The organism is Parafrankia sp. BMG5.11 (assembly GCF_004337455.1).
On the sequence record NZ_SJXI01000012.1, the window covers coordinates 1 to 53,227 of the forward strand.

Consider the following 53,227-nt stretch of genomic DNA (forward strand, 5'->3'; position numbering starts at 1 on the left):
GACTTAAGCTTCACGGCATTGCATCCGGTCTGGGCGTACAGGACACCCGGGTCGGTGCTGAGCGCCGCCTTGGCCTCGGCACTGTCCCGGTCGGCGAGGATCTCGAACCGCCCGGCCTCCAGGCCGTCCAACGCCGCACGTACGACATCGGCCGGATCGTTCTTCGGGATGTCCCAGCCGGCCATCATGTCGGTGTCGGTGCTGCTCAGGACCAGACCCGTGACGAGGGTGCCCTGCTCACGCAGCTCCAGGCGGATTCCGTTGGTCAGGCTCCACTCGGCGGCCTTGGCCGCGCTGTAGGCGTTGGCCCCGAGATAGGACAGCCAGGACAGCCTGGAAAGGACGTTGAGGACCGCGCCGCCGCCGTTGCCGGCGAGCACCGGGGCGAACGCGCGCACCATCGCGAGGGTTCCGTAGAAGTGGGTGTCCATCTCAAGACGGATCTTCGTCAGATCGCCGGTGACGAGATTCTGCGCGGTGGACACGCCGGCGTTGTTGACCAGCAGCGTGACGTCGGATGCCGCGACGGCGGCCGCGGCGACCGAGTCCGGGTCGGTGATGTCGAGCGGCAGCGTCTCGACACCGGGGAGGTCGGCCGACCGGGGGCTGCGCGCCGTGGCGTAGATCTTCGACGCCCCCCGGTCGTGGAGCTGTTCGACGAAGTGGCGGCCGATGCCGCGGTTCGCGCCGGTGACGAGGGCGATGCTTCCGGAGAGGTCCATGGATGAACCGTAGGGCGCGACCATGAGCGTGTGGATGCCTGAGGTTCTCATTCTGATATCCGTCTGCCTCACCACACGCGGCTTCCCGGTACGCTGCGTCCGTGGATGTCCTCGCCGACGTGCTGGCGGTCTCGGGGGTTCGCGGCGCCCTCGGGGCGAGGATCGAGGCCGGGGAGAACTGGGGCTGGTGGGCGGCGGCCTCGCGCGGCGCCGCCTTCCACGCGGTCACCGCGGGAACAGCCTGGCTGGCGGGCCCGGGCCAGTCCGCCCGCCAGCTCATGCCCGGTGACGTCGTTCTCCTGCCGAGCGGCACCGAACACGTCCTGGCGAGCGACACCGACACCCTGGCTCGAACCGGTGCGCACGCCTTCGACAGCTGGGAGTGGGCCGACTCCGGCGCGGTGAGGATCGGCTCCGGCCCGGTCCGCACCCACATCCTGTGCGCGCACTACTCGCATGACCCCGCCGTCACGACCCAGGTCCTCACCCTGCTTCCCGACCTGGTCCACATCCGTGCGGACAACGCCGGGGGGTGCCTCGAGGACACCGTTCGGCTGCTCGGGCGTGAACTCGCCCATCCGCGGCTCGGGACAGCCGTCGTCCTGGACAGGCTCGTCGACATCCTCCTCATCCAGCTGCTGCGGGTGTGGCTTGCGACCGGCCAGGCCCGGCCCGCGGCCTCCTGGCTGGGTGTCCTCGACGATCCGGTTGTCGGCGCCGCGGTCGCGAAGCTCCATGAGGATCCCGCGCGCGCCTGGACCACCGAGGCCCTGGCCGGTGAGATCTCCGTGTCCCGTGCCACGCTGTCGCGGCGGTTCCCCGCGGTAGTCGGCGAGACGCCCGGGGCCTACCTCACCCGCTGGCGGATGGACCTCGCGGCCCGCCGGCTGCGGGACACCGACGACACGCTGGAAAGCATCGCCAGGTCGGTCGGGTACACCTCGGTCTACGCCTTCAACCGCGCCTTCACCCGCGCCCGCTCGCAGCCACCGGGCCGGTATCGCGTCAGCGCACGGGACTCCGCCCGCGGCTCCTGACCCGCCGGCCCATGAGCCACCCAAGAGTGCTCCACAAGCCCGATGTGATGCTCCCATCCGGAAGCCATCCGGTCATGATTAGCCGATTTCGGCGGATGCGACAGGCCCATCCGTGCGATTACGCGATACGGTATGCAATACATCGCGGATACACGGTCCGCACGTATGAACGAGGAATACTCATGGCGCAGAAGACCATCGTTTCGCTGATCGACGACCTCAGCGGAGAGACGGCCGAGGAGACCGTCCGGTTCGGGCTGGACGGCGCACACTACGAGATCGACCTGTCAGAGACGAACGCCACAAAACTGCGGGAGTCACTGGCCTCGTTCGTGACGGCGGCACGCCGGTCCGGTGGCCGCGCCGGCAGCGGACGGCGCGGCCCGCGCGCCGCCTCGCCGCGTTCCGCGGGAACCGACCGCACCGCCGACATCCGCGAGTGGGCGCGCAGCAACGGCTACACGGTGAGCGACCGGGGTCGTATCGCGTCGAACATCGTCGAGGCTTTCGACAAGGCTCACTGAGCACCAGTCCGGGGTGACCGTCGTGCCGTGCTACCTCCGATCGCGCGGTGAGGGCATCACCGAGGTGGTCCCGGGCGGGCCTGGCACGCGGTCCGCTCGGTCCGGGCCCGGCCGAGCCCGTCGTTCCCGAGCGTCCAGATGCCACCTGGAACCGGTCATGCGGCGCGGAACAGTACCGGGGCAGGTTCGACGCACGATCGGCGGGCGGACGCACTCTAGTGGATCTTCATCTGAACGGTAAGGTCGCGCTCGTCACCGGAGGCTCGCGCGGCATCGGGCACGCGATCGCCGCCCGCCTGTCGACCGAAGGCTGCCGGGTAGGGATCTGCGGACGCGATCCCGACACGCTCACGGAAGCGACAGCGGGCCTTGGACGCGCCGAGTCCGACGTCGTCGGCGTCATCGCCGACGTGACCAGACCGGGCGAGGTCGAACGCTTCGTCGATGCCGCCGCCGAGGCCCTCGGCGGCGTCGACCTGCTGGTCGCGAACGTCGGCGGCACCGTCGGAGGCGGCCTGCTCGACTCCACCCCCGAGGACTGGGCGCAGACGTTCGAGCTCAACACCGGACACGCCGTCCGGGCGATCCGCACCGCCGTGCCGCACATGCAGATGAACGGCGGCGGGGCAGTCGTCATCGTCTCGTCGATCTCCGCGTCGAAGCCGTCGCCACGGGCGCAGTACGGGGCGGCCAAAGCCGCGGAGAACTACCTGGCGTCGGCCTTCGCCCGAGAACTGGGCCCGCTCGACATCCGCGTCAACGCCGTGAGCCCGGGGTCCGTCCTCTTCCCCGGCGGCGGGTGGGAGAGGTACTCCCGGCGCCACCCGAACGAGTTCGACGAGTTCGTCCAGCGGGACTTCCCCGCCCGGCGACTGGGCACCGTCGACGAGGTCGCGGACGTGGTGACCTTCCTGCTCTCAGAGCGGGCCAGCTGGGTGAACGGAGCCACCATCGCCGTGGACGGCGCTCAGGGTCGACCGAGCGCCAGCGGGTACTGAGCCAGCCCTACGTCTCGAAACACAGAACACCCGGCGAGCGGAACGCCCCGATCTCGATCATCACGTCTCCAGTCCCGATCACCACGTCTCCAGTCCGACGAGTCCCGCGAGCCGGACACGGTGGGCGCCCGGCGCGCCGAACGCGATCTGGTCGGCCTTGGCCCGCTTGAGGTACAGGTGCGCCGGGTACTCCCAGGTCATCCCAATGCCGCCGTGCAGTTGCACCGCCTCCTCGGCGGCGGTGACCGCGAGGTCGCCGCAGTAGACCTGCGCCACCGCGGTCGCCACGGGAACGTCCGGATCGCCGGCCGCGAGCGCTGCGGCGGCATGGCGGGCAGCGGCGTTCATGGACTCGACGCCGGTGTAGAGGTCCGCGAGACGATGCTTGAGGGCCTGGAAGCCACCAAGCGCACGGCCGAACTGCCGGCGTTCCTTGAGGAAGGCCACCGTCGTGTCGAGGCACCAACAGGCCACGCCCAGCTGTTCGGAGGCGAGCAGGGCGGCCCCGGCCTCCAAAGCACGACGGATCGCGGGCTCGGCGTCCCGGACCACGAGCTCGCCGGCCACGCCGGCGAGGGTGACGTCCGCGAGCTGGCGTGTCATATCCAGCGAGACCACCGGCGTCACGCCAGCCGCGGTGGTGTCGACGGCGAATACGGCCAGGCCGTCGGTCGTCCGGGCCGGCACCAGCAGTACGTCGGCCTCCAGGGCCCCCGCCACGCTGGTGATGGTGCCGGTGAGCCGACCCCCGGCCTCGGCCCGGACCGACGGCAGTTCTCCGTCGGCGGGGCCGATCGAGAGTGGCACGACGAGGCAGGCGGTCCGCTTCCCCTCGGCCAGCAGGGGCAGGAGGTCCGTCTCCGCCTCCAGCAGGACGGCGGTCGCGACGACGGCGCTGGTGAGGAACGGCACCGGTGCCGCCGCGCGGCCGAGCTCCTCCAGCACTACGGCGGCCTCACGGGCCGACGCACCCGCACCGCCGCGGTGTTCGGGCACCAGCAGGCCGGCGAGGCCGAGGTCGACGGCCAGGGCCTTCCACAGCCCGCCCACGAGGGACCGGTCGCCGTCGTAGACCGCGATCACCGCGGCCGGGTCGCAGTGGTCGGCAAGCAGATCACGCACGGAGGAGCGCAGGTCGTCCTCGACGTCGGTGTAGAGCAGATCGAGCTCGCTCACCGGGGCAGCTCCTTCCAGGGGATGTCCTTGTCGACGCGCGGCTCGGCGGGCAGGCCGAGGATCCGTTCGGCGATGATGTTGCGCAGGATCTCCGAGGTGCCGCCCTCGATGGAGTTGCCCTTGGCGCGTAGGTAGCGGTAGCCGGCGTCGTGGCCGGTCATGTCGACCTTGTCAGGCCGGACCATGGTCCAGTCGGAGTAGCGCAGGCCGTCCTCACCGAGCAGCTCCAGTTCCAGCCCACTGAGCTGTTGGGTGAGCCGAGCGAAGGTGAGCTTCATCGCCGCGCCCTCCGGGCCGGGTTGACCGAGTGCGAGCTTCTGCCGCAGCCGCTGGCCGGTGAGCCGGGCGACCTCGGCCTCGACCCACAGCCCGAGCAGCCGGTGATGAAACCCGGGAGTACGGCGCTCCGGGTGGGCTCGCCAGGTGTCGGCCACCACCCCGATCATGCCGCCCTCGCGAGGTGCGGCTCTGCCGCCGATCGCCACCCGCTCGTTGTTCAACGTGGCGTTGGCGACCTTCCAGCCCTCCCCCTCGGCACCGAGCCGCTGGCTGTCGGGAATCGACACGTCGGTGAGGAAGACCTCGTTGAACTCCGCTTCGCCGGTGATCTGGCGCAGCGGCCGGACGTCGACGCCGGGGTCGGTCATGTCGCACAGGAAGTAGGTCAGCCCACCGTGCTTCGGCACGTCGGGGTTCGTGCGGGCGAGCAGGATCGCGAACCGGGCCTGGTGGGCGCCCGAGGTCCACACCTTCTGCCCGTTGACCAGCCAGGTGTCGCCGTCACGAACCGCGCGGGTGGCGACACCGGCAAGGTCGGAGCCGGCGCCGGGCTCGCTGAAAAGCTGGCACCAGATCTCCTCACCGGTCCACAGCGGCCGCAGGAAACGCCGCTTCTGCTCGTCGGTCCCGAACCTGAGGATCGTCGGCGCGGCCATGCCCAGGCCGATGCCATTGGCCTGCCGGTTGTTGTCAGGCGCCCCGGCTTCGTCGAGGAGACGGTCCACCTCGGCCTGCAGTGCCTGCGGCAGACCCAGCCCGCCCAGGCCCTCGGGGAAGGACACCCAGGCCAGCCCGGCGTCGAACCGCGCCCGGAGCCAGGTCACGCGCTCCGTGGTCGCCGTGTCGTGCTCGGCGAGGAACTGTTCCACGCGCTGGTGGAGTTCCTCGGGAAGATCACGGTTCATCGGGCCTCCGTACGGTGCCGGGCGGCCCGGGAGGGCCGGATCTGGCTGATCGTCATGGCGACTTCCTCGCCTCGGCCTGGCGTCGGATCTCGGTGCGCGCCAAGGCGTTCCTGTGCACCTCGTCGGGGCCGTCGGCGAACCGCAGGGTGCGGATCTGGGCCTGGCAACGTGCCAGCGGCAGATCCTGGCTGAGGCCGGCGGCACCGTGCACCTGGATGGCCTTGTCGAGGATCCACTCGACGGCGGCGGGGATGGCGATCTTGATCGCCTGGATCTCGGTGTGGGCACCCTTGTTACCGACGGTGTCCATCAGCCAGGCGGTCTTGAGTACCAGCAGCCGCAGCTGTTCGACCCGGACCCGGGACTCGGCGATCCACTCCCGGACCACTCCCTGCTCGGCTAGCGGCTTGCCGAACGCGACCCGGTCACCGGCCCGCTCGCACATGAGCTCGATGGCCCGCTCGGCCATGCCGATGGAGCGCATGCAGTGATGGATCCGGCCGGGGCCGAGCCGGGCCTGCGCGATCGCGAAGCCCTGGCCTTCCTCGCCGATCAGGTTGCTCACCGGAACCCGGACGTCGGCGAACACGATCTCCGCGTGGCCGCCGTGCTCGTGGTCGTCGTACCCGAACACCTCCATGCCGCGCCTGATCTCGACCCCGGGGGCGTCACGCGGGACGAGGATCATCGACTGCTGGCGGTGCCGGTCCGCGGCGGGGTCGGTCTTGCCCATCACGATGAGGATCCGGGCGTTGGGGTTCATCGCGCCGGTGATCCACCACTTGCGGCCGTTGATGACGTACTCGTCGCCGTCCCGCACGATCGAGGTGGTGATGTTGGTGGCGTCGGAGGATGCCACGTCGGGCTCGGTCATCGCGAACGACGAGCGGATCTCGCCCTCGAGGAGTGGCTCCAGCCACTCCTTCTTCTGCTCGGCGGTGCCGAAGATCGAGAGCACCTCCATGTTCCCGGTGTCGGGGGCTGCGCAGTTCAGGGCGGCTGGTGCGAGGTGCGGGATGCGGCCGGTGATCTCGGCGAGCGGGGCGTACTGCAGATTGGTGAGCCCGCCGCCGTGTTCGCCCGGGAGGAAGAGGTTCCACAGGCCGCGCCTGCGCGCGCAGCCCGGCGAATGCGGGCGCGGAGTCCCAGGCCCACTTGTTCCGCAGTTGGCCGAGCTGTTCATGGAATACCGGCTCGGCCGGGTTCACCTGGGTGTCCATGAAGTCGAGGAGGCTGTCACGCAGCTCCTCGGTCTTCGCGTCGAGGGCGAAGTCCATCAGGTGCGCTCCCTGAGTACGGTCAGGCCGGCGTCAAGCAGGGGATGGATGGCCTCGCCGATGTGCTCGAAACCCGGGCCGACGGTCTGACCGTGGAGGCCGCGGTAGTGGATGCCCTCAAGGATCGCGGCCAGCTTGAAGGACGCGAGCCCGAGGTAGAACCCGAAGCGGGACAGGTCACGGGCGCTGTGGGCGGTGTACCGGGTGAGGATCTCGGCCTCGTTGAGAAAACCGGGGGCTGAGGAGGCGTCGACGAAGGTGCCACCGAGCATCGTGCCCAACCGCTGGTACAACACGAGCAACGCCAGGTCGGTCAGCGTGTCTCCCAGCGTGGCCATCTCCCAGTCGATGACCGCGACCAGCCGGTCGGACTCGTCGATGAGGACGTTGTCAAGCCGATAGTCACCGTGCACGATGCCCGGCGCCGAGTCCGAGGGAACATCAGCCGCGAGGCGGGCGTGCAGCTCGTCGGCGGCGGGCAGGTCGCGGCTGCGCGACGCGTCGAGCTGTTTCTTCCACCGGCCCACCTGGCGGGCCAGGAACCCCTCGGTGCGGCCGAAGTCGGCCAGCCCGACCGCCGCCGGGTCGACCTCGTGCAGCGCGGCAAGGGTGTCCACGAGGCTGCCCGAGATCAGCCGGGTGCGTTCCGGGCCGAGCGCTTCCAGTTCGGCGGCGTGGCGGTACGGTGTGCCCGCCACCCGCTCCATGACGTAGAACGGCGCACCCAGTACCGACTCGTCCCGGCACAGCGCGTATGTCCTCGGAACCGGCACCCCGGTGTCCTGCAGCGCCGACATCAGCCGGAACTCCCGCGCCATGTCGTGCGCGGTCGCGAGCACGTGCCCAAGCGGCGGGCGGCGGACGATCCAGGTGTTCTTCCCGTCGGTCACCTCGTAGGTGAGGTTGGATTTGCCGCCGGCGATCAGGCGCGCGGACAGGTTCCCCTCCGTTCCGGGCACCGAGGTGGTGAACCAGGCGGTGAGCCGGGGCAGGTCGAGGCCGGGCAGGCTCTGCGGCATCGTCAAACGGCCCTTCGGCTCTCCAGGCGTTGCTGAAGCCTGTTCATCCCGGTCAGCCACCGGTCCGGGTCCGCGGCCCGGGCGGCGTAGTAGTCGCCCACGCCCGGATGCGGCAGCACCAGGAACCGGCCGTCCCGCAGGCCCTGCCACACCGCCTCGGCCACGTCCTCCGTGGCGAGCACGGTGTCCAGGCTGAGGAGATCCTGGAGCTCGCCGGCCTCGTCGAACATCCGGGTCTTCACCCCCTGGGGGCAGACCACCTGGACGATCACGCCCCTGTGCCGGTAGGTCGCTGACAGCCACTCGGCGAAGGCCACCGCGGCGTGCTTGCTGACCGAGTACGTCGGACTGCCGAGCATGGTGAGCAGTCCGGCCGCGGACGCGGTGACCACGAACCTGCCCGCCCCGCGCTCCACCCAGCCTGGCAGCAGCAGGCGCGCGGCGCGCACATGCGCGAGCACGTTGACCTCGAGGCTGGCCGTCCAGTCCGCCTCGGTGGCGGCCAGGCCCTTGCCCCGGTCGATGCCGGCGTTGGCGAACCAGATGTCGATCTCGCCGAGATGTCCGCGGGCGGAGTCGACGAGCGTCGCGAGCCCGTCCTCGGTGGCGGCGTCCCCTGGGAGGGCGTGTCCGCCAATCTCAGCGGCTACCCGCTCGGCTGCCTCTGCGTCGAGGTCGTTGACCACGACACGCGCGCCCTCGGCGGCCAGCCGGGTGGCGATCGCCCGGCCGATGCCGTGCCCGGCGCCGGTGACAACCATGCCCTGGTCGCTCGCGGCCATGTCAGAAGCCACTGGTGAGGGCGACGCCGCCGTCCACGACGAGCAGCTGACCGGTCATCCACGCGGCGTCGTCGGAGAGCAGGAACGCGACCACGCCGCCGACGTCCGCGGGCGTCCCGAGTCGTTTCAGCGGGTATGCGGCGGCGACCTCCTCCTCGCGGCCCGCGTAAAGCGCGGTGGCGAACGCCGTCTTCACCACCGCGGGGGCGACGGCGTTGACCCGGATGTCCGGGCCGAGCTCGACGGCGAGCTGCCGGGTGATGTGGGTGAGCATCGCCTTGCTGGCGCCGTAGAAGCCGATCCCGGGCGCGGGCCTGAGGCCGGCGACCGAGGAGACGTTGACGACCGCGCCACCGTGTTCCTTCATCCAGGCCTGGTGCACCTGCCGCACCCAGGACAGCGCGGCGATGCAGTTGACCTCGACGATCTTCCGCGCGGCGGCCGGCTCCAGCTCGGTCATCGGGCCGAAGGTGGGATTGATGCCGGTGTTGTTGACCAGCAGGTCGGCGCTTCCGAAGGTGTCGATCGCCCTCTTGACCACCTCGGCCTGATGGTCGAGGTCGTCGGCGTGGCCGGCCACGCCGAGCGCGTGCTCACGTCCACCGAGGTGGGCGACGGCCTCGTCGAGCGCCTCCCGCCTGCGGGCGGTGACGACGACCTTCGCGCCGTCGGCGACCAGCCGCTCGGCGATGGCCAGGCCGATCCCCCGGCTGGCTCCGGTGACAATCGCGGTCTGCCCTGAGAACCTCGTGGTCATCACTTGGCCCTTCCGTTCAGCTCAGCCGCTCGATGACCATCGCCATGCCCTGGCCGCCGCCGACGCACACGGTCTCCAGCCCGAACTGCTTGTCGTGGTACCGCAGAGAGTTGATCAGCGTGCTGGTGATCCGGGCCCCGGTCATGCCGAACGGGTGGCCGACCGCGATCGCGCCGCCGTTCACGTTCAGCCTGTCCTCGTCGATGCCGAGCTCACGGGCCGACGCGATCACCTGGGCGGCGAAGGCCTCGTTGATCTCGACCAGGTCGATGTCGTCGATGGTGAGACCGGCCCGGGCCAGCGCCTGCCTCGAGGCCTCGACCGGGCCGAGCCCCATGATCTCCGGCGAGAGACCGGTGACGCCGGTGGAGACGATCCGGGCCAGCGGCGTGACGCCCAGCGACCTCGCCTTCGCGTCAGACATGATCACCACCGCGGCGGCACCGTCGTTGAGCGGGCAGCAGTTGCCGACCGTGACCGTGCCGTCGGGGCGGAACACCGGTTTCAGCGCCGCGACCGCCTCCAGCGTGACGCCGGCCCGCGGCCCGTCGTCCCCGGTGACCCGGGTGCCGTCGGGAAGGGTCACCGGGGTGATGTCACGGGCCCAGAAGCCGTCCGCGATCGCCTTCTCCGCGAGGTTCTGGCTGCGCACGCCGAACGCGTCCTGATCCGCCCGGGTGACCCCTTTGAGCTGGGCGACGTTCTCAGCGGTCTGTCCCATCGCGATGTAGAGGTCAGGCAGCCGGCCCTCGCCGCGGGGGTCGGCCCAGGTCTGGCCACCGGCGGCGAACCTCTCGGTACGGGCCTGCGCTTCGGCGAACACCGGGTTCCGGGTGTCGGGCAGGTTGTCGGCGTTGCCCTTGAAGTACCGGCTCACGGTCTCGACCCCGGCGGAGAGGAACACCTCGCCCTCCCTCGCCCTGATCGCGTGCATCGCCATCCGGGTGCTCTGCAGGCTCGAGGAGCAGTAGCGGTTCACGGTGGTGCCGGGCACGTGGTCCAGACCGGCCATCACGGCGACGGCACGGCCCAGGTTGTTGCCCGACTCCCCCGCCGGCTGACCGCAGCCGAGCACCAGGTCGTCGATCTCGGCCGAGTCGAGCTCGGGCACCTTGGCCAGCGCCGCCCGCACCATCTGGACGGTGAGGTCGTCCGGACGCATGTCCTTCAGGGAGCCCTTCACCGCACGGCCGATCGGCGAGCGGGCGGTGGCGACGATCACGACTTCCGGCATCGAGATTCCTTCCCTGCGAACCAGGCGTTGTTCAAATCCGCCTGATCCACTCCGCCGCGGAACCTCCACGGGGTTGTCACCACCCGAGGTACATACCGTCTGGTCGGTATTGAGGATGCCGGGAGCGACCAGGCCTGTCAACGGTTACATCGCCGATGACGTGGAGCCTGGTCGGCCGTGGCCGACGCGAGGCCGGCGCGCGTGGTTAGCGCGTGGTTAGCGTGAGGTCAGTGCGAGGTCAGGCTGGCCAGCAGGAGGTCGGCGAATGACCGGCCGATCTCGCGCTCGGAGAGCCGGCCGTGGGGCTTCCACCACATCGGCAGGTGGTGCACGGAGCCGAAAAAGTAGTCGACGATCAGGTCCGCGTCCAGGTCGTCACGGAAGACGCCGGAGGCCTGCCCCTCTTCGATCATGGCACGGAAGGTCTGGTGGTAACGCCGGCGTTCGCGGCGCACCGCCTTCTGCTTCTCCTCGCTCAGCTGGTGCAGCGAACGGAAGAAGATCGTAGTGCTTTCGAGGTTCTCGATCGTCGTGACCACCACGTCGGCGGCCGCCGCGTGAAGACGTTCCTCGACCAGCCCCTCGTGGGCGGCGGCCTTCTCGAGCCGGTCTGTCTGCATGCGCAGTACCCGCCCGTAGATCTCGTAGAGCAGGTCGTCCTTGGAGCCGAAGTAGTGATACATCGCGCCCTTGGTCACTCCGGCCGCCGCCACCACGTCCTGGACCGAGGTCCCTTCGAAGCCCTTTTCGGCGAACAGCTTGAGCGCAACGCCGAGCAGCCGCTCGGGCACCGTCCGCCCGTCGACCGTGGACGGCGGGCGCCCCACGCGGCGCGCGGACTGGTCTGCCATCCGACCACTCCTCCTGGAGGCGACACGGTCAGAATATGCGGACCCGACGGTGAACCGGATGACGGAAGCCGGGCCGGTGTCGCGCGCGGACGGCCGATTCAGCCGGCCCGTGGCGGGAGCGTCTGGACAATCTCGCCTGTCGTCAGGTCGCGTACCGTCACGAACCCTTCGATGTCGCCGGTGGCCAGACGTCGGCCGTCCGCCGACAGGGCCATGGACGCGATCCCGCCCGGGTCGTCGACGCCACGGTCGGAGCCGGCTGCCAGGTACTCCCCGGTCGGGCTGTACGCCACGGCGGTCGCGTAGGTCGGGTTGTTGCGCACGACCCCCGTAGGCACCGGCCGGTCTCGACGTTCCAGATCCGTACCTTCCCGTCATGGCTGGTGCTTGCCACCCTGCGGCCGTCGGGATGGTACGCGACGTGTGTCACCTTACGGTGGTGCTCGTCCGGGGTGTGGGCTTCGGTCCGCGACCCCCTCTCGACATCCCAGATCCGGACTTTGTGGTCGTCGCCACCGGTGACGAGGTGCCGGCCGTCCGGACTGAACGCGAGGGATTCGGCGCGACCGTCGTGAGCGCTCAGCCGATGACGGACCCGCCCCTCCACGGTATTTCCACATTGCTGGACACAAATCCGGTTAATACGACGGCGGTCACCTGGTGGTGGGCTCGAGTTCGCCCGAGGTCCGGATGTCCTCGGAGGTCTCCTCAGAGATCCGGGTGTCCTCCGAGATGCGGGAAGTCCGGGCGGCCCGGGAGGCCGAGAGGCCGTGGTTCGCGAGGAGGGCGGCGACACCGGCCGCGGCGAGCGTTACCGCACTGCGGTCTCCACCTGGTTACGTCCACTGTGTTTCGCCCGGTACAACGCGGTGTCCGCGGCCTTGACAAAGGCGACCATGCCGTCGCCTGTTGCCGCGTCGGAGGCCGCGGCGGCGGGGACTGTCGCGGTGACGCCGATGCTGACGGTGATGATGCGCTCGGCCGTCAGCGGGTGCGGTTCGGCCAGGTCCTCGACGGCACGGCACAGATGCCGGGCGACCTGGGCACCGGTGGCCAGGTCGGTGTCGGGCATCACGACGGTGAACTCCTCTCCCCCGTAGCGGGCGGCGAGCAGGGTGTCGCCGATGTTCCCGGCGAGGCATGCGGCGACCCGCTGCAGACACCGGTCACCGGCGGCGTGCCCGAAGTGGTCGTTGTAGAGCTTGAAGTGGTCGATGTCGACCATGGCGAGCGCAATCGGCCCGGCGTGCTGCCGGGCCCGTTCCCACTCGACGGCCAGTACCTCCTCAAGACGCCGCCGGTTGGCCAGCCCGGTGAGCGGGTCGGTGATCGAAAGCTGTTCGAGCTGGTGGTTCGCCGCGGCAAGCTGCCTGTTCGTGGCGGCCAGCTGCCTGGTTCGCTCGGCGACCTTGCGTTCCAGCGACGCGTAGATCAGGGCGTTGTCGAGCGAGACCGCGAGCTGCCCCGTAATGATCATCATGCCTTCGAGGCGTTCGGTGGAGAACGCGCCGCGGATCATCCGGTTCTCCAGCAGGAGCATCGCCCGCAGGCTGCCCCGGGTCATGACGGGGACGGCGAGCAGCGAGCAGCGGTTGAGTCCGGCGAAGTAGGGGTCGCGGTGAAAGCGGTCGTCCCGGGTGGCGTTGGCGACGACGACGGGTTCGTGGGTGCGGGTGGCGTAGCGGATGACCGAGACCGGCAGCAGGCGCCGCCGGCCGGCTTCCTGGAGCGAGACGGTGCCGCCGGCTCCGGTGAGTACCAGCCATCGGTCCTGCTCCTTTTCTCGCAGCAGGAGGTGGACGCTGGTGGCGCCGGTCATCTCGGAGAGTATTCCCACCACTTTCGCCTGCAGGCCGTCCACGCTGGTCTCGGAGCTGAGCGCCTGGGATGCGGCGACCACGGCGAGCAGGTCGACAGTGCCGGTCGCCACGGTCGAGCGACGCCCGGACTGCTCCGCCTGCGGGAGGACGATCGGCCCCGCGGGCGCGGCCATGGCGGCGGTCCGCAGCGCCGGGTAGGCCCAGTCGAGTTGGCTGACCTTCGCCGTCGCGCCCCATTCCAGGTACTGGCCCCGGGCGGCCCGCAGGAACGCGAGGCCGGCCGCCTCCATGCTGTGTGACAGGTAGAAGCGTGCGGCGCGTTCCAGAGTGAACGCCCGGTGCCATGGGCGCATCCGGGCTGACGCCTCGCGCAGCGCCACGTCGAACGTGTACGCCGCCTCGTGGAAGTCCCCGACGGCCCACGCCCGTTCCGCCTCCACCAGGCGCAGCAGATGCAGGAAGTTGCTCGGTGCGTCTGCCGCGCGCGCGGCCAGCCACTCGATCAGTTCGTCGAGCTCGTCCAGCACGGCGTCGCGCTGATCCGCTCCCGCGGCCCGCGCCCGTGCCGCCAGCGTCATCGCGAGCAGCACCCGCGCCACCGCCATGGGATAGTTAGTCCCGATCGCGGCCCCGCAGGGCATCACGGCCGCGGCATGCCGCGCCGCATCGACCGGTTGGTCGAGAACCGCCGCGGCGAGAGCCCGGGCCACATGCTGGTTGGCGAGGGAGAACGGGTCGGCCGCCAGCAGGCTCAGCTCGGCCGCGTCGCCACCGGCCAGCTCGACGGGTTCCCGTAGCGCCCGCACCATCCAGAGGTAGGACCGGAAGGTTGCTTCGGCGTGCCCGTTTCCGGTGCGCAGGGCGAAGGCGAGTGCCTCCTCGACCGCCGTGGCGAAGACGTCGAGCGACGGAGCGCAGTCCAACAGGTCGCACACCAGTGCGTAGTGGGTCCAGCACGCGTTCTGCAGGTCGCCGCCCAGCAGAAGGCCCTCCAGCGCACGACGGCCGTCGGGGAGGTTGTCCTCCAGAGGCTCGAACCAGTGGCCACAGGTGATCACGTAGATGAAGAGTGCCTGCCACACGTCAGGCTCATAGCTGCGAGCCCGCGCAACCGCGAGGATCCGTCGCAGGACGCGTGCCCCGGTGTGGTAGTCACCCCTGCGCACAATGGTCACGATCGGGATGTGGCTGGCCGGGCCCACCAGGGCACGATCCGGGCCGTAGCGTTCCCACATCTGCAGAGTCCTGATGGCCAGCCAGGCCATCACCGTGTGGTCGTAGAAGAACGCCGCGACCATGACCCGGTTGACGAGCCTGATGGTGCTGAGGCGGGACTGGTCGGTGATCTCCGGCTTGCGCAGATCATCCGACTCGCCGGTGGTGTCGATCCACCGACGAAGTTCGTCGAGTCCGCGGTCGATCTCCTCGTCGAGCGCGTTCTCCTCCGGAACCGACATGCCGAGACGCCGCAGCTGGCCGAGGCCGAGCCGCATCGCCTCGCCGGCGCGGCCCCGGTTGGTGAGACTGATGACCTGAACCATCGTGGCGGACGTGAGCTGGGTCGGCCGGGTGCACAACCGGTCGATGGTCCGGTAGGTGTCGTCCGCGTCGTCCAGCTGGCCGAGGCAGTACAGAGCGGCATGCCGGTCGGTGTGGACGGCGATCAACATGTCGGTGTCGGTCGGGTCGACAAGCCTGACCGCTGCGCTCAGCAACCTCTCCACCAGCGGATAGTTACTCAGTACTCTCGCTTCTTCGGTGGCGCGACGAAAGAGCGCGACCACGCTGCGCCGTTCGCCGGTGCTGCGCACCATGTCCACGACGTGCAGGTACTGCTCGGCAGCCACGGCGAAGAACTCCGGCCGGTCGGCCAGCCGCCGCGCCAGCCGCAGCCGGCGTGCGCGCTGCTCCCCCGCCGGGCTGCCATCCAACACGGTCTCGCGCGTCCGGTCGTGGTTGAACCGGACACCGGGTCGCCCGTCGCACTGCAGCACCAGCAGGCCGTCGCTGAAGGCGGGCGTGAGCCGCCGCTCGACCTCGCTCGGCGGCAGGCCTGTCGCGGCCGCGAGAAGATCAAGATCTACCTGGCCCGCCAGGCTCGCCATCACCGCCAGCAGCTCGGCGCTCTCGGACGGCAGCGCGGACATCCGGGCGGCCAGGAGCGCGGTCACCTCCACCCGGTCGAGCCGGCGGCGCAGCACCTTCCCGTCCCATCGCCAGCCTCCCGCGCCCGGTGTCAGGACGCCCTCGCGCCGCAGCGAGTTGAGCAGCTCCACGACGTCGTACGGATTGCCGCCGGTGGAGGGCGTGATCGCCCGCGCCAGCCGGGCGGCGGGCTCCGGAGCCAGATGAAGCATGTCGGCGACCATGGCCGCCTGTCCCACGGGCGACAGGCTGCCCAGGCGCAGCTGGTGCGGGCCGTCCGTCTGGTCGGACCAGCGGGCCAGCATCGGGGCCAGCGGATGCGCGGCGTCGACGTCACCCTCGCGGTAGGCGGCGACCAGCAACAGCCCGGCGATCTGCTCCTCGCCGGTGAAGACCAGATCGACGAAGCCCAGGGGAGTACGCCCGGCCCACTGCAGATCGTCGACGAAGAACACCACCGGCCGCGCCGGGGAGACCACCGCGCGCAGCACCTCGACCGGTGTGCGCGACAGCCGCGCCTGGGCGGTCATCGGATCGCCCGGCTCCGGCGGAACCTTCAGCAGCGCCGCCAGCTCCGGCACGGTGGCCGTCACCAGGCCGGCGTTGGGACCCAGGCCCTGCAGCATCCGCTCCCGCACCTCGGCCAGGTAGTCCTCGGGCTCGGCCAGCAACAGCCGGCCCAACGCCCGCAGCCCCTGTCGGACTCCGTCATACTCCTGGTCGCGGCGGTACTGGTCGAACTTGCCCGCCACGAACCAGCCGTCGACGCCAGCCGCGATCGGCCGCAGCGCGTTGACCAGGGATGTCTTGCCCACACCCGGCGCGCCCGCGACGAGGACCCCGCGGGATTTCCCGGTGACGGCCTCGGCGAACGCCGCGTCAAGCTGGTCGATGTCCCGGTCCCGCCCGCACAGCCGGGAGGGCGCCAGTGGCTGTGTCGGGAGATCGTGCTCGCCGGTGCGCACCGCCACCACGCCGCGGCGCACCAGCGCGAGGTCATGCGCCAGCCCCTCGGCGGTCTGGTAGCGATCATCAGGCTCCTTCTCCAGCAGATGCATGATGATCTCGGACAGTGCGGGGGGCACGGACGGCTCGACCGCCCCTGGCGGGTCCGGAACCCGAGCTAGATGATCATGAATGATCCTGATCGGGTCCTCCGTGCCGAACGGCGGCGCGCCGGTGGCCAGCTCGTACAGGCTGGCTCCCAGCGCGTACAGGTCGGCCCGCTGGTCGACCGGACGACCGGTCCGTCCGGTCTGCTCCGGTGCCAGGTACGGCACGGTCCCGACCGCGGCCCCGTGATGGGCGAACTCCGGCTGGACCACCGAGAAGGTCGTGGCGAGCGCGAAGTCGATCAGGTACGGCGCCCCGCTGTCCTCGCTCACCACGATGTTCGCCGGGCAGAGGTCCCGGTGCACCACCCCCCGGTGGTGCATCCCCGCGACCGCGTGCGCCAGCGACACGGCAAGATCGATCAGCTCGACCGGCTCCAGCGGGGTCTCCCGCCGGGACAGCGCCGTGCCGCCGACATCGGCCAGCAGGATCGATCCCGCGCACTGCGCCGCCCCGGCGGCCAGGTGCACGACGCCCTCGACTCCCGCCAGCCGTTCGAGGATTTCGACCTCATGGCGCACCCGGCGCTGCGCGTCCGGGCCCAGCGGCTCCTTCCGGATCACACAACCGCTCGGCAGCACCAGCCGGCTGATCCGGGTCTGATCCGTCGCGTGCAGCACCACTTGTGACGCCGCTGTCATCGGAGGATCCCGGCCTGGGGTCATCTGTCTGGCCACCATGCCCGCACCCCCGTGCCACGCCACAAACAGTTCACTTCCCTAGCCTGCCCGCAATCATGGGCGAAGCAACGAGCCGCTGGCCCACGGCCCGCGCCGGTACCGCCGCCGCCGCCGAGGGCCGACCCGCTGGTAGATGTCCGCGACGCGAGCACAGCGATCACGACGGCGAGCGCCACGTCAGATCGTGGCCGGGCAGGTCGCGTCAGCCGGGCAGGAGCAGCGCCGCGAGGGTGTGCTCGACCCAGTGGGCGAAGGCACGGTCGTCGAGGCGGCGTTCCTCCAGCAGGAGCCAGGTGGTGTACCAGTTGAGAGTCGACCAGACGTCGCGGGTGGCGGTGTCGACGGTCAGCCCGGGCCGCAGCGGCCCCCGGGCCGCCACCGCGGCGACGAACGTCCGCATGTCGGCGCAGCGCCGTTCCTCCTGCTCCCGCCAACGCTTCCCGAGAGCCTCGTCGACCACGCTGGCCTGCATGAACGCCCGGCTGATCGCCGCCACACGGCGGGCTGGGCCGATGCTCATCAGTCCGAACAGGCGTAGTTGTTCACGCTGGTCGGGCGCGTCCAGCGCCGCCCGGAAGCCGGTCTGCTCGGCGAGGGGAAGGTCCGCGCGGTCGGCGTCTCCTTCCCCGGTCACCGCGCGTTCCAACGCCAGCTCCAGCAGGTGTGCCTTGCCCGCCAGTGCGTAGACCGACTCGACCGCGACGCCGGCCTCAGCCGCGATGGCGCGCATCGTGGTCCCGGCGTAGCCGTGCTCACCGAAGACCACGACCGCGGCGTCCAGGATCGCCGCGCGGGTGGCCTGGGCCTGGGCGGCCCGCAGCGGCGAGTGGTAGGCGCGGGTCGCCTTGCCGACCAATTTAACTCCAGCCCTACTGGGTCCAATACTGTCACGCTGCATCGATCATAGGGAAGGGAGCACCCCCGATGGCCAGCGCCACCGCCTACCTGCTGATTCACGAGGGCATCCACGCGGAGACGCGCCGCCTGGCCGACTTCGCCGCGCAGCTGGCCGCCGGCCGCCGCTACGCCGGACCGGCCCAGCTCACCGCGCTGCGGACGCACCTCGACGAGGTCGTCAACGTGATCCATCACCACCATGTCGGCGAGGACACGCACCTGTGGCCGCTGCTGCGACGGTTCGCCGACCCCTTCGACCGCGTGGACGGGCTCGACGTCCTGGACGGGCTCGCCGGTGACCACGATGTACTGGACCCGCTGATGGAACGGGTCCGCACGGCACTCGCCCGGCTGGCAGCGACCGCCACCACCGGCGCGTCGGACGACACCTCCGACCGGGCCGCAGCCGGGGGCCCGACCGAGGGCTCGGCCGGTGCCGCCGCCGAGTTCGCCGCGGCCGCGACTGCGCTGTTCACCCTGATGGACGAGCACCTTGCCGTCGAGGAGTCCATCGTCGTGCCGATCCTGCGCGAGCGGGTACCGGACGACGAACTGGCCGCCATGGAGAAGCGGATGCAGCGCGGGAGCAGGATCCGGCTCGGCTTCGCACTGCCGTGGCTCGACGCGGCCGACCCGACCCGGATGGCCGAGACCGCCGCCCAGCTCGGGCCGGTGTTCCCGGTGCTGCTCACCCTCACCCGCCGTGGCTACCAGCGCCGCGTCCGCGCCGCCTACGGCGTCACCGCCGCGAGCCCAGGACCGGTCACCCTGCGAGGACAGGCCGAGATCGTCATCGAGGCCACCCCGGAGCAGGTGTACGAGGCGATCGCGGACGTCATCCGGATGGCGCGCCACAGCCCGGAGTGCTACCGCTGCGCGTGGCTCGACGGCGCGGCCGCGCCGCTGCCGGGCGCCCGCTTCCGCGGCTGGAACCGTTTCCGGGGCGCCCGCTGGAGCCGGGAGTGCGAGATCGTCACCGCCGAGCCGGGCGTGGCCTTCGCCTACCGCACCGTGCGTACCGGTACCAGGCCGGACAGCACGCTGTGGCGCTTCGAGCTGACCCCGACCGCTGCCGGCACCCGGCTCCGCCAGACGTTCGAGCTCTCCGGCGCGGCGCCCGTCATGGTGTTCGAGCGGCTGAGCGGCCGCACCACCAGCACTCCGAAGGCGATGGCGCGCACGCTCGCCCGGCTGCGGGACGACCTCCGCACCAGGTCGGACCGTGTGGGCGGGCCCGACATTACCGCCGGATCGGACACCGCCCGCGGATCCGAGACCCGCAGCCGCCTCGGCGAGGATCTGGTCAGCGCGCGAAGCAGCCGGTGAAGCAGCGCGGCATCGGGCACGCGACCGCCGCCCACCTGTCGACCGAAGGCTGCCGAGTGGGGATCTGCGGACGCGATCCCGACACGCTCGCGGAGGTGACCTTCAGCACCCGCAGCCTCACCGGCGGATGCTCGACGAGGGGCGGGAGATCCGGGTGTCCCGGCTCCGAGGCGGCCACCACGCCCCCGCGTGGGGCTCGGGCGCTACCCACGCTATCATTAACGCTAACTTAGCTTAACAATTTTACTACATCACCATCTGCAGGGAGAGCGGTACTCTACGAATCTGACGCCAATCAGAGCACCAGCTACTCTATTCACACCTAGCTGACGATTTGGAGCGTGCGTGAGCGGCTTGAGAAGCTCGACTGCGCAGGTCGGCATGATCGTGCGCGCCCCGAAGACCGCTGAGATCATCGCAACTCACCTGCGAGGTCAGGTGGTGCGGGGCGAGTTGCGGACCGGGCAGACCCTGCCACCCGAGACCCAGCTGATGGAGCAGTTCGGTGTGTCGCGGCCAACCTTGCGCGAGGCGTTCCGCATCCTCGAGGCCGAGTCGCTCATCAGTGTCCGCCGGGGCAGCCGCGGCGGGGCGCAGGTGACCACGCCGGACCTCTCGGTCGCCGCCCGAGCCGTCGGGCTGCAGCTGCAGATCCAGGGGACGACGATCGACGACGTCTACCAGGCCCGGATGGTCTCCGAGCCGGCCTGTGCGCGGCTGCTCGCGCAGCGGCGCGAGGACCAGGACATCGCCGATCTGACCGAGGTGGTCGAGGCGCTGAAGGCCGAGGTCGCCAAGCACGGGACGTTCGTGCCGGACCCCGACGTCTGGTCGTCTCTGACCTACCGCTTCCACGAACTGATCCTGCAGCGCTCGGGCAACAGAACCCTGGCGGTCCAGGGCGCGGTCCTGCAGGACATCGTGGCGACGCACATCCGCACGCGGGTCCAGCGCTACGACGAGAACGACACGCCGGAGCGCTTCCAGCGGGTGATCCGCTCGTACGAGAGGTTCATCAGCCTGATCCGGAACCGGAACGCCGACATGGCGGAGCGGCACTGGCGCTCGCACATGGAGGCCGCGGCCCAGTACCTGCTCAAGGACGACCTCAGGAACAAGTCCGTCGTCGAACTGTTCTCCTGACCCGGCCGGCGCGCCGGCCGCCGGACCCGTTTCGGACGGACGTTCAGGCGGGTTTCGCCGGCGGCCGGCGGACGGGATGGTTCAGCGAGGGGCCATCCGGATGGCCCCGTCCAGCCGGACGGTCTCGCCGTTCACATACGGGTTCTCGAGCAGGCTGATCGCCATGTGGGCGTAGTCCTCGGGTGAGCCGAGCCGACTGGGATGGGGCACGGTGCGCTCGAGCGCCTCGCGGATGTCCGGGCGCAGCCGGGCCAGCATCGGGGTGTCGAAGACGCCGGGCGCGATCGTGTTGACGCGGATCTGCCGGCTGGCCAGGTCGCGCGCGGCCACGAGCGTGATCCCGTGCACACCCGCCTTCGACGCGGTGTAGGACGTCTGCCCGATCTGGCCGTCGAACGCGGCGACCGAGGCCGTCAGCACGACGGCGCCACGCTCGCCGTCGACGAGCTCGCCCGCGGCGATCCGCGCGGCCGCCAGGCGCAGCACGTTGTAGGTGCCGATCAGGTTCACCCGCACGACCTCGGCGAAGGTGTCCAGGGCACCCGGCCGGTCGTCCCGGTCGAGGATGCGGACACGGTCTCCGCCGCGGCCGGCGCAGTGCACGACAGCGCGCAGCGTGCCGTGCACCTGCTGGGCCATGTCCAGGGCGTGGTTCACCGAGGCCTCGTCGGCGACGTCGGTCTCGATGTACACGGCCCGGTCACCGAGCGCGGCGAGGACATCCTCTCCCGGCGGGTTGAGATCGGCGATCGCGACCTCCGCTCCCGCGGCGGCCAGGCGTCGCGCGGTCGCGAGGCCCAGGCCGGACGAGCCGCCGGTGACGAATGCCGGGACGGACTTCAGGTTCATGACGCTCCTCGGGGCGACGGGCGGGAGAAACCGTCGATGCCGCGGCCGGGTCTGGCCCGGCGTCAGGCATCGATCAGCTCGATGACGGTCGCGTTGGCCATGCCACCGGCCTCGCACATGGTCTGCAGGCCGTAGCGGATGCCGTGGTCGCGCATGTGATGGATCATCCGGGTCATCAGGATCGCGCCCGAGGCACCGAGCGGGTGGCCGACCGCGATCGCGCCGCCGAGCGGGTTCAGCCGGGCGTGGTCGGCGCCCGTCTCGATCTCCCAGGCGAGCGGGACGCTCGCGAACGCCTCGTTCACCTCGTACACGCCGATGTCGGCGATCGTGAGCCCCGCCCGCTTCAGGACCTTCTCCGTCGCGGGGATCGGAGCGGTCAACATGATCACCGGATCGTCACCGGCGACCGTACCGGCGTGGAAGCGCGCGAGCGGTCGCAGGCCCAGCTCGGCCGCCCGTTCGCTGGTCGTGATCAGTAGTGCCGCGCTGCCGTCGGAGATCTGGGAACTGTTGCCCGCGTGGATCACCCCGTCCTCGCGGAACGCGGGCTTCAGCGCACCGAGCTTCTCGAGCGTCGTCTCCCGCCGCACCCCCTCGTCGGCGGTGAGGACGCCGTCCGGTCCCTCGACAGGGACGAGCTGCGCGTCGAACGCGCCCGAGTCGGCGGCCGCCATCGCGCGGTGGTGCGACTCCAGGGCGAACTCGTCGAGCCGGGTCCGGGACAGGCCCCACCGGTGCGCGATCTCCTCGGCGCCGAGACCCTGGCTGAAGCTGTCCCGCTGGTAGCGCGCGCGCACCCGGGGGCCGAACGGCTCGCCGACGGCCCGGGCCGAGCCCAGCGGCACCCGGCTCATCGACTCGACGCCGCCGGCGACGACGAGGTCGTACTGGCCCGCCATCACCCCGGCCGCGGCGAAGTGGAGCGCCTGCTGACTCGAGCCGCAGGCCCGGTCCAGCGTCACGCCGGGAATGCCTTCCGGCCAGCCGGCGGCCAGCACGGCCAGGCGGGCGACGTTCGTCGACTGATCACCGATCTGGGTGACGCACCCGAAGATGACGTCGTCGACGAGCTCGGGTGCGACCTGTGCGCGCTCGGTGAGCGTCCGGAGCACGTCCGAGGCCAGATCGACCGGGTGAACGCCTCGCAGCGTGCCGTTGCGCCGACCGATCGGCGTCCGTACCGCTTCGACGATGACGGCGTCCCGCACGGCAACCCCCTTCATCGAGTTCACTACCTTGAACATAATTCTGCTGAGAGAACAAGCTAGGAGGCGACTCTCCGCCTGTCAACGTGGCCGCACTCGAGGCCCGCACCGCCACCACAAGATCGCAGAGGGCGGCCGAGCGACGGCGGACGCTCGCCGGCAACCGACCTATCAGTTATCTTATTGCACCTATAGTGCACGGTGAACGGATTGGACCGCCTCGGTCATGGCGCGGTACCGCCCGCTCGCCACGGAATCGACCATCCGGAAAGGCCCGCATGAGCACGCATGACTCGGCGTCGTCCGTCGGAGACAGCGCCCGCAGCCTGATCGCCCGGCGGATCTTCGGCGTGCTGGCGCTCGACCCCGCCGCGACCGCGCTGACCTTCGGTGACCGCACCTTTCCCTGGTCCTACTACGCCGACGCCATCACCGATCTGGACGCGCTGCTGGCCGAGTACCCGCGGGCCCGGCAGATCGGGATCGTGCTGCGCAACCGTCCCGGCCAGCTGTGCTCCGTGATCGCCACCATCGCCACCGGCCGGACGGTCGTGACGTTGAGCCCGCATCTCGGGGACACCGGCCTGGCCGAGGACATCGTCGATCTGGCACCCGACGTGGTGGTCGCCGACAAGGAGGACTGGACCCGCGCCGCGATGGTCGAGGCCACGGCGGCTGTCGGCGCGATCGCGCTGTGCACCGGCCCCGGCCGGGCGTTCGTCCGGCACCCGATGCCGGCCCCGTCGTCCCCCGCGTACAAGCCCGCCGCCGACGTCGCCGTCCTCATGATGACCAGCGGCACCACCGGCCGGCCCAAGCGCGTCGAGCTCACCTACCAGCGGATGGCCGCGGCGTTCCGCGCCGCGGGAACCCCCGTCGACGAGGGCCGGGAGCTTCGCCTGCACCGGCGGACCGCCATCCTCTGGGCTTCGCTCGCCCACATCAGCGGCCTCTACTTCGCGATCGCCCACGCGATGGAGGGCAGGAGCATCGCCCTGCTCGAGAAGTTCGAGGTCCAGGCCTGGGCCGAGCTCGTCCGCCGCCACCGGCCGGGCTATGTCCGCCTCGCCCCGACCGCGATGCGCATGGTGCTCAACGCCGACCTGCCTCGGGACGTCTTCGAGAACGTCTTCGCCGTCGGTTCGGGGACCGCGCCCCTGCCCGCCGAACTCGCCGACGCCTTCGAAGACCGCTACGGGGTCCCGGTCCTCGGCACCTACGGCGCCACCGAGTTCGCCGGCGCGATCGCCGGCTGGACCATCGACGACAAGCGGGAATGGGGCACTCGCAAGCGAGGCAGCGTCGGGCGCGCGTACGACGGCATCGACCTGCGGGTGGTGGATCGCGACAGCGCGACGGTTCTCGCGCCGGGCGCGGTCGGGCTGCTCGAGGCACGCGGGGGACAGCTGTCCGACGACGGTGGTGCCTGGATCCGCACCACCGACCTGGCCTCGATCGACGACGACGGCTTCCTGTTCATCCACGGCCGGGCCGACGACGCGATCAGCCGCGGCGGCTTCAAGATCCCACCGAGCGTGATCGAGGAGGCCCTGGCCCAGCATCCGGCGGTCGACGAGGCCTCGGCAGTGGGGATCGCCGACCCGCGGCTGGGCGAGGTCCCGGTGGTCGCGGTCACGCTGAGCGCGCCCGCGACGGAGGCGGAGCTGATGGAGTTCCTCTCGGCCCGGTTGACGCGCTACCAGCGGCCGGTCGACCTCGCGATCGTCGACGCGCTGCCGCGTACCCCGTCGCTGAAGGTGAGCCGCGCCCTCGTCCGGGAACAGATCTTCGCCCGCCGGCCCACCGCGACCTGACACACGCGCCGGGGACACCACGGCGGCCGCGACGACGCCGCGCACCTCGACGGGCTCGACGGGCGCGGGAGCTCGAGGACTCGACCGACGCGACGGGAGAAGAGGAGAACGGGTATGACCACACAGCAGACCTCGACCTACGGCGTCCTCACCGACGAGGCGTTCGAACGGGCGCGGCGACGGACCGGGGTTCCGCAGCGCCTGCGCCCGCCGCACATCACCGAGGTGCACGTCGACGCCACCCGCCATTTCGCCTACGGCTACGGCGACGACAACCCGCTCTACTGCGAGCGCGACTACGGCCGCACCACCCGCTGGGGCGGGCTGATCGCTCCCCCGAACTTCCTCTACTGCATGGGCGAGAACGCCGCACCGGACCCGACGCCGGAGCAGAAGCAGCTACTGAAGGGCGACCCCTTCGCCGGCCTGGGCTCGTACCAGGCGGCCATGGAGTTCGAGTACTACCGGCCGCTGCGGGCCGGCGACCGGTGCCGGATGATCCGGGCGCAGGTCGGCGTCCAGGACAAGCGGAGCAGCTTCGGGGGCCGGTCGGCGCACGTGACCAACGACTTCCTGTTCGCCAACGGCGCGGGTGAGATCGTGGCCGTCCAGCGGGGCACCTGGATCAACGCCGAACGCCACACCAGCCGGCAGCGGTCGTCGGCCAAGCCGCCGGTCGACTTCTCGCCCTACTCCGACTCCCAGCTCGCCGAGATCGACGCGGCCTACGACCGCGAGACCCGTCGCGGCGCCGTGACCCGCTATTTCGAGGACGTCGAGATCGGCGAGGAGATCCAGCCGCGGGTCAAGGGCCCGCTCGTCGTCACCGACATCGTCGTCTGGCACGTCGGCTGGGGCATGCAGCTCACCCCGCCCGGCGCGTACGGGATCTCACGCAGGATCCGCAGGAAGGCGCCGGGGCTGTACCCGCCGAACTCCCGCAACATCCCCGACACCGTGCAGCGCCTGCACTGGGAGCCCGAGCGCGCCGCCGAGCTCGGGCTGCCGATGAGCTACGACTACGGCGCCATGCGGGAGACCTGGCTGACCCACGCGCTGACCGACTGGATGGGCGACGACGGCTGGCTGTTCCGGCTGCGCTGCGAGCACCGCCGGTTCAACTACGTCGGCGACACCACCTGGGTGCGTGGGCGGGTCGTCGACAAGGTGCAGGTGGACGGCCGCAACGAGGTGCACCTCGAGCTGAGCTGCCAGAACCAGCGCGGTGAGACGACGACCCCCGGGACGGCCGTCGTGCTGCTGCCGACCCGCGAGGCCCCGGTCACGCTCCCCGCACCTCCGGCCGACACGCTCGACGAACTCCTCAAGGTCGAGATCGCCCGGCTCGCGTGAGCGACCGGATCCCTCCCGTGGGTTTCCTCCGCCAGAGTTCCTTGCCAACCACCGCAAATAATTAGATTATTGGTCTATATCATGCGGATCGCCGCCGGCCGTCACGGTCCGCGGGTCCAGCGACGAGGAGGGCGACTGCCCAGTGGACTTCGAACTCACCGAGGAGCAGGCGATGCTCCGCGAGGTGTCTCGAACGATGCTGTCCACCCACTGCCCTCCCGCCCGCGTGCGCTCGCTCGTCGGCTCCGGCGGCGACATCGACGACAAACTGTGGCAGCACGGCGTGGAACTCGGGTGGACCGGCCTCGCGGCGCCCGAGCAGCTGGGCGGCTCCGCCCAGGGGCTGGTCGAGCTGAGCCTGGTCGCCGAGGAGATCGGCCGCGTGGTCGCCCCCGGCCCGGTCGTCGAGACCGCGCTGGTGGCGCTCGCCGCGGCCCGGTCCGGACACCCCGAGCTCGGCCCGGTGGCGGCCGCGCTGGCCGACGGCCAGGCGCGGGCCAGCCTCGCCCACCACGGCACGGTGCGCGCGGCACGCGACGGCGACGCGCTGGTTCTCGACGGCCATGTGACGGCGGTCCAGGCCGCCGCGGCCGTCGACTGGCTGCTCGTGACCGCCTCGACGGACGACGGTCCCGCCGCCGTCCTGGTGCCGACGCCGCCCGGCGGCACCCGCCGCCGCCGCACGCTCGACGAGACGCGCGGCTGGTACGACGTGGCTCTCACCGGCATCCGGGTACCCGCGACCCACGTCGCCGCGAGCGGGCCCGCGCAGGTGCGGTGGCTGGTGGCCGCGGCAGGCGTCCTCACCGCCGCGGACGCCCTCGGCGCCGGGGAACGGCTGCTCGAGATGACCGTCGAGCACGTTCTGGTGCGCGAGCAGTTCGGCCGGCCACTCGGCAGCTTCCAGTCGGTCAAGCACAAGGTCACGGACATGCTCACGCTCGTCAAGGGCGCCCGCGCCGCGACCTACTACGCCGCGATGACGCTGGACGCCGGGGCCGACGACGGTGATCTGGCAGCGAGCGCGGCCAAGGCGTTCACCGCCGAGGGGATGAGCGCACTCGCCGGCGAGGCGCTCCAGGCGCACGGCGGCATCGGCTTCACCTGGGAGCACGACCTGCACCTGTACCTGCGCCGGGTGAAGGTCGACGAGGTGTTGTTCGGCGCACCCGCCGAGCACTACGAACGGGTGGTCGCGCTGCTGGCGCAGGCCCGCGGCGTCGAGGTCGGATCCGCCCACGACCGGCGGCCGGGCGACGACCGGGCCCACCTCGACACCTGAATCCGAATTCCAGGGCCTCTACATTCCGGGGCCTCGATATCGACGGCCTCGACGGCCTCGACCGACCGCGGAGCGACGCATGTGGGATTTCTCGACCGAGCCTGAGTTCCAGGAGAAGCTGGACTGGATGGCACGATTCGTCCGCGAGGAGTGCGAACCCCTCGACCTGCTCTTCCCGCACGGGGGCGATCCGTACGACGTCCACAACAAGGCGTCGCGAGCCATCCTGAAGCCGCTGCAGGCGCAGGTCCGCGAGCAGGGGCTGTGGGCCTGTCACCTGGGACCGGAGCTGGGCGGCCACGGCTTCGGCCAGATGAAGCTCGCGCTGATGAACGAGATCCTCGGCCGCTCCTACTGGGCGCCCACCGTCTTCGGCACGGCGGCTCCCGACACCGGCAACGCCGAGATCCTCGCGATGTTCGGCACCCCGGAGCAGAAGCAGCGCTACCTGCAGCCGCTGCTCGACGGCGAGATCGTCTCGTGCTTCTCGATGACCGAGCCGCAGGGCGGCGCCGACCCGAAGGAGTTCGCCTGCACGGCGATCCGGGACGGCGACGAATGGGTCATCGAGGGCGAGAAGTGGTTCTCCTCGAACGCCCGCTACGCGGCCTTCCTGATCGTCATGGCGGTCACCGACCTCGACGCCGCCCCGCACCGGCGGATGTCCATGCTCGTGGTGCCCGCCGAGACGCCCGGCATCGAGATCCTGCGCAACGTCGGCACCATCAACGAGCGGGACGACTTCGACGAGGGCATCCACGGCTACATCCGCTACAACCGGGTGCGGGTCCCGCTGGACGCCATGCTCGGCGCGCCGGGCGAAGGCTTCAAGGTCGCCCAGGCCCGGCTCGGCGGCGGCCGCGTCCACCACGCCATGCGGGTCGTGGGCAAGTGCCAGCGGGCTTTCGACATGCTGTGTGAGCGGGCGCTGTCGCGTCACACGCAGGGCAAGGTCCTCGCCGAGCACCAGTTCGTGCAGGGCTTCGTCGCCGACTCGGCGATCCAGCTCCAGCAGTTCCGGCTGCTCGTCCTGCAGACGGCGTGGATCATCGACACCCAGCCGCACGGGGCGGCCCGCACCCACATCGCGATGTGCAAGGTCGCCCTGGCGCAGGTGCAGCACGACATCATCCAGCGGGCACTGCACCTGCACGGCTCGCTGGGCACCACCCACGAGACCCCGCTCGGTGCCTGGTGGGCCGGCGTGCCGCAGCTCGCCCTCGCAGACGGGCCCACCGAGGTGCACAAGGCCACCGTCGCCAAGCAGGTCCTGAAGGGCTACCGGCCGGCGCCCGGCCTCTTCCCCACCGAGCACCTTCCGACCCGGCGCGCCGCCGCCCGCGAGCGGTACGCGGACGTCCTGCAGGAATTCGGGCTGTGACCAGCGCCGACGGCCAACCTGCCGGACTGTTCGACCTCACCGGCAAGATCGTCCTGGTCACCGGCGGCAGCCGGGGCCTCGGCCGGGAGATGGTGCTGGCCTTCGCCCGCGCCGGCGCCGACGTGGTGATCGCCAGCCGCAAGCTCGACAGCTGCGAGCAGCTGGCGGCGCAGGTCGAGGCGCTCGGCCGGAAAGCCCTGCCGGTCGCGGCCCATGTCGGGCGCTGGGACGAGTGCGATCACCTCGTCGACCGGGCCTACAGCCATTTCGGCCGGGTCGACGTCCTCGTCAACAACGCCGGCATGTCGCCGCTGGCGCCGTCCTCGGCGCTGACCTCCGAGGACCTCTTCGACAAGGTGATCGGGGTCAACTTCAAGGGCCCGTTCCGGCTGAGCTCGCTGATCGGGCAGCGGATGCACGACGGCGACGGCGGCTCCATCATCAACATCTCGTCCAGCGGCGCGCTGTTCCCGTCCCCCCGGTTCGGGCCGTACGCCGGCGCGAAGGCGGCGCTCAACGCGCTGACCACCGTGCTCGCCCTGGAGTTCGCGCCCAACGTCCGGGTGAACACCATCTCCGCGGGGCCGTTCCTCACCGACATCTCCAAGCGCTGGCCCGACGAGAGCAAGCGGACGTGGAAGAACGCGGCCGGCCGCGCCGGGAATCCGGAGGAGATCGCCACCACCGCGCTCTACCTGGCCTCCCCGGCCTCGAGCTACACCACCGGATCACTCATCCGGGTCGACGGCGGACTGCACTGACCCCGACGCCTCACCCGAGCCGTACCTCTCACCTGTGCCCTGCCCCGCGTCACCTGTGCCCTGCCCCGCGCTCGTGCCCCGCCCATCGTCCGTGCCTCGCCCTTCGCCGGGCTCCGGCCCCGCTCCCGCCGCGGGCCGCCTGCCGGACGCTCACCGGGCTCCCCCGTGCTGCCGCCCACCTGCGGACCAGGACCTCCCGGAGCGCACTCACCCACCCGGCCTGAGCACCGATCGCACCCGAACGCGCCGGTCACGGGCGGAACGACCAGCAACAGGTCACCTAGTTAGATCATTGACAAAATCTAGCTGGTGGCCTACTAATCTAGTTCAATCATCTACCTGCTTGCTTTTCGGGCGGGCTGATCACTGACGCGGGTGCACGGCCGCCCGCCTTACACGAGCGGGACGACACATGATCCAGACGGAACACAGACTCGCGACCCGGGCGACACGCCGCGGGGCGGTGGCGGCCATCGCCGCGGCAACGCTGATCGGGGTGGCAGCCTGCGGCAGCGACAGCGGGTCGGACGGCGGCGGCTCCGCCCCGACCACCGCCAGCACTGCCATTCCCGCCGCCCTCGCAACCTACTTCCCCGGCCAGGCCGCCAGCGGCGACCCGGTGAAGATCGGGTTACTGAACACCGAGGGTGGTCCCGCGTTGTCCGACCCTGAGATCGGCGACGCCGCCGTCGCGGCGGCCGAATACGCCAACGCCCATCTGGGTGGCATCGGCGGCCACCCGATCGAGATCGACCGCTGCGGCATCCTCGAGGACGTCGCCTCGTCGGTGAAGTGCGCGAACCAGATGGTCGAGGACAAGGTCGCGGCCGTCGTGGTCACCACGACCGGCTTCGGTGAGTCCATCGTGCCGATCATCACCAAGGCCGGCATCCCGTACGTCTCGGTGGCCGGGGCGAGCAGCGGCGAGTTCACGAGCAAGAACGCTTACATGTGGACGGGCGGCTTCGCCGCGACCCTTTCCGCGATGGCCACGTATTCGGCCGAGCAGGGATACAAGAAGGTCACCGCCTTCGTGACCGACGTGCCGGCCGCGACCGGCGGGGCGGCCAAGATCGGCGTCCCCGCGTTCAAGGCGGCCGGTATCGAGTTCACCGTCGTGCCGGTCACGCCCGGCACGGCGGACGCGACGCCCCAGGTGACCAGTGGCCTCGCCGGCAAGCCGGACGCCGCGATCCTGATCTTCAACTCCACCGGCTGCACGACGGCGCTGAAGGCGCTCAGTGTGGTCGACCCGACCATTCCCAAGCTGGGCATCACCGGCTGCCTCGACCCGGCGACGGTCGATGCCGTGGGCGGCGCGATAGAGGGCGCCAAGGTCTTCGGCGTCTCCTCGATCGCGACCGACGATCCCGAGGCACAGCTCTACCGGACCGTGATGGCCAAGTACGCGCCCGACGCGTCGATCTCGGGCTACACGCCGGTCGGCTACCAGGGAATGCTCGGCCTGATCCGGGCCACCGCCAAGCTGACCGGCCCCGTCACCAGCAGCTCGATCCTCGCCGCCATCGCGCAGGCCAAGGACGTCCCGCTGCCGGCCGGTGCAGGGGTCACCTTCACCTGCGACGGCAAGCAGCTTCCCGGCCTGACCACGGTGTGCTCCGCGGGAGAGATCGTCCTGACGGTGAAGGACGGCGTGGGCACGCAGCCCGAAACCATCGACAACTGAGTCCGGGCCTCATCTAGAAGGGCGGCCGCACCGGCATGGGTAGCACCGACCTCATCTTCCTGATCCTCGGCCTCGGTAATGGCGCCGTCTACGCGGCGCTCGGACTCGGCCTGGTCCTCACCTACCGCAGCTCGGGTGTGGTCAATTTCGCCACCGGTGCGGTCGCCCTCTACACCGCCTACACCTATGCCTTCCTTCGGCAGGGGAAACTGCTCAACCCGATCCCCGGTTTAACCGGGACCGTCGATCTCGGGATCGACGGGGTGGGCTTCCCGGCGGCGTTCGCACTCTCGCTGGTGGTCGCCGCGGCGCTGGGAGCGCTGCTCTACGCAGCCGTCTTCCGCCCGATGCGGACGGCGCCCACCGCCGCGAAGGCCGTCGCGTCGATCGGCGTGATGATCGTCATGCAGGCGCTGCTCGCGGTCCAGGTCGGCACGACCGCGGTCTCGGTGGCGGCCATCCTGCCGACGCGTATCTACACCGTCGCCGGGCAGCGGGTTCCCGGCGACCGGCTCTGGTTCGCCGGCATCATCATCGTGATGGCGGTCGTCCTGACCCTGTGGTTCCGGCTCACCCGGTTCGGCCTGGCCACCCGCGCGGCGGCCGAGTCCGAGAAGGGCGCTCTGGTCACCGGGCTGTCGCCGCAGCGCATCGCGCTGGTCAACTGGGCCCTGAGCACCATGATCGCCGGTGTCGGCGGCATCCTCATCGCGCCCATCGTTCCGCTCACCCCGGTGTCCTACACCCTGTTCATCGTCCCGGCGCTGGCGACGGCGCTCGTCGGGAACTTCACCAGGATCGGTACGGCGGTCTCCGCCGGGCTCGTCATCGGCATGCTGCAGTCGGAGGCCACGAACCTGCAGACCAAAAGCTGGCTGCCGTCGTCCGGCCTCGCCGAGCTCGTCCCGCTCGCCGTCATCCTGATCTTCCTGGTCTTCCGGGGGCAGACCCTGCCCTCGCGCGGCTCGATCGTGCAGCAGACCCTCGGCCGGGCGCCGCGGCCGAAGTCGATGGTGCTGCCCGGTGTGGTCATCGCCGCCGCCGGGTTCGCCGCGCTGGCGGCGACGCACGGCTCCCACCGGGCAGCGATCATCACCACGATCGTCCTGGCGATCATCGCGTTGTCCCAGGTGGTCGTCACCGGCTTCAGCGGCCAGATCTCCCTGGCGCAGCTGACCCTGGCCGGCGTCGGCGCGTTCGCGCTGACCCGGATCCAGCACCAGCTGCACGTGCCGTTCCCGATCGCGCCGCTGCTCGCCGCCGTCCTCGCGACGATCGTGGGGGTGGTGGTCGGCCTGCCGGCGCTGCGGATCCGCGGCCTGCCGGTGGCGGTCACCACGCTCGCGCTGGCGGTGGTGCTCGAGAAGCTGTGGTTCACCAACAAGGACCTCAACGGCGGGTTCAACGGCTCGCCGATCGACGACCCGACCCTCTTCGGCGTCAATCTCGGGATCGGCGCCGGCGCCGGCTACCCACGCCTCACGTTCGGCCTGTTCTGCCTGGTCGTCCTGCTGCTGGTGGCCGGTGGCGTGGTGCTGTTGCGCCGCAGCCGGCTGGGGGCGGCGATGCTGGCGGTGCGCGCCAACGAACGGTCGGCCGCCGCCTCGGGCATCTCCGTGTCGCAGGTGAAGCTCGTCGCCTTCGCCATCGGCGGGTTCCTCGCCGGGCTGGGCGGCGCCATGCTGGCCTACCAGCAGACCGTGGCGGACTCGAGTTCGTACACCGCGATGGGCTGCGTCGCGCTGTTCGCCACCGCGTACCTGGCCGGCGTCACGTCGGTGTCCGGCGGCATCAACGCCGGGCTCATCGGCGCGGGCGGCATCATCTTCACCCTGGTCGACAAGGGCCTGCCGCTGGGCGTCTACGTTCTGCTGGTCGGGCTGCCCGTCCTCGCGATCGTCGCCGAGATCCGGCCGAAGCTGATCCCGGCGCTGTCCGGCGTGGTCGGGGTGCTGACCCTGGCGGCCTTCCTCCTCCACCGTGACGCGGTGGCCCTGGGCAACTACTACACGACCGTCAGCGGTGTCCTGTTGGTGCTCACCGTCATCCTCAACCCGGAGGGCATCGTCGGGCCGGTGCACGAACATCTGGGCGCGCTGCGCACCAGGCTCGGACGCCGATCGCCGGCCTCCCTCGCCCGGCCGTCCGGGAACGCACAGGCCGGGGACGCGCCGTCCGGGGACGCGGTCGCGGCGACCACAGCCTCCGAGCGGGCGGTACCCCACGACACCCACGAGGTCACGGCGGGCCCGCTGCTACGGGTCAGCGGCGTCGGCGTGCGCTACGGCGCCGTCGTCGCGAACCAGGACGTGAGCTTCGACGTCAACCGCGGCGAGATCGTCGGCCTCATCGGCCCGAACGGCGCCGGCAAGACGACCCTGATCGACGCGATCAGCGGCTATGCCGACGCGACCGGGTCGATCGAGTTCCTCGGCCGCAGGCTCGACGGGCTCAAACCCCATCAGCGGAGCCGGCGCGGCCTCGGCCGGACCTTCCAGGGCATCGAGCTGTACGACGATCTCAGCGTCCGGGAGAACGTCCAGACCGGCACGATGGCGGTCCGCTCGTCGGGCGACCGCGCCACGCCGTCGCCCGTAGACATCGACCGGTTGTTCACCATCCTGCATCTCGAGGCGGTGTCCGAAGCCCCGGTGCAGGAGCTGTCCGTCGGGCAGCGTCAGCTGGTCTCCGTCGCCCGCGCGCTGGCCGGGCGTCCGGCGATCGTCCTGCTGGACGAACCGGCCGCCGGGCTGGACACGACCGAGAGCCGCTGGCTGGGCGAGCGGCTGCGGGCCATCCGCGACGCCGGCATCACCATCGTCATGGTCGACCACGACATGGGCCTCGTCCTGGACGTGTGCGACCGGATCGTGGTGCTCAACCTCGGGGAGGTAGTCGTGGTCGGCACACCGGCAGAGATCCAGCGCAACCCGGAGGTCACCCGCGCCTACCTGGGCACGACCCACGGGCACGCGGAGCACGGGCACACGGAGCGCGTGCATGCGGAGGAGGTGCGATGACCGCCGCATTGCGGTGCGCCGGGATGGACGCCGGCTACACGGCCGGCCGGCCGGTCGTGCGCGGCGCCGACCTCACCCTGAAGGCCGGTGAGGTGCTCGCGCTGATCGGACCGAACGGGGCGGGCAAGACCACCCTGCTGATGACGATCGCCGGCCTGCTGCCGCCGCTGGCGGGGCACGTCGAGATCGGCGGGGTGGCGGTGAAGCCCGGCTCGGCGCGCTCCGCGGTGAGCGCGGGGCTGGTGCTCGTGCCGGACGACCGCTCGCTGTTCAAGAGCCTCACCACCCACGAGAACCTGAAGCTGGCCGCCCGTCGCGGCGGCACGACGGTCGACCAGGTTCTCGACCACTTCCCCGGCCTGCGGCCCCGGATGAAGGTGGCGGCCGGGAACCTCTCCGGCGGCGAGCAGCAGATGCTGGCGATCGGCCGGGCGCTGATGCAGGACCCGAAGGTACTTCTCATCGACGAGCTCAGCATGGGCCTCGCGCCGGTGATCGTCGAGTCTCTCCTGCCGGTCATCCGGTGGGTCGCGGACGAGTCCGGCGTCGCCTGCATCCTCGTGGAGCAGCACGTGGCGCTCGCCCTCGGCGTCTCCGACACGGCGATCGTCCTCTCGCACGGCGACGTCGTGCTCCGGGGGGACGCCAAGGAGCTCGCGGCCGACGAGAGCCGGATCGAGCGCGCCTACCTGGGCCAGGCCGGCTGACCCGGAACGCACAGGCGACACCGAGGGGTGCTGACGCAGGCATCGTCAGCACCCCTCGGCATCAGATCCCCTGGCGTCAGGTCCCCTCGACGTCAGGTCTCTCGAAGATCTGCTCGACGCCAGAGCCACTGGACGTCAGATCTACTCAGCGGACTTCTTGCGTGTCTCGAAGGCCCGGGTCAGCGCCCGGTGCTCGTCCGACGTCAACAGGATGGTGTTGGCGAAGCGGTCGAAGTCGCGCGCCGTCTGCCGGTCGACGCTCGCGGCGATGTCGACGGCCGCCTTCGCCACGCCCGCCGCCTCCGAGGGCAGCCGGGCCAGCTTGCGGGCGAAGGCGCTCACCCGCTCGGAGAACTCCTCGGCCGGGTAGACGGCGTGCACGAGCCCGATGTCCCGGGCGTGGTGGGCGTCGACCTCCTCCCCGAACGCGAGCCACTTGCCCCAGTGCGGGCCGACCAGCCTGGTCACTCGGCTGATGCCCCCGGAGCCCGGGATGACGGCGAGCGCGGGCAGTTCGGGCAGGGAGAACACCGCGGCGGTGGACGCCAGCCGGAAGTCGCAGGACGCGGCCAGCTCGAGGCCGACCCCCAGGCACGGCGCGTGCGCGGCCAGGACGACGGGCTTCTCGACCGCCTCCAGCTCGTCGAAGACCAGGTGCAGCCGCCGGTACTCACGGCGCAGCCGCCGCGGGCTGAAGCTGCCGTCCGCGGCGTACCCGCGCTTGCCACCGGCGCCGCTCTGGCGGATGTCGATGCCGGCCGTGAAGTAGCGGCCCTCCGCCGCGATCACGAGCACCTTGAGGTCGTCGCGATCACCCAGATCGGTCGCGGCCTGGCGCAGCGCCTCGATCATCTCGGGGCTGACGGCGTTGAGCTTCTCGTCGCGGGTGAAGGTGAGGGTCAGGATCCCGTCGGTCTCGGACCGACGGGTCTGGCTGACGTCGGCCATAACGGCTCCCGCTTCTCGTAGGGATGGCGTTCCTGTGGTGCCCCTGCCGGTACCCCTGCCCGGTGTCGCCCGGTGCCGGCCCGGCGGCCGGCCTCGAGCGGCGCGGCACCGCGGGTCACCCGACGGAGCGCGCCGTCACCGGCCGAGCCACACCGGGGGGCGCTTCTCGGCGAAGGCGGTCGCGCCCTCGCGGGCATCCTCGGAGGCGAAGACCGGGGCGCACAGCTCGGCCTGCCGCTGCCAGCCCTCCTCGACCGTCCAGTCGGCCTGCGCCCGGGCGATCTGCTTGGTCGTTGCCACGGCCAACGGCCCGTTGGCGGCGATCTTGGCCGCGAGTTCGAGCGCCCCGGCCAGCGCGCCACCCTCCGGCACGACCCGGTTGACCAGCCCCAGGGCTGCCGCCCGCTCCGCCGTCACGGGCTCACCGGTCAGCAGGAGTTCCAGCGCGACCGAGAAGGCGATCCGGCGCGGCAGCAGCATCGCGGCGCCGCCGCCGGCCACCAGCGCGCGCTTGACCTCCGGCACGCCGAACCTGCTCGTCGCCGCGGCCACGACCAGGTCGCACGCCAGCAGCAGCTCGAAGCCACCGGCCAGCGCCCAGCCCTCCACCGCGGCGATCAGCGGCTTGCGCGGCGGCGTGACGGTGATGCCGCCGAAACCGCGGCCCTTGATGTTGGGGGTCTCACCGCGCAGGAAGGCCTTCAGGTCCATGCCGGCGCAGAACGAGCCGCCGGCCCCGGTCAGCACACCGACCCGCAGCTCCGGGTCGCCGTCCAGCTCGTCCGCTGCCGCCGCGATGCCGCGCGCGGCCTCGGCGTCGAGCGCGTTCCTGGCTTCCGGGCGGTTGATCGTGATGACCAGGACGGCGCCATGCCGCTCGACCAGCACCGAGTCTGCCATGCCGTCTCCTCGTTCTCGCGGTCCAAGTTCTCGCGGTCCAAGTTCTCGCGGTCGCAGTTCTCGCGATCGAAGCGGTCGCGGTCGCGGTTCTCGCGGTGCGGGCGGCGCCGTCAGTCCGCGACGCGGATGACGACCTTGGCGGTCGGCGCCCGGTCGGCGACGCGCTGCAGGGCGACGGCCGCGTCGTCGAGGTCGTGTACCTCGGACACGAGCGGCCGCATCCCCTGCGCCACCAGTGTCGCCAGCCCCTCACGCGCCCGCGCCGTCTCCTCGGGCAGCCGCAGGGACCATGTGCGCAGCTCGATCCCGCGCACCGTGATGTTCTTCAGCAGCACGAGGTTCAGCGGGATCCGCGGAATCTCGCCGCCCGCGAAGCCCACGACGACGAAGCGGCCACCCCAGCGGATCGCGCGCAGCGCCGGCTCGGCCCACCGGTCGCCGACCGGGTCGACGACGAGGTCGGCGCCGCCCGTGATCTCCTTGATTCGGAGCTTGAGGTCTTCCGTCGTGTAGTCGATGCACGCCTCGGCACCGAGCTCCTTGCAGACCGCCAGCCGCTCGGGTGACGAGGCCGCGGCGATGACGCGCGCACCGAGCCTGACGGCGATGTCGACCGCCGCGGAGCCGACGCCTCCGGCAGCCCCCAGGACGACGACCCACTGGTCCGGCGCCAGCTCTCCGATCGTGACCAGGCAGTGGTACGCCGTCAGGTACGTCACCCGGAACGCCGCGGCCTCGACCATCGACAGCCCGGCCGGGATCGGCGAGACCGCGGTCGCGGGCGCCAGCACCTGCTCGGCCATCGCGCCGGAGAAGACCGAGCCGTGGACGGGGTCACCGACGGCGAGACCGGTGACCCCGTCACCGACCATCGCCACCCGGCCGGCGAACTCGGACCCGGGGGTGAAGGGCAGCGGCGCCGACACCTGGTAGCGGTCCGCGATCAACAGCAGGTCGGGGAAGTTCAGCGCGGCCGCGGCCACGTCGACGACGACGTGGCCCGGCGTCGCCTCCGGAGCGGGTACGTCGCGGATGACGACGTCGGCCGGACCGCCGTACGCCTCGACGCGGGCGGCCCTCACCGCGTCTCCCGGCCCGTGCGGCGGGGCCCGCAGGCGGCTCGGGCTCGGATCCTGCCTGGGTTCTCAGCGGGTCGCTTGATGATCGAACCTCCGTACGTGGCCGAAGCCGGGCCGGGACACCACACCCGCCGGACCGACCCGCTATTGTATAACTAAGTTATATTAGATCGCAGCAGCCAGCAAGCGACCGCTACCGGCACGACCGCCCTCCGCCGCCTCCCTGGTCAGGCGCGGGCGTCGCGGCGCAGCGACTCGGGTACCCAGTTGGGCGAACGCTTCTCGATGAAGGCGGAGAAGCCCTCGCGCGACTCGTCCCGGTGCAGGCTGTCGAAGAACGCGATGCGGTCGTGCAGCCCGACGTACTGGTCCAGCACGCGCTTGACGTCGCGGCGGGCGCCCGGAGCGGTCTGGCAGCACTGGGCAAGCGCCGCGGTGGCCGCGTCCAGGAGCTCGTCATGGGAGACGACCCGGCTCACCAGGCCCCACTCGACCGCCTCCTGGGCGGTGAAGGTACGACCGGTGAGCATCAGGTCGCGCGTGCGCACCGGCCCGATGACGCGGACCAGGACCGAGGCGAAATAGGTGTCCGAGATCCCGCGGAGCAGCTCCGGCACCCGGAAGGTCGCCCGCTCGCTCACCACGGCGACGTCCGAGCACAGCGCGATCATGAGGCCGCCGCCCTGGCAGATCCCGTTCACCGCCGCCACCACCGGCTTGACGCTCTGCCGCAGGACATCGAAGGGAAGTACGTCGATGGCGCCGGGAACCCCGCCGAGGTGCAGCCAGTGGTCGCCGGCGTTCTTACCCAGATCGCCGCCGGGGATGAACACGTCGCCGACCCCGGTGATCAGCAGGCCAGCGAGGGCCGGGTCCGCGTCGACCCGCCGGACGGCGTAACGCACGCCAAAGTACATCGCGGGAGTGAGCGCGTTGCGGGCCTCGGGACGGTCGACGACCAGATGCCCGAACGGCTCGCGCCGCTCAAGTCTCAGGTACGGCGTGCCGAGCCAGTCACCGTCGGGCGGGCGGGGCGTGCTCCCCATGACATCGTCGTCCACAGAATTCTCCCGTTCGCCACAGCGGTCGGCGGGCGCCAGCGTCCACAGACCTCGGATCGTCTGCCGTGGGGTCAATCCCCAACGATCTTCAGCGTCTCCTGGACCAGTCCCGGCAGCGCGGTCACCATCCGGGCCAGCGTGCCGTTCACCTCCCGGCCGGACTTGGCCGCCCGCTTCAGCAGCAGCCCGGTCGCCGCCGCCTCCTTGTAGCGCGTGAGGGCGTGGAACCAGTCCAGGTCGGCGATCGGCACCCCGCGCCGGCGCTCGTAGGCCCGGATGACCTCGTCGGGCGTGGGTGTGCCGGCCGGCGGCCCCGGTTCAGCCGCGGGGTGCCCGGCATCGTCGGTGAAGAACGTCAGCCAGGCGAGGTCCACCCGCGGGTCGCCGACGGTCCAGATCTCCCAGTCGATGACCGCCGCGAGCCGGGCACCGTCGCACAGCGTGTTACCCAGCCGGTAGTCACCGTGGTTGATCACGGCCGGCAGCGCCACGGGGATCGTCGACACCAGCGCGCCGGCGGCACGTTCGTAGTCGCCGCGCATCCCGTCGGGGAGGGTCTCGAAGGCACGGCGCCAGCGACCGATCTCCGCCGCCAGGTCCACCACCGGCTCGTCGGCGAGGCCGACCGCCGCGGGAGTGACGTCGTGCAGGTCGGCCAGGACGCCGGCCGCGCCGAGAAAACGGGTGCGCACCAGCTCGGGGGTGGGCCGGTCCGCGACCGACCTGAGCACCGGCTCGACGCACTCCCCGGGAACCAGGTTCATCGCCATGTACGGCGGGATCCCGGGCGGTGCTCCGGGATCGGAGAACAGGACGTCGGGCGCCAGCTGCCGCCGCCCGCCCTGCAGCGCCGCCTGCACGCGAGCCTGCCGCAGAACGTCGCGGTTGCGGACCGGCGCCAGGCCGGGCGGCGCGAGCTTGACCACGATCGGGGACTCCGCCGCCGGCACGCCGGCCACGTCGACGAGGAACGTCAGACTCGACGTGCCGCCGGTCAGCGGGCGGACCTCGCCAACCCGCGCCCCGCCACGCCACCGCGGCAGCCGGTCCGCCAGCCGCCTCGCCAGGTCGGCGGTCAGGGCTGATTCGGCCGGGTGAGCGACGTCGGCCTGGCGGGCGACGTCAGCCGGGTGAGCCGTGCCGGCCTGGTGATCTGCCATGCGTGTCTCATTTCCTCAGCTCGGGTCGGGCTAGACCGAGAGCGCGAACCCACCGGTGACCCGCAGCGTCTCCCCGGTGATGAAGGCGGCTGCGTCCGAGACCAGGTAGAGCAGCGCGTTCACCACGTCCCGCTCCGCGCCCTCGCGCGCCAGGACCTGCTGCGCGAGGACGCGCGCGACCTCGGTCGCGGGCAGCTCGGCCCGCACGGTGTCGGTGAGGATCAGCCCGGGGGCGATCGCGTTGACCCGGACACCGACCGAGGCCAGCTCGCGGGCGAACTGCGCGGTGAAGCCGCGGACCGCGAGCTTGGAGACGCCGTAGGCGGTCCGGTTGGCGTAGGCCGCCGAGGAGGAGATGTTGACGACGGCGGCGCCCGGCCGCCCGCTCATCGCGTCCTTCGCGGCCAGCGTGCAGATGACGACACCCAGCACGTTGACCTCGAACAGCCGGCGGATCCGGCCGGCGCCGAGCTCGGCGGTCGGCTTGTTGAAGGCGGCCGAGTGCAGCCCCGCGTTGTTGACCAGGATGTCGAGCCCGCCGTGCGCGCGGACGATGTCGGCCACCACCTCACCGACGCGGGCCTCGTCCGTCACGTCGCAGGCGACCCCGGTCGCGCTGCCGCCGAGCGCGGTGAGCTCGGCCGCGGCGGCCGAGGCGACGTCACCGTCGATGTCGGCCAGCACGACGTGCGCCCCGCGCTCGGTCAGCGCGGCACCGAACGCCTTGCCGAAACCGCGGCCGCCCCCCGTTATCAGCGCGACCTTGCCAGCGTGCTCCTTGGCCGGCGTCTCGTCTTCCGGCGTCTCGTTGACCGGCATCTCGTCGGGCATGGATCTCCTTCGATCGTCGTCGTGTGGCGGCCGGCGGGTCCGCGGCGGGAACGGCCGCGGGCGGCGGCGCCGTCGCCGGAGCCCTAAGCGATCACACCCGCGTCGCGCAGCGCCGCCCGCTCCGTCTCGGTCAGCCCGAGCTCGGTCAGGATCTCGGCCGAGTGACTGCACCAGCCCGACCGGGGACGTTCGACGGCCGGGGACGCCGACAGCCGGGGCGCCGGCGCCGGCTGTGCCACACCGCCCCACTCGACGAAGGTCGCGCGCTCGCGCAGCTCGGCCGAGGCCGCCGCCTCCGCCAGGCTCAGCACGGGCGTCACACAGGCGTCGACGCCGTCGAACAGCTTCGCCCACTCGTCCCGGGTGCGCGCGGCGAACAGATCCCCCAGGACGCGCTCCTGCTCGGGCCACGTCGACCGGTCGTGCTGCGGCCACCGCGCGGGGTCGAGCCCGAGATTCTCCAGCAGCAGCCGGTAGAACTGCGGCTCCAGCGCGCCCACGGCAACGAAGCCGTCGTCAGAGGTGCGGTAGGTGCGGTAGAACGGCGCGCCGCCGTCGAGCAGGTTGTCGCCGCGGCGATCGCTCCACAGGCCGGCCGCGAGCATCCCGTGCATCATCGCCGTGAGGTTGGCGACGCCGTCGACCATGGCCGCGTCGACCACCTGGCCGCGTCCGGTCCCCGTGCGGTGGTACAGGGCCGCGAGCACACCGAGGGCGAGGTAGGAACCGCCGCCGGCGAAGTCGGCCAGCAGGTTGAGCGGCGGCAGCGGCGGCAGCTCGGCCGGTCCGGTCGGGTACAGGCCGCCGGCCAGACCGGCGTAGTTGATGTCGTGCCCGGCCTGCTGCGCGCGCGGGCCCGACTGCCCCCAGCCCGTCGCCCGCCCGTAAACCAGACCGGGGTTGACGGCCAGCAGCTCGTCCGGGCCGAGCCCGAGCCGCTCGGCGACGCCTGGGCGCATTCCCTCCAGGAACACGTCCGCCGTCTCGACCAGCCGCAGCACCACGGACCGGCCCGACGGATGCCGGACGTCGACCCCGATGCCGCGCTGCCCCCGGGTACGCGGATCGTCCTCGAGCCGCAGGCCGGTGACGCCGCCGGGCCGGTCGGCCCGGTCGACCCGGATCACCCGGGCGCCCAGGTCGGCGAGCAGCATGGTCGCGAACGGGACCGGCCCGAGCGCGCTCAGGCACACGACCGTGACGCCGCCCAGCGCCTGCGTCATGCGTCTCGCCAGACCGGAGCGCGCCGCTCCCGGAAGGCGGCCACGCCCTCGGCCGCGTCGCGGGAGGCGAACACCGGCTCGAACAGCGCCCGCTGCCGCTCGAAACCCTCGCCGACCGGCCAGTCCGCGGACTCCACCGCGACCTGCTTGGACGCCCGCACCGACATCGGCGCGCTGCCGGCGACCACGGCCGCGAGGTCGAGGGCGCCCGCCAGCGCCCCGCCGTCGTCGACCAGCCGGTTCACCAGGCCGAACCGGGCCGCGCGCTCGGCCTCCAGCGGGGCGCCGGTGAGGAGCAGCTCCATGGCGAGCATGTGGGGCAGCCGGCGCGGCAGGCGGAAGGCGCCGCCGCCGCGCGCGGCCAGCCCGCGACGGACCTCCGGCAGCCCGAACCGCGCCCCACGGCCCGCCACCACCAGGTCGCACGCGAGGACGATCTCGAACCCGCCGCCCAACGCCCACCCCTCGACCGCCGCGATCAACGGCTTCGCGGGCGGCCGTTCGACCAACCCGGCGAAGCCTCGCACCGGGTCCGAGGTCTTCTCCCCGGCGGCGAACGCCTTGAGGTCCATGCCCGCGCAGAAGCTCGGGCCGGCGCCGTGCAGCACCGCGACCCGCAGCTCGGGAGTCGAGTCGAGCAGGTCGAGCGCGGCCGCGATGCCGCGGGAGACCTCGCCGTTCACGGCGTTGCGCTGGTCGGGACGGTTGATCGTAATCGCGAGGACCCCCTCCTCAGGGCGTACCAGGACGTCGTCCGAGAGGGCTGATGCGGGCAGCGGAGGCTCCTTGCTCAGGTTCTCTATAGAGAACGTTGTTCTGGCATTAGCATCACCAGGTGCGCCGCGCGGCGTCAAGACCGCGCCTTCGAGGAGGACGTATGCCGCACCGAGACAGCCGGACCGGCCACGAACTCCACGCCCCCGCCTCCCGGGTGCCGGCGATCGAGCGGGCCTTCGGCGTGCTGCTCTCGCTGACCCGGTCCGGGCCGGCGCCACTGACCGAGATCGTGGCGGCCACCCGACTCAACAAGAGCACGGCCTTCTACATCCTGCGTTCGCTCGTCGAGCTCGACGCGGTCCGCTACGACCAGCGCGCCCGCACCTACTCCCTCGGCCCGGCGCTCGTGGAGCTCGGCAACGCCGCCAGCCGCCAGTTCGACCTGGTCGCGGTGGCCCGGCGTGACCTGGCCGGGCTGGTCGCCCAGTTCGAGGCCACGGTCGTGCTCTACCGCCGGATCGGCACCGGCGAGGTGTCCATCATCGACCGGTTCGAACGCGATCACGGCGTACACATCACCGTCGAGCCGGGCGCGCGGCTGCCGATCCAGGGCGGCTCGTTCGGGCGCGCGTTCCTCGCGTTCGACCCGCCGGCGGCCGCGGCCGAGGCGCTGGCCGGCGGGCTGGTCCGGTTCACCGAACGCAGCACCACCGACCTGGCCGAGTTCGCCCGCGAGCTCGACGTCGTCCGCGAGCGCGGCTGGGCGGTCGATCATCAGGGCTTCGCGCTCGGCGTGAGCACGGTGGCGGCACCCGTGTTCGACACCGACGGCTCGGTGTCGCTGGTAGCGGCGGCCGTCGGCTTCACCAGCCGCTTCACCGACGAGCTGACCGCGGACATCGGCGCCCGACTGCGGCTGGCCTGCGACCGGATCGGCCGCCCCTTCGCGGCGGTCACCGCCACCACCGGCCCGGTCGATCAGACCGACCGGCCCGATCAGCGGGACCCGCTCGACCCGGCCGACGAGGTCCACGACCTCGACGAGGTCCGCTCACCGCAGAGCTGAGTGGCCGAGCAGCGCCTTGCCCAGGTGCAGGATCTGGATCTGGCTGGTGCCCTCCGGGATCGTCGCCTCGCGCGCGTCGCGGAAGTAGCGCTCCACCGGCGACTCCTCCATCAGCCCGGCGCCGCCGTGCACCTGAAGGGCCAGCGTGGCCGCCCGGCCCGCCGACTCCCCGCAGTAGTACTTCGCCATTGAGCACTCGTAACGACCCGGCTCGCCCGCGTCGATGGCCCGCGCGGCGTTGTACCCCAACAGCCGTGAGGTCTCGGTGAGCGTGGCGATCTCCACCACCATCTGCTGGACCAGTTGGAAGGCGGCGATGGGCTTGCCGAACTGCTCCCGCTGCCGGCAGAACGCGATCGACGCCTCGAGGCACGCCTGCGACAGGCCGACCGCGCCCATCGCCATGTTCAGCCGCCCCGCGTTCACCGCCTTCATGCCCAGCGACAACCCGCCGCCCAGCGTGCCGAGCACGTTGGCCGCGGGAACGTAGGTGTCGTGAAAGGACAGCTCGCAGCTGGTCGTCGAGCGAAGCGGCATGTGCGGGATGTCGTGCACGCCGAACTCGGACTCAGCGGCGTCGACCAGCAGCGCGGTCACCCCGTGATCGGTCCCGTCGTGATCGACCACCCGGGCGAACAGGATGCCGAAGTCGCAGCCCAGCGCGTTGGTGATGTAGAGCTTGCTGCCGTTCACCAGGTAGCCGTCGCCGCTGGCGCGCGCGGTCGTGCGCAGCGCCCCGGCGTCGGACCCGGCGCCGGGCTCGGTGAGCCCGAACCAGCCGAAGCGGCTCCCGGCCAGCAGCGGCTGCAGGAACCGCGCCCGCTGGTCCTCGCTGGCCGCGGCGGCCAGCGTCCGGGCCACCATGCCCTGGACGTTCACGGTCGTGCGCAGTGAACCCCAGCAGCGGCCGGCCTCCTCCATGAGGATCGCCTGCATCATCATCGGCAGCTCGTCGCCGCCGAGCGCCTCGGGCACCCCGCCGCGGACGTAGCCGAAGTCGTAGAGCTGCGGCAGTAGCTCCCACGGGAACGTGCGCGCCCGCTCGTGATCCCCGACCTCCGGCGCGACCACCTTGTCGAGGAACGACCGGACCGAGTCGCGCAAGGCGCGTTCCTCGTCACCGAGGAGAACCGTCGACATCATTCACCCCACGCAATAGCCATTAATTAGTTAGCTCATTATACCTATCACGATAAGTTCCGGGAAGCGTCGACGACGCGTACTCCTTGAGCCGCTCGACGTCGGCGAGCCGCCCGCGGTGGGTGCCCGCCAGCGGCAGCCCGTTCAGCGTCGTCACCCCGCTCTCGGCGAACGCCGCGACCCGCTCCCGCACATACCCGGGCGGTCCGATCAGCGAGACACCGCGCACCAACCGCTCCGGCACCGCCGCCGCGGCCTGCGCCTTGCGCCCGGCGAGGTAGTGGTCCTGCACCTCGGCGGCCGCCGCCGCGAACCCGTAGCGGCCGGCGAGCTCGTTGTAGAAGTTCCGGCCCCGGGCGCCCATGCCGCCGACGTAGAGCGCGAGGTGCTCACGCACGGCCTGGACGGCGGCCTCGATCTCCTCGGCGTCCTCGCTGATCAGCAGCTGGGTGGGCACCACGACGTCGAGCGGCCCCAACGTGCTCGCCCGCCGGGCCCGACCGGCCGCCAGCGACGCGCCGAAGGCGGCCGGCGCGGCCTCGGGGAGGTAGAAGATCGGCTCCCACCCGTCGCCGATCTCGGCGGCCAGCTCGACGTTCCCGGGTCCCAGCGCGGCGAGCACGATCGGCACCACGGACCGGACCGGGTGGTTGATCAGCTTCAGCGGCTTCCCCAGGCCGCTGCCGCCGTGCGCGGCATCCAGTGGCAGGTGGTAGTGGCGGCCGTCGTAGCTGAGCGGCTCGCGCCGCCAGACCGCCCGGCAGATCTCGACGACCTCGCGGGTGCGCCCGAGCGGGGCGTCGTAGCGCACGCCGTGGAACCCCTCGATCACCTGCGGACCCGACGCGCCCAGACCGAGCACGAAGCGGCCGTCGGACACGTAGTCCAGCCCGGCCGCCGTCATGGCCAGCAGCGCCGGGGTGCGCGAGTAGATGTTCAGGATGCTCGTGGCCAGCAGCACCGTCGAGGTCCGGGCCGCCAGGTAGCCCAGCTGGCTCACCGAGTCGAAGCTGTAGGCCTCCGGGAGCATGACCAGGTCGAGCCCGGCCGCCTCGAAGTCGCGAAGGTCCGCGACGGTCTCGGTGAAGCCGCCGGAGTACTTCAGCGGCATCCCGACCCTCACAGCGCCTCGATGACCACTGCGCCGCCCTGGCCGCCCGCGGCGCACATCGCCGCCACGGCGATCCCGCCGCCGCGCCGGCGCAGGTGGTGGGTCAGGGTGGTCAGCATCCGCGCTCCGGAGGCCGCCACCGGATGCCCGAGACTGCAGCCGCTGCCGTACTGGTTGACCAGGTCGTCCGGGATCCCCAGGAGGCGGCAGGCGGCGATCGGGACCGGCGCGAAGGCCTCGTTGATCTCCCAGGCGTCGACGTCGGCCACCCCGATCCCGGCCCGCTCCAGCACCCGCGGGATGACCTCCACCCCGCCCATCCCGGTGCGGTGCGGGGCTACGCCGAGTGCCGCCCAGGCCCGCACCCGGGCCAGCGGGGTGAGGCCCCGCTCCCGGGCGAGGTCGTCGGTGACCAGCATCAGGGCCGCGGCGGCGTCGTTCACACCGCTCGCGTTCCCCGCGGTGATGCCGAAGCCCTCGATCTCGGGGTGCAGCGGCTTCAGCGTGGCCAGCTTCTCCAGCGTCGAGCCCCGCCGCGGGTGCTCGTCGACAGCAAAGCGGATCTTCTCCCCCGCCGCGACGACGTCGATCGGGACGATCTCGTCATCGAAGACGCCGGCGTCGATCGCGGCGATCGCCCGGTCGTGGGACCGCTTGGCCCAGGCGTCCATCTCCGCGCGGGTGATGCCCACCTCCAGCGCGGTGTTCCAGCCGACGGCGAGGGTCACGTCGTCGGTGGCGCCCTCGTAGTAGGGGAACGTGGGGTTGAACCCGGCGCGCGGCTCGTCCGATCCGGGCACCCGCCACGACAGTTTCGGGTTCATCGACGAGGAGTGGGTGCCGCCGGCGACGACCGCGCGGTCCATCCCGGCCCGGATCGTCGCCGCCGCGTTGCCCACCGCCGCGAGGCTCGCCGCGCAGTGGCGGTTGACGGCCTGGCCCGGCGCCGCCGTCAGCCCGGCCGCGAAGGCGGCGTACCTGGCGATGTCGCCGCCGCCGGCCAGCTCCTCGGCGAGAATGACGTCGTCGACGTCCTCGGGCGCCAGCCCCGAACGGTCCACCGCGGCCCGGACGACCGCCGTGGCCAGCTCCTCGGCCGAGGTGTCCCGCAGCGTCCCCTTGAACGACGTCGCGATGGGCGTGCGCACCGCACTGACGATCACGGCCTGGGCCATGGCTGTACCTCTCCTCTGATCCTCTGATCCTCTGACGATCTGATTCGGACGCTGGGCCTGTCAGGCGCCGAGGTCTGCGAGCAGGCCCGTCAGCCAGGCTGCCGAGCGGGCCGCCGCCGTCCGGGTCCCGAGCGCGTCGATCCGCGGCCCGCTCAGCTCGCAGTCGAAGACGCCCTGGTAGCCGGCCTCGAGCAGCCAGCCCACGATGCTCGCCAGGGGTACGTCGCCGTCGCCGGGCACGGCCCGGCACGGCAGCGTCCGGTCGCCGAGGACCATGTCGCTGAGCTGCACGTGCACGACAGCGTCGGCGTTGGCAGCGATCTCCGCCCGCAGTCCGCCTTCGGTCCAGACGTGGAACAGGTCGAGGCACACGCCCAGCCCGGCCCGGCGGGCGAGCCGCAGCGCGTCGTGGAACGAGTGGACGAAGGTGAGGTCGGCGTAGAGCCAGTTCGCCGGCTCGACCGCGAGGGTCACCCCGCGCCCGGCGGCGTGGTCGACGAGCTCGGTGACGGCGTCCGCGTAGGCCGCGGCCCCCGCGTCCCAGTCCGCGCCCGGACGGGGGCCGGTGAGCCCGTACACCGTGCCCGCCCCGACGGCGGCGGCGTTGTCGACGTCCACCCGCGCCTCGCGCAGCTGCGCCGCGACGGCGCCGGCGCCGGGCCGCAGATCAAGGCCCAGCGCCGCCGTCGTGGTCACCACGCGCACGCCGTGCCGACGGCTCGCCGCGGCGACGGCCTCGGCGCCGGCGGCGCGCACCTTCGCCCCGGTCAGCGAGGCGTTCGTGACCCCGAGCGCCGCGACGGCCTCCAGGGTGTCGAGTGCGGACAACTCCGGGAAGCACAGGCCGCTGACCGACACCCGCGGGTGCGCACTCACCGCTGTGCCGGGGAGGAACCGTCGAGCAGGCCGAGGCTCGCGAGCGCGTAGCGCCGGCCGCGACGGCCGCTGACCAGGTACGACGGTGGCGCGAGGTAGGCGACGTCGCGCGGCAGCGAGTCACCGCGACGGGCGAGTGCCGCGCGACCGTCGGACGTCGTCCCGCAGATCGCGATCTGCTCGACCATGTCGTCCGTGACCGCCGCACCCATGGCGTCGCTGTCACGGCGCGCGAAGGCCTCGCGGATCGCCTCGACCTGCCGGGTCCAGCCGTGATGGGCGACGTACGGGTCGTAGGTCTTGACGGTGAGATAGAACGCGATCATCCGCCGGGCGTCGGTGACCGCGCGCCCGGGGTCGTCGTCGTCGATCGCGGTGATCACCCAGCCGTGCTCGAGCGCCGGAGTGTCCCGCGCGGCGTCGGCCGCGCCCCGCGCCATCGCCGGCCGCACCACGTCGTCCCACCAGGTACGGGTGAACAGCCCGTGCCCGACGACCCCGTCGGCCACCCGCGCGGCGGTCGCCGCCATCAGCCGGTTGAACCCGGCGAGCAGGATCGGGGCGTCGATCCGGCCGAGGACGGGGGCGCCGACCGACGCGTTGACCCGGTAGAACTCGCCGTCGTAGGTCACCGGCTGGCCGTTCTCGGCGTGCAGCCACGCCCGGATCGCCCCGACCAGGTCCGCCATCCGCGCCACCGGGCGGTCGGCCTCCACGCCGAACCAGTCCCGGTTGATGCGGTAGGCCCCCGAGCCGAGGCCGAGGAACACCCGCCCGGCGGCATGCGCCCACGCGCTGCGGATCCCCGCCGCGTGGGCGTACGGCGTGCGCGCGAACGCGTACGCGATGGCCGGGCCGACCAGCGCCTGCTCGGTGCCGAGCACCATCTCGGTCAGCGTCGCGTAGGCCTCGTGGTCCACGAACTCGCCGCTGCAGAACGCCGTCATGCCGGCCTGCTCGGCCGCCCGCGCGGCGTCCGCCCCGCGCCACGGCATGCCGTAGCGCCGGCCCGCCGGTTCGACCGCGGCACCGATCTCGCTCGTGGTCAACGCTTGTCCCTCGGCAGTCCCAGCGCCCGCTCGGCGACGATCGTCTTCAGCACCTCGTTCGCGCCGCCCGCGATCGTGTAGGCGCGGGCGTAGAGGAAGGCGTCCTGCCACCAGCCGTCCGCCCAGGGGGCGTCCTCGTCCACGCCGATGCCGCCGATGCCCTGCAGGGCGACGCCGGTCTCGGCCGCCTCCAGGTTGACCTCGCTGTAGAACACCTTGGCCAGCGGCGCGTCCGCGGGGTCCTCGGTGCGGTTGACCATGCGCGACTGCACCGCCTTGCTCATCTTGTCGGCCACGTGGACGCGGGTCGCGAGCCGGCCGAGCCGCTGGCGGGTAGCGCCGTCCGCCAGGGCGGGCCCGCCGCCGACGGTGGCCTGCCCAGCGAGCGCGAACAGGTCGTCGAGCTGGCCGAACAGCTCGACCCCCCGGGCGCCCACACCGCTGCGTTCATGGCCGAGACTCAGGTTGGCGACCCGCCAGCCGTCGTCGACCCGGCCGATCACCCGCTCGACCGGGATCCGCACGCCGTCGAGGAACACCTCGTTGAAGTCGTTGGTGCCGGTGATCTCGCGCAGCGGGCGGATGTCGACGCCCGGGCTGCGCATGTCCATCGCGAACGCCGTGATGCCGGCCTGCCTGGGGCCGTCCGTGCTCGTGCGCGCCAGCAGGTAGCCCAGGTCGGCGTGGTGGCCGTTCGTCGTCCACACCTTCTGCCCGTCGACGACGTAGTGGTCGCCGTCCAGGCGCGCCCGGGTGGACAGGGCGGCCAGGTCACTGCCCGCGCCCGGCTCGCTGAACAGCTGGCACCACAGGTCCTCGGCGGTCCGGATCCGCGGCAGGAAGCGCCGCTTCTGCTCCTCGCTGCCGAACCCGATCAGCGCTCCGGCCGCGAGCGCCGCGGCGCCGACCTCGCCCCAGGTGCGGGCCCGCGCGAGCTCCTCCGCGACGATGAACCCGTGCTCCGGGCGGGCGCCCGGCCGGCCGCCGTACTCGACGGGCCAGGCCTGGCCGAGGTAGCCGGCGGCGTAAAGCTTTCCGATCCAGGCCCGCAGGCCGGGCATCTCCTCCGGCTCGGGTGCGCGGACCCCCGTGCGCCCGCGCGGTCCCGGGCCGTGTTCGGCGATGAACGCGCGAACCTCGGCCCGGAACTCCACCAGGTCCGGACTGGTCTCCAAACGCATGGAGTCTCCTCAAACGTCGGTCAGCGCGGCGGCATCGCCGGGTCGTGCGGAAGTCCGAGCACCTGCTCGGCGAGCGTGTTGAGCTGGATCTCGCGGGTGCCGGCACCGATCGTCGACGCCCTGGTCCGCAGGAATCCGTGCAGCCAGCGCCCACCCTGCACCGACCCGGCCTCGGTCTTGAGCAACAGGCCGGCGGGCCCGAGCAGGTCGACCGCGAGCTCGTGGATCTCCTGCTCGAACTCCGTGATCAGCAGCCGGGACACCGACGACGTCGGGCCCGGCTCGCCCTTGGCCAGGATGTCGGAGATGACCCGCTGGGCGTTGTAACGCATGACCCGCACCCGGATCTCCAGGTCCGCGAACCGGTCCCGGACGACCGCGTCCCCCAGCAGGCCCCGCTCCCGCGCGAGCTGCTCGAGCTCGGTGAGCACCCGCCGGTAGAGCGCGGCCTGGTTCATCGCCCCGGCGGCCCGTTCATGCCCGAGGCTCGTCCGGGCGAGCGCCCAGCCCTCGTTCTCGGCGCCGATCCGGTCGGCGACCGGCACCCGGACGTCGTCGAAGAACACCTCGGCGAACAGGTACCCGCCGGTCAGGTCGCGCAGCGGCCGCACCTCCACGCCGGGCCCGTGCGCGTCCACGATCAGATAGCTGATGCCGCGCTGGCGGCTCTGCTGCGTGCCGGTCCGGACCAGCGTGAAGATGATGTCGGCGCTCGTCGCGTGCGACGTCCAGACCTTCTGGCCGTTGACGACGTACTCGTCGCCCTGCCGGCGGGCGGTGGTGCGCAGGCTCGGGAGGTCCGAGCCGGCGCCGGGTTCGGAGTACCCCTGCACCCAGATCCGGTCACCGCGCAGCATCGGCGCGAGCCAGCGTTCCTTCTGCTCCCGCGTGCCGTACCGGATGATCGTCGGGGCGGCGATGCCGAGGCCGGTGCCGAGCGGGCCGGGCACCCGCGCGCGGGCCAGCTCCTCCTGGTAGATCACCTGCCGCCCGAACGGCAGATCCATCCCGCCGAACTCACGCGGCCAGCCGGGGCCGGCGTAGCCGTGGTCGAACAGGGTCGCGAGCCAGGCCTTCGTCCAGGCGATCCGCTCGTCCGGCTTCTTCGGCGGGCGCCCCGGATGCCGGGTCACCAGGAAGTCCCGCAGTCGGGTGCGGAACTCCTCGTCGCTGTCCGGTCCGGTGACGGTCTCGGTGCTGGTCTCGGTGGTGGTGTCGGTGGTCGTCTCGCCGGTCGTTTCGCTGGTGGTCTCGGCGGCGGATCGGTCGGAGCCTCCTGGCGTCATGGTCATCGTCAGATCCCGACCAGGTCCGCGAGCCGGCTGCGCTGGGCGCGCGGTGCCCCGAAGAACAGTTCGGAGGACTTCGCCCGCCGCAGGAAGAGGTGCGCGTCGTGCTCCCAGGTGAACCCGATGCCGCCGTGGATCTGGATGCACTCCTTGGCGGCGAGGGTGAACGCCCGCGACGCGTACGCCGACGCGACCGCCGCGGCGACCGTCTCCTCCGGGTCGTCGGCGGCCAGTGCGGCGTTGGCGTGGTAGACCGCCGAGCGGGCGCTCTCGACCTCGACGAGCAGGGCGGCGCACTTGTGCTTGATCGCCTGGAACGAGCCGATCGGCCGGCCGAACTGCTCCCGTACCTTCGCGTAGTCGACGGCGAGCTCGAGGCAGCGCGCCGCGCCGCCGATCTGTTCCGACGCCAGGGCCGCGAGTGCCCGGTCGTGGACCTCGCCCAGCCACGCCGTCGTGTCCCGGCCCGCGCCGACCCGGACCGCGGGCGCCTCCCGCAGGAGGACCGAGGCGAGGTCCCGGGTGGGGTCGAGGCTGTCGAGCCGGGCGCGCACGACCCCGGGGCCCGCCCCCTCGACCGCGAACACCCCTGTCCCGTCCGCGGCCCGCGCCACGACCAGGAGCAGGTCGGCGCTGTGGCCGTCGAGGACGTAGTACTTCGGGCCGGAGACCAGCCACTGCCCGCCGCGCGGCTCGGCGCTCGCCGCCGGGTCGGCCAGCTCCCACGAACCCGACTCGTCGGCGACCGCCAGCGTCGCGGTCAGCGAGCCGGCCGCGATCCCGGGCAGCCACCGCTGCTGCGCCTCCTGGTCCTCGGACGTCGCCAGGGTCTGACCCGCCAGCACGGCGGTGCTCAGGTAGGGGGCCACGAGCAGCGCCCGGCCCATCTCCTCCAGCACGATGCCGACCTCGATCTCGCCGAAGCCGGAGCCGCCGTACTGCTCGGGCAGGCCGAGGCCCACCAGGCCGAGCTCCTCGGACAGCCGGGTCCAGACGTCTTCGTCGCGGTTGGCGGTCGAGTCCATCAGGCGCCGGACCGCGGCTGCCGGCGACCGCTCCGCCAGGAAATCGCGCACGGCCCGCCGCAACTGCTCGTGCTCGGCGGTGAAGCTGAGCCTCATGAGCCGCCCTCCCCTCTACCCTCTGGCGCAATATAACTATTTCAGTTTAATTGTTCAACTGTAAGCTTCGATCGCGGGGCTCGACGGACAACGGAAGAGGGCGGTACGGCGATGGAGATCAAGGGCGCAGTGGCTTTCGTGGCCGGCGGCGGAGGCGGTTTCGGGGCCGCCACGTCACGGCGGCTGCACGCGGCGGGCGCGAAGGTCCTCGTCGCCGACCTCGACGAGGACAGGGGCCGGGCGGTCGTCGAGGAGCTCGGTGAGGGCGCCGCCTTCGCGCGCACCGACGTGACCGACGAGGCCTCCGTGCAGGCGGCCCTCGACCAGACCACCGGGCTCGGCCCGCTGCGCATCGCCGTGGTCGCCCACGGCGGGCCGGGCGGCCAGCGCACCCTCGACCGGTCGAACGCCCCGGCGCCACAGGGGTCGTTCACCCGCGTGCTCGACATCTTCCTGGCGGCCACCTACAACATCGACCGGCTGGCGGCGGCGGCGATCGCCCGCTCGGAGCCGCTCGAGCACGGCGAGCGGGGCGTCATCATCAACACCGCCT

The 53,227-nt window shown here is 71.7% G+C and carries 44 protein-coding genes and 2 pseudogenes; 15 read left to right on the forward strand and 31 right to left on the reverse strand.

The window, feature by feature from the left end; genetic code table 11:
* A partial coding sequence (locus E0504_RS06740; RefSeq protein WP_131622497.1) for an SDR family oxidoreductase occupies positions 1 to 722 on the reverse strand: 722 nt, incomplete at its 3' end.
* A gap of 101 nt (positions 723 to 823) precedes the next feature.
* On the opposite strand from E0504_RS06740, the gene E0504_RS06745 reads away from it, so the two are divergent.
* From E0504_RS06745 to E0504_RS06755, 3 genes are all read left to right on the forward strand, one after another.
* Positions 824 to 1,759, forward strand: coding sequence for an AraC family transcriptional regulator (locus tag E0504_RS06745; protein WP_112106188.1), 936 nt, complete (start codon positions 824 to 826; stop codon positions 1,757 to 1,759).
* Between the two features lie 182 nt (positions 1,760 to 1,941).
* On the forward strand, positions 1,942 to 2,283 hold the full coding sequence (locus E0504_RS06750) for an Lsr2 family protein (protein WP_020462046.1): 342 nt from the start codon (positions 1,942 to 1,944) through the stop codon (positions 2,281 to 2,283).
* Between the two features lie 218 nt (positions 2,284 to 2,501).
* Complete coding sequence (locus tag E0504_RS06755) at positions 2,502 to 3,281, forward strand: SDR family NAD(P)-dependent oxidoreductase (protein ID WP_131622485.1); 780 nt, start codon at positions 2,502 to 2,504, stop codon at positions 3,279 to 3,281.
* A gap of 78 nt (positions 3,282 to 3,359) precedes the next feature.
* On the opposite strand, the gene E0504_RS06760 is transcribed toward E0504_RS06755, so the two are convergent.
* From E0504_RS06760 to E0504_RS06810, 12 genes and pseudogenes are all read right to left on the reverse strand, one after another.
* Entirely contained in the window at positions 3,360 to 4,457 is a 1,098-nt protein-coding gene (locus E0504_RS06760; RefSeq protein WP_112106186.1) for an acyl-CoA dehydrogenase family protein, read from the reverse strand.
* Positions 4,454 to 5,641, reverse strand: a complete 1,188-nt coding sequence (locus tag E0504_RS06765) for an acyl-CoA dehydrogenase family protein (RefSeq protein WP_112106185.1) — start codon at positions 5,639 to 5,641, stop codon at positions 4,454 to 4,456. The genes E0504_RS06760 and E0504_RS06765 overlap by 4 nt, the downstream gene beginning before the upstream one ends.
* Before the next feature lie 52 nt (positions 5,642 to 5,693).
* Positions 5,694 to 6,918 (reverse strand): annotated as a pseudogene (locus E0504_RS06770) (acyl-CoA dehydrogenase family protein).
* A complete protein-coding gene (locus E0504_RS06775; RefSeq protein WP_112106184.1) occupies positions 6,918 to 7,937 on the reverse strand; it encodes a phosphotransferase family protein in 1,020 nt (339 codons plus the stop codon). Before E0504_RS06775 ends, E0504_RS06770 begins: the two are co-directional and overlap by 1 nt.
* A 2-nt stretch (positions 7,938 to 7,939) precedes the next feature.
* A complete protein-coding gene (locus E0504_RS06780; protein ID WP_112106183.1) occupies positions 7,940 to 8,719 on the reverse strand; it encodes an SDR family oxidoreductase in 780 nt (259 codons plus the stop codon).
* Between the two features lies 1 nt (position 8,720).
* Positions 8,721 to 9,476: an SDR family oxidoreductase gene (locus E0504_RS06785; protein ID WP_112106182.1), complete on the reverse strand. Its 756-nt coding sequence runs from the start codon at positions 9,474 to 9,476 to the stop codon at positions 8,721 to 8,723.
* Positions 9,477 to 9,492: 16 nt separating this feature from the next.
* Positions 9,493 to 10,710: an acetyl-CoA C-acetyltransferase gene (locus E0504_RS06790; RefSeq protein WP_112106181.1), complete on the reverse strand. Its 1,218-nt coding sequence runs from the start codon at positions 10,708 to 10,710 to the stop codon at positions 9,493 to 9,495.
* 227 nt (positions 10,711 to 10,937) lie between these two features.
* Positions 10,938 to 11,561, reverse strand: a complete 624-nt coding sequence (locus E0504_RS06795; RefSeq protein ID WP_112106180.1) for a TetR/AcrR family transcriptional regulator — start codon at positions 11,559 to 11,561, stop codon at positions 10,938 to 10,940.
* Between the two features lie 98 nt (positions 11,562 to 11,659).
* Positions 11,660 to 11,899, reverse strand: a complete 240-nt coding sequence (locus E0504_RS51995; protein WP_235013936.1) for a WD40 repeat domain-containing protein — start codon at positions 11,897 to 11,899, stop codon at positions 11,660 to 11,662.
* Positions 11,900 to 11,925: 26 nt separating this feature from the next.
* Positions 11,926 to 12,357 (reverse strand): annotated as a pseudogene (locus E0504_RS54070) (WD40 repeat domain-containing protein); the annotation flags it as partial.
* Positions 12,358 to 12,372: 15 nt separating this feature from the next.
* Positions 12,373 to 17,319, reverse strand: coding sequence for a diguanylate cyclase (locus tag E0504_RS06805; protein ID WP_112106178.1), 4,947 nt, complete (start codon positions 17,317 to 17,319; stop codon positions 12,373 to 12,375).
* Between the two features lie 202 nt (positions 17,320 to 17,521).
* Positions 17,522 to 18,175 (reverse strand): TetR/AcrR family transcriptional regulator, encoded by a 654-nt coding sequence (locus tag E0504_RS06810; protein ID WP_112106177.1) that lies wholly within the window; start codon positions 18,173 to 18,175, stop codon positions 17,522 to 17,524.
* A 68-nt stretch (positions 18,176 to 18,243) separates the two neighbouring features.
* Here E0504_RS06810 and E0504_RS06815 point away from each other — a divergent pair, with 68 nt between their 5' ends.
* Both E0504_RS06815 and E0504_RS06825 read left to right on the forward strand, forming a co-directional pair.
* A complete protein-coding gene (locus tag E0504_RS06815) occupies positions 18,244 to 19,542 on the forward strand; it encodes a hemerythrin domain-containing protein (protein ID WP_112106176.1) in 1,299 nt (432 codons plus the stop codon).
* Between the two features lie 381 nt (positions 19,543 to 19,923).
* Positions 19,924 to 20,685 (forward strand): FadR/GntR family transcriptional regulator, encoded by a 762-nt coding sequence (locus E0504_RS06825; protein WP_018501831.1) that lies wholly within the window; start codon positions 19,924 to 19,926, stop codon positions 20,683 to 20,685.
* Positions 20,686 to 20,766: 81 nt separating this feature from the next.
* On the opposite strand, the gene E0504_RS06830 is transcribed toward E0504_RS06825, so the two are convergent.
* Entirely contained in the window at positions 20,767 to 21,534 is a 768-nt protein-coding gene (locus E0504_RS06830; RefSeq protein ID WP_112106174.1) for an SDR family NAD(P)-dependent oxidoreductase, read from the reverse strand.
* Between the two features lie 62 nt (positions 21,535 to 21,596).
* Positions 21,597 to 22,745 (reverse strand): thiolase family protein, encoded by a 1,149-nt coding sequence (locus E0504_RS06835; RefSeq protein ID WP_112106173.1) that lies wholly within the window; start codon positions 22,743 to 22,745, stop codon positions 21,597 to 21,599.
* A 275-nt stretch (positions 22,746 to 23,020) separates the two neighbouring features.
* On the opposite strand from E0504_RS06835, the gene E0504_RS06840 reads away from it, so the two are divergent.
* The 8 genes from E0504_RS06840 to E0504_RS06875 all read left to right on the forward strand — a co-directional run bounded on the left by E0504_RS06840 (position 23,021) and on the right by E0504_RS06875 (position 34,747).
* Positions 23,021 to 24,556, forward strand: a complete 1,536-nt coding sequence (locus E0504_RS06840; RefSeq protein ID WP_112106172.1) for a class I adenylate-forming enzyme family protein — start codon at positions 23,021 to 23,023, stop codon at positions 24,554 to 24,556.
* A 114-nt stretch (positions 24,557 to 24,670) separates the two neighbouring features.
* A complete protein-coding gene (locus E0504_RS06845; RefSeq protein ID WP_112106171.1) occupies positions 24,671 to 25,909 on the forward strand; it encodes a MaoC family dehydratase N-terminal domain-containing protein in 1,239 nt (412 codons plus the stop codon).
* Positions 25,910 to 26,051: 142 nt separating this feature from the next.
* The gene (locus tag E0504_RS06850) at positions 26,052 to 27,191 is read left to right on the forward strand and encodes an acyl-CoA dehydrogenase family protein (protein ID WP_112106170.1); all 1,140 of its coding nucleotides are present in this window, start codon (positions 26,052 to 26,054) and stop codon (positions 27,189 to 27,191) included.
* 79 nt (positions 27,192 to 27,270) lie between these two features.
* Entirely contained in the window at positions 27,271 to 28,572 is a 1,302-nt protein-coding gene (locus E0504_RS06855; protein ID WP_112106169.1) for an acyl-CoA dehydrogenase family protein, read from the forward strand.
* The gene (locus tag E0504_RS06860) at positions 28,569 to 29,333 is read left to right on the forward strand and encodes an SDR family NAD(P)-dependent oxidoreductase (RefSeq protein ID WP_165938430.1); all 765 of its coding nucleotides are present in this window, start codon (positions 28,569 to 28,571) and stop codon (positions 29,331 to 29,333) included. The genes E0504_RS06855 and E0504_RS06860 overlap by 4 nt, the downstream gene beginning before the upstream one ends.
* 412 nt (positions 29,334 to 29,745) lie before the next feature.
* On the forward strand, positions 29,746 to 31,020 hold the full coding sequence (locus tag E0504_RS06865; RefSeq protein ID WP_112106168.1) for an ABC transporter substrate-binding protein: 1,275 nt from the start codon (positions 29,746 to 29,748) through the stop codon (positions 31,018 to 31,020).
* 35 nt (positions 31,021 to 31,055) lie between these two features.
* Positions 31,056 to 34,040, forward strand: a complete 2,985-nt coding sequence (locus E0504_RS06870; protein ID WP_131622487.1) for a branched-chain amino acid ABC transporter permease/ATP-binding protein — start codon at positions 31,056 to 31,058, stop codon at positions 34,038 to 34,040.
* On the forward strand, positions 34,037 to 34,747 hold the full coding sequence (locus E0504_RS06875; RefSeq protein WP_112106166.1) for an ABC transporter ATP-binding protein: 711 nt from the start codon (positions 34,037 to 34,039) through the stop codon (positions 34,745 to 34,747). The genes E0504_RS06870 and E0504_RS06875 overlap by 4 nt, the downstream gene beginning before the upstream one ends.
* 141 nt (positions 34,748 to 34,888) lie before the next feature.
* On the opposite strand, the gene E0504_RS06880 is transcribed toward E0504_RS06875, so the two are convergent.
* The 8 genes from E0504_RS06880 to E0504_RS06915 all read right to left on the reverse strand — a co-directional run bounded on the left by E0504_RS06880 (position 34,889) and on the right by E0504_RS06915 (position 42,743).
* On the reverse strand, positions 34,889 to 35,695 hold the full coding sequence (locus tag E0504_RS06880) for an enoyl-CoA hydratase/isomerase family protein (RefSeq protein WP_112106165.1): 807 nt from the start codon (positions 35,693 to 35,695) through the stop codon (positions 34,889 to 34,891).
* Between the two features lie 135 nt (positions 35,696 to 35,830).
* Positions 35,831 to 36,595 carry a crotonase/enoyl-CoA hydratase family protein gene (locus tag E0504_RS06885; RefSeq protein ID WP_112106164.1) on the reverse strand — a complete coding sequence of 255 codons (765 nt, stop codon included), beginning with the start codon at positions 36,593 to 36,595 and terminating at the stop codon, positions 35,831 to 35,833.
* Between the two features lie 110 nt (positions 36,596 to 36,705).
* Positions 36,706 to 37,677 carry an NADPH:quinone oxidoreductase family protein gene (locus tag E0504_RS06890; protein WP_131622489.1) on the reverse strand — a complete coding sequence of 324 codons (972 nt, stop codon included), beginning with the start codon at positions 37,675 to 37,677 and terminating at the stop codon, positions 36,706 to 36,708.
* 224 nt (positions 37,678 to 37,901) lie between these two features.
* The gene (locus E0504_RS06895) at positions 37,902 to 38,720 is read right to left on the reverse strand and encodes an enoyl-CoA hydratase/isomerase family protein (protein WP_112106192.1); all 819 of its coding nucleotides are present in this window, start codon (positions 38,718 to 38,720) and stop codon (positions 37,902 to 37,904) included.
* An 86-nt stretch (positions 38,721 to 38,806) separates the two neighbouring features.
* Complete coding sequence (locus E0504_RS06900) at positions 38,807 to 39,895, reverse strand: phosphotransferase family protein (protein ID WP_112106162.1); 1,089 nt, start codon at positions 39,893 to 39,895, stop codon at positions 38,807 to 38,809.
* Positions 39,896 to 39,925: 30 nt separating this feature from the next.
* A complete protein-coding gene (locus E0504_RS06905; RefSeq protein WP_112106161.1) occupies positions 39,926 to 40,726 on the reverse strand; it encodes an SDR family NAD(P)-dependent oxidoreductase in 801 nt (266 codons plus the stop codon).
* An 83-nt stretch (positions 40,727 to 40,809) separates the two neighbouring features.
* On the reverse strand, positions 40,810 to 41,949 hold the full coding sequence (locus E0504_RS06910) for a CaiB/BaiF CoA-transferase family protein (RefSeq protein WP_112106160.1): 1,140 nt from the start codon (positions 41,947 to 41,949) through the stop codon (positions 40,810 to 40,812).
* Positions 41,946 to 42,743, reverse strand: coding sequence for a crotonase/enoyl-CoA hydratase family protein (locus E0504_RS06915; RefSeq protein WP_112106191.1), 798 nt, complete (start codon positions 42,741 to 42,743; stop codon positions 41,946 to 41,948). The genes E0504_RS06910 and E0504_RS06915 overlap by 4 nt, the downstream gene beginning before the upstream one ends.
* A gap of 83 nt (positions 42,744 to 42,826) precedes the next feature.
* Here E0504_RS06915 and E0504_RS06920 point away from each other — a divergent pair, with 83 nt between their 5' ends.
* Positions 42,827 to 43,732, forward strand: a complete 906-nt coding sequence (locus E0504_RS06920; protein ID WP_112106159.1) for an IclR family transcriptional regulator — start codon at positions 42,827 to 42,829, stop codon at positions 43,730 to 43,732.
* On the opposite strand, the gene E0504_RS06925 is transcribed toward E0504_RS06920, so the two are convergent.
* Genes E0504_RS06925 through E0504_RS06960 form a run of 8 tightly spaced genes read right to left on the reverse strand, consistent with a single transcriptional unit; the run spans position 43,718 to position 52,674 of the window.
* Positions 43,718 to 44,875, reverse strand: a complete 1,158-nt coding sequence (locus tag E0504_RS06925; RefSeq protein WP_243657451.1) for an acyl-CoA dehydrogenase family protein — start codon at positions 44,873 to 44,875, stop codon at positions 43,718 to 43,720. The two genes, E0504_RS06920 and E0504_RS06925, sit on opposite strands and share 15 nt — an antisense overlap.
* Before the next feature lie 19 nt (positions 44,876 to 44,894).
* On the reverse strand, positions 44,895 to 45,995 hold the full coding sequence (locus E0504_RS06930) for an LLM class F420-dependent oxidoreductase (RefSeq protein ID WP_112106158.1): 1,101 nt from the start codon (positions 45,993 to 45,995) through the stop codon (positions 44,895 to 44,897).
* Complete coding sequence (locus E0504_RS06935) at positions 45,992 to 47,158, reverse strand: thiolase family protein (protein ID WP_112106157.1); 1,167 nt, start codon at positions 47,156 to 47,158, stop codon at positions 45,992 to 45,994. Before E0504_RS06935 ends, E0504_RS06930 begins: the two co-directional genes overlap by 4 nt.
* A gap of 60 nt (positions 47,159 to 47,218) precedes the next feature.
* A complete protein-coding gene (locus E0504_RS06940) occupies positions 47,219 to 48,034 on the reverse strand; it encodes a sugar phosphate isomerase/epimerase (protein WP_131622491.1) in 816 nt (271 codons plus the stop codon).
* Positions 48,031 to 49,029, reverse strand: a complete 999-nt coding sequence (locus E0504_RS06945) for an LLM class flavin-dependent oxidoreductase (RefSeq protein WP_112106189.1) — start codon at positions 49,027 to 49,029, stop codon at positions 48,031 to 48,033. Before E0504_RS06945 ends, E0504_RS06940 begins: the two co-directional genes overlap by 4 nt.
* A gap of 50 nt (positions 49,030 to 49,079) precedes the next feature.
* Positions 49,080 to 50,264 carry an acyl-CoA dehydrogenase family protein gene (locus E0504_RS06950; RefSeq protein ID WP_112106155.1) on the reverse strand — a complete coding sequence of 395 codons (1,185 nt, stop codon included), beginning with the start codon at positions 50,262 to 50,264 and terminating at the stop codon, positions 49,080 to 49,082.
* A gap of 20 nt (positions 50,265 to 50,284) precedes the next feature.
* Complete coding sequence (locus E0504_RS06955; RefSeq protein ID WP_131622493.1) at positions 50,285 to 51,556, reverse strand: acyl-CoA dehydrogenase family protein; 1,272 nt, start codon at positions 51,554 to 51,556, stop codon at positions 50,285 to 50,287.
* 2 nt (positions 51,557 to 51,558) lie between these two features.
* A complete protein-coding gene (locus E0504_RS06960; protein WP_112106153.1) occupies positions 51,559 to 52,674 on the reverse strand; it encodes an acyl-CoA dehydrogenase family protein in 1,116 nt (371 codons plus the stop codon).
* 111 nt (positions 52,675 to 52,785) lie between these two features.
* Between E0504_RS06960 and E0504_RS06965 the strand changes: the two genes are divergently transcribed.
* On the forward strand, positions 52,786 to 53,227 hold a 442-nt coding region (locus E0504_RS06965; protein ID WP_131622495.1), incomplete at its 3' end, for an SDR family NAD(P)-dependent oxidoreductase.

What these genes read in the sequence shown, in the direction of transcription:
- E0504_RS06905 (WP_112106161.1), bottom strand. Translation starts at nt 40,726, where the DNA reads ATGCCCGACGAGATGCCGGTCAACGAGACGCCGGAAGACGAGACGCCG.
- E0504_RS06750 (WP_020462046.1), top strand. Translation starts at nt 1,942, where the DNA reads ATGGCGCAGAAGACCATCGTTTCGCTGATCGACGACCTCAGCGGAGAG.
- E0504_RS06885 (WP_112106164.1), bottom strand. Translation starts at nt 36,595, where the DNA reads ATGGCAGACTCGGTGCTGGTCGAGCGGCATGGCGCCGTCCTGGTCATC.
- E0504_RS06775 (WP_112106184.1), bottom strand. Translation starts at nt 7,937, where the DNA reads ATGCCGCAGAGCCTGCCCGGCCTCGACCTGCCCCGGCTCACCGCCTGG.
- E0504_RS06900 (WP_112106162.1), bottom strand. Translation starts at nt 39,895, where the DNA reads ATGGCAGATCACCAGGCCGGCACGGCTCACCCGGCTGACGTCGCCCGC.
- E0504_RS06935 (WP_112106157.1), bottom strand. Translation starts at nt 47,158, where the DNA reads ATGGCCCAGGCCGTGATCGTCAGTGCGGTGCGCACGCCCATCGCGACG.
- E0504_RS06875 (WP_112106166.1), top strand. Translation starts at nt 34,037, where the DNA reads ATGACCGCCGCATTGCGGTGCGCCGGGATGGACGCCGGCTACACGGCC.
- E0504_RS06925 (WP_243657451.1), bottom strand. Translation starts at nt 44,875, where the DNA reads ATGATGTCGACGGTTCTCCTCGGTGACGAGGAACGCGCCTTGCGCGAC.
- E0504_RS06830 (WP_112106174.1), bottom strand. Translation starts at nt 21,534, where the DNA reads ATGAACCTGAAGTCCGTCCCGGCATTCGTCACCGGCGGCTCGTCCGGC.
- E0504_RS06920 (WP_112106159.1), top strand. Translation starts at nt 42,827, where the DNA reads ATGCCGCACCGAGACAGCCGGACCGGCCACGAACTCCACGCCCCCGCC.
- E0504_RS06895 (WP_112106192.1), bottom strand. Translation starts at nt 38,720, where the DNA reads ATGGGGAGCACGCCCCGCCCGCCCGACGGTGACTGGCTCGGCACGCCG.
- E0504_RS06880 (WP_112106165.1), bottom strand. Translation starts at nt 35,695, where the DNA reads ATGGCCGACGTCAGCCAGACCCGTCGGTCCGAGACCGACGGGATCCTG.
- E0504_RS06955 (WP_131622493.1), bottom strand. Translation starts at nt 51,556, where the DNA reads ATGACCATGACGCCAGGAGGCTCCGACCGATCCGCCGCCGAGACCACC.
- E0504_RS06825 (WP_018501831.1), top strand. Translation starts at nt 19,924, where the DNA reads ATGATCGTGCGCGCCCCGAAGACCGCTGAGATCATCGCAACTCACCTG.
- E0504_RS06795 (WP_112106180.1), bottom strand. Translation starts at nt 11,561, where the DNA reads ATGGCAGACCAGTCCGCGCGCCGCGTGGGGCGCCCGCCGTCCACGGTC.
- E0504_RS06785 (WP_112106182.1), bottom strand. Translation starts at nt 9,476, where the DNA reads ATGACCACGAGGTTCTCAGGGCAGACCGCGATTGTCACCGGAGCCAGC.
- E0504_RS06815 (WP_112106176.1), top strand. Translation starts at nt 18,244, where the DNA reads ATGGCCAGCGCCACCGCCTACCTGCTGATTCACGAGGGCATCCACGCG.
- E0504_RS06855 (WP_112106169.1), top strand. Translation starts at nt 27,271, where the DNA reads ATGTGGGATTTCTCGACCGAGCCTGAGTTCCAGGAGAAGCTGGACTGG.
- E0504_RS06945 (WP_112106189.1), bottom strand. Translation starts at nt 49,029, where the DNA reads ATGCCGTGGCGCGGGGCGGACGCCGCGCGGGCGGCCGAGCAGGCCGGC.
- E0504_RS06845 (WP_112106171.1), top strand. Translation starts at nt 24,671, where the DNA reads ATGACCACACAGCAGACCTCGACCTACGGCGTCCTCACCGACGAGGCG.
- E0504_RS06780 (WP_112106183.1), bottom strand. Translation starts at nt 8,719, where the DNA reads ATGGCCGCGAGCGACCAGGGCATGGTTGTCACCGGCGCCGGGCACGGC.
- E0504_RS06870 (WP_131622487.1), top strand. Translation starts at nt 31,056, where the DNA reads ATGGGTAGCACCGACCTCATCTTCCTGATCCTCGGCCTCGGTAATGGC.
- E0504_RS06840 (WP_112106172.1), top strand. Translation starts at nt 23,021, where the DNA reads ATGAGCACGCATGACTCGGCGTCGTCCGTCGGAGACAGCGCCCGCAGC.
- E0504_RS06960 (WP_112106153.1), bottom strand. Translation starts at nt 52,674, where the DNA reads ATGAGGCTCAGCTTCACCGCCGAGCACGAGCAGTTGCGGCGGGCCGTG.
- E0504_RS06910 (WP_112106160.1), bottom strand. Translation starts at nt 41,949, where the DNA reads ATGACGCAGGCGCTGGGCGGCGTCACGGTCGTGTGCCTGAGCGCGCTC.
- E0504_RS06790 (WP_112106181.1), bottom strand. Translation starts at nt 10,710, where the DNA reads ATGCCGGAAGTCGTGATCGTCGCCACCGCCCGCTCGCCGATCGGCCGT.
- E0504_RS06765 (WP_112106185.1), bottom strand. Translation starts at nt 5,641, where the DNA reads ATGAACCGTGATCTTCCCGAGGAACTCCACCAGCGCGTGGAACAGTTC.
- E0504_RS06805 (WP_112106178.1), bottom strand. Translation starts at nt 17,319, where the DNA reads ATGGTGGCCAGACAGATGACCCCAGGCCGGGATCCTCCGATGACAGCG.
- E0504_RS06865 (WP_112106168.1), top strand. Translation starts at nt 29,746, where the DNA reads ATGATCCAGACGGAACACAGACTCGCGACCCGGGCGACACGCCGCGGG.
- E0504_RS06950 (WP_112106155.1), bottom strand. Translation starts at nt 50,264, where the DNA reads ATGCGTTTGGAGACCAGTCCGGACCTGGTGGAGTTCCGGGCCGAGGTT.